This is a genomic window from Pseudomonas sp. NY15354, from assembly GCF_048068075.1.
Classification (GTDB): domain Bacteria; phylum Pseudomonadota; class Gammaproteobacteria; order Pseudomonadales; family Pseudomonadaceae; genus Aquipseudomonas; species Aquipseudomonas guariconensis_C.
In genome coordinates this window covers 1-57,671 of record NZ_JBLUPV010000011.1, presented here as the reverse complement: position 1 = coordinate 57,671, position 57,671 = coordinate 1, and the positions used below count along the sequence as shown (strand labels likewise).

The 57,671-nt window shown below is 60.8% G+C and carries 50 protein-coding genes (1 of these 50 running past the window's edge); 32 read left to right on the top strand and 18 right to left on the bottom strand.

Features of this window, described 5'->3' with window-relative positions:
- Window positions 1-388, bottom strand: partial view of a carboxy terminal-processing peptidase gene (locus ACNFCH_RS13140; protein ID WP_337157471.1) — the beginning only. It extends 1,694 nt beyond the left edge of the window; 388 of the gene's 2,082 nt are visible here — the first part of the coding sequence; the start codon lies at window positions 386-388; its stop codon lies off the left edge, out of view.
- Window positions 389-530: 142 nt separating this feature from the next.
- Here ACNFCH_RS13140 and ACNFCH_RS13135 point away from each other — a divergent pair, with 142 nt between their 5' ends.
- Complete coding sequence (locus ACNFCH_RS13135; protein ID WP_337157472.1) at window positions 531-1,493, top strand: NAD(P)H-quinone oxidoreductase; 963 nt, start codon at window positions 531-533, stop codon at window positions 1,491-1,493.
- 86 nt (window positions 1,494-1,579) lie between these two features.
- On the opposite strand, the gene ACNFCH_RS13130 is transcribed toward ACNFCH_RS13135, so the two are convergent.
- The 6 genes from ACNFCH_RS13130 to ACNFCH_RS13105 all read right to left on the bottom strand — a co-directional run bounded on the left by ACNFCH_RS13130 (window position 1,580) and on the right by ACNFCH_RS13105 (window position 6,871).
- Window positions 1,580-2,233 carry an HAD family hydrolase gene (locus tag ACNFCH_RS13130; protein WP_337157473.1) on the bottom strand — a complete coding sequence of 218 codons (654 nt, stop codon included), beginning with the start codon at window positions 2,231-2,233 and terminating at the stop codon, window positions 1,580-1,582.
- Window positions 2,234-2,246: 13 nt separating this feature from the next.
- Window positions 2,247-3,236 (bottom strand): ABC transporter ATP-binding protein, encoded by a 990-nt coding sequence (locus tag ACNFCH_RS13125; protein WP_337157474.1) that lies wholly within the window; start codon window positions 3,234-3,236, stop codon window positions 2,247-2,249.
- A gap of 1 nt (window position 3,237) precedes the next feature.
- Entirely contained in the window at window positions 3,238-4,029 is a 792-nt protein-coding gene (locus ACNFCH_RS13120; RefSeq protein ID WP_043206658.1) for an ABC transporter permease, read from the bottom strand.
- A complete protein-coding gene (locus ACNFCH_RS13115; protein ID WP_337157475.1) occupies window positions 4,019-4,858 on the bottom strand; it encodes an ABC transporter permease subunit in 840 nt (279 codons plus the stop codon). The genes ACNFCH_RS13120 and ACNFCH_RS13115 overlap by 11 nt, the downstream gene beginning before the upstream one ends.
- Window positions 4,855-5,661 (bottom strand): alkaline phosphatase family protein, encoded by an 807-nt coding sequence (locus ACNFCH_RS13110; protein WP_337157476.1) that lies wholly within the window; start codon window positions 5,659-5,661, stop codon window positions 4,855-4,857. The genes ACNFCH_RS13115 and ACNFCH_RS13110 overlap by 4 nt, the downstream gene beginning before the upstream one ends.
- A 145-nt stretch (window positions 5,662-5,806) precedes the next feature.
- Window positions 5,807-6,871 carry an ABC transporter substrate-binding protein gene (locus ACNFCH_RS13105; RefSeq protein WP_337157477.1) on the bottom strand — a complete coding sequence of 355 codons (1,065 nt, stop codon included), beginning with the start codon at window positions 6,869-6,871 and terminating at the stop codon, window positions 5,807-5,809.
- Between the two features lie 324 nt (window positions 6,872-7,195).
- Between ACNFCH_RS13105 and ACNFCH_RS13100 the strand changes: the two genes are divergently transcribed.
- Window positions 7,196-7,909: a UTRA domain-containing protein gene (locus tag ACNFCH_RS13100; protein WP_337157478.1), complete on the top strand. Its 714-nt coding sequence runs from the start codon at window positions 7,196-7,198 to the stop codon at window positions 7,907-7,909.
- 66 nt (window positions 7,910-7,975) lie between these two features.
- Here ACNFCH_RS13100 and ACNFCH_RS13095 read toward each other — a convergent pair whose 3' ends face one another.
- From ACNFCH_RS13095 to minC, 8 genes are all read right to left on the bottom strand, one after another.
- Complete coding sequence (locus tag ACNFCH_RS13095; RefSeq protein ID WP_416742945.1) at window positions 7,976-10,927, bottom strand: RHS repeat domain-containing protein; 2,952 nt, start codon at window positions 10,925-10,927, stop codon at window positions 7,976-7,978.
- 157 nt (window positions 10,928-11,084) lie between these two features.
- Window positions 11,085-13,223, bottom strand: coding sequence for a mechanosensitive ion channel family protein (locus ACNFCH_RS13090; RefSeq protein ID WP_337157480.1), 2,139 nt, complete (start codon window positions 13,221-13,223; stop codon window positions 11,085-11,087).
- Window positions 13,224-13,267: 44 nt separating this feature from the next.
- The gene (locus ACNFCH_RS13085) at window positions 13,268-13,432 is read right to left on the bottom strand and encodes a hypothetical protein (RefSeq protein WP_167358066.1); all 165 of its coding nucleotides are present in this window, start codon (window positions 13,430-13,432) and stop codon (window positions 13,268-13,270) included.
- 146 nt (window positions 13,433-13,578) lie between these two features.
- The gene (locus ACNFCH_RS13080) at window positions 13,579-14,868 is read right to left on the bottom strand and encodes a M18 family aminopeptidase (protein ID WP_337157481.1); all 1,290 of its coding nucleotides are present in this window, start codon (window positions 14,866-14,868) and stop codon (window positions 13,579-13,581) included.
- Between the two features lie 159 nt (window positions 14,869-15,027).
- Window positions 15,028-15,708: an RluA family pseudouridine synthase gene (locus ACNFCH_RS13075; RefSeq protein WP_337157482.1), complete on the bottom strand. Its 681-nt coding sequence runs from the start codon at window positions 15,706-15,708 to the stop codon at window positions 15,028-15,030.
- Between the two features lie 72 nt (window positions 15,709-15,780).
- Window positions 15,781-16,035 (bottom strand): cell division topological specificity factor MinE, encoded by a 255-nt coding sequence (gene minE, locus ACNFCH_RS13070; RefSeq protein ID WP_043206650.1) that lies wholly within the window; start codon window positions 16,033-16,035, stop codon window positions 15,781-15,783.
- Window positions 16,036-16,038: 3 nt separating this feature from the next.
- Window positions 16,039-16,851, bottom strand: a complete 813-nt coding sequence (gene minD, locus ACNFCH_RS13065) for a septum site-determining protein MinD (protein WP_070091680.1) — start codon at window positions 16,849-16,851, stop codon at window positions 16,039-16,041.
- Window positions 16,852-16,947: 96 nt separating this feature from the next.
- Entirely contained in the window at window positions 16,948-17,709 is a 762-nt protein-coding gene (gene minC, locus ACNFCH_RS13060) for a septum site-determining protein MinC (RefSeq protein WP_337157483.1), read from the bottom strand.
- 110 nt (window positions 17,710-17,819) lie between these two features.
- On the opposite strand from minC, the gene ACNFCH_RS13055 reads away from it, so the two are divergent.
- Both ACNFCH_RS13055 and ACNFCH_RS13050 read left to right on the top strand, forming a co-directional pair.
- Complete coding sequence (locus ACNFCH_RS13055; protein WP_337157484.1) at window positions 17,820-18,755, top strand: lipid A biosynthesis lauroyl acyltransferase; 936 nt, start codon at window positions 17,820-17,822, stop codon at window positions 18,753-18,755.
- 15 nt (window positions 18,756-18,770) lie between these two features.
- Window positions 18,771-19,928: a patatin-like phospholipase family protein gene (locus ACNFCH_RS13050; protein WP_070091677.1), complete on the top strand. Its 1,158-nt coding sequence runs from the start codon at window positions 18,771-18,773 to the stop codon at window positions 19,926-19,928.
- 181 nt (window positions 19,929-20,109) lie between these two features.
- On the opposite strand, the gene ACNFCH_RS13045 is transcribed toward ACNFCH_RS13050, so the two are convergent.
- Together ACNFCH_RS13045 and ACNFCH_RS13040 are read right to left on the bottom strand one after the other, a co-directional pair.
- Window positions 20,110-20,925: a VacJ family lipoprotein gene (locus tag ACNFCH_RS13045; RefSeq protein ID WP_337157485.1), complete on the bottom strand. Its 816-nt coding sequence runs from the start codon at window positions 20,923-20,925 to the stop codon at window positions 20,110-20,112.
- Complete coding sequence (locus tag ACNFCH_RS13040; RefSeq protein WP_337157486.1) at window positions 20,918-22,216, bottom strand: serine/threonine protein kinase; 1,299 nt, start codon at window positions 22,214-22,216, stop codon at window positions 20,918-20,920. The genes ACNFCH_RS13045 and ACNFCH_RS13040 overlap by 8 nt, the downstream gene beginning before the upstream one ends.
- Window positions 22,217-22,443: 227 nt before the next feature.
- On the opposite strand from ACNFCH_RS13040, the gene ACNFCH_RS13035 reads away from it, so the two are divergent.
- On the top strand, window positions 22,444-22,809 hold the full coding sequence (locus ACNFCH_RS13035; protein ID WP_416742944.1) for a hypothetical protein: 366 nt from the start codon (window positions 22,444-22,446) through the stop codon (window positions 22,807-22,809).
- An 86-nt stretch (window positions 22,810-22,895) separates the two neighbouring features.
- On the opposite strand, the gene ACNFCH_RS13030 is transcribed toward ACNFCH_RS13035, so the two are convergent.
- Window positions 22,896-24,440 carry a glycosyl hydrolase family 17 protein gene (locus ACNFCH_RS13030; protein WP_416742943.1) on the bottom strand — a complete coding sequence of 515 codons (1,545 nt, stop codon included), beginning with the start codon at window positions 24,438-24,440 and terminating at the stop codon, window positions 22,896-22,898.
- Between the two features lie 217 nt (window positions 24,441-24,657).
- Here ACNFCH_RS13030 and ACNFCH_RS13025 point away from each other — a divergent pair, with 217 nt between their 5' ends.
- The 27 genes from ACNFCH_RS13025 (at window position 24,658) to ACNFCH_RS12895 (ending at window position 57,485) form a co-directional block, all read left to right on the top strand.
- On the top strand, window positions 24,658-25,518 hold the full coding sequence (locus tag ACNFCH_RS13025; RefSeq protein WP_337157489.1) for a glycine betaine ABC transporter substrate-binding protein: 861 nt from the start codon (window positions 24,658-24,660) through the stop codon (window positions 25,516-25,518).
- A 222-nt stretch (window positions 25,519-25,740) separates the two neighbouring features.
- Window positions 25,741-26,052 (top strand): DUF485 domain-containing protein, encoded by a 312-nt coding sequence (locus ACNFCH_RS13020; RefSeq protein ID WP_070091671.1) that lies wholly within the window; start codon window positions 25,741-25,743, stop codon window positions 26,050-26,052.
- Window positions 26,049-27,713, top strand: coding sequence for a cation acetate symporter (locus tag ACNFCH_RS13015; protein ID WP_070091670.1), 1,665 nt, complete (start codon window positions 26,049-26,051; stop codon window positions 27,711-27,713). Before ACNFCH_RS13020 ends, ACNFCH_RS13015 begins: the two co-directional genes overlap by 4 nt.
- Before the next feature lie 393 nt (window positions 27,714-28,106).
- Entirely contained in the window at window positions 28,107-28,730 is a 624-nt protein-coding gene (locus tag ACNFCH_RS13010; RefSeq protein WP_337157490.1) for a response regulator transcription factor, read from the top strand.
- 11 nt (window positions 28,731-28,741) lie between these two features.
- A complete protein-coding gene (locus ACNFCH_RS13005; protein WP_337157491.1) occupies window positions 28,742-31,930 on the top strand; it encodes a transporter substrate-binding domain-containing protein in 3,189 nt (1,062 codons plus the stop codon).
- Between the two features lie 133 nt (window positions 31,931-32,063).
- Window positions 32,064-32,546, top strand: a complete 483-nt coding sequence (locus tag ACNFCH_RS13000) for a CS1 type fimbrial major subunit (RefSeq protein WP_337157492.1) — start codon at window positions 32,064-32,066, stop codon at window positions 32,544-32,546.
- Between the two features lie 99 nt (window positions 32,547-32,645).
- Complete coding sequence (locus ACNFCH_RS12995; protein WP_416742942.1) at window positions 32,646-35,147, top strand: TcfC E-set like domain-containing protein; 2,502 nt, start codon at window positions 32,646-32,648, stop codon at window positions 35,145-35,147.
- Between the two features lie 62 nt (window positions 35,148-35,209).
- Window positions 35,210-35,944: a molecular chaperone gene (locus ACNFCH_RS12990; protein ID WP_337157494.1), complete on the top strand. Its 735-nt coding sequence runs from the start codon at window positions 35,210-35,212 to the stop codon at window positions 35,942-35,944.
- Between the two features lie 439 nt (window positions 35,945-36,383).
- Window positions 36,384-36,869: a type VI secretion system contractile sheath small subunit gene (gene tssB, locus ACNFCH_RS12985; RefSeq protein ID WP_337157495.1), complete on the top strand. Its 486-nt coding sequence runs from the start codon at window positions 36,384-36,386 to the stop codon at window positions 36,867-36,869.
- A complete protein-coding gene (gene tssC, locus ACNFCH_RS12980; RefSeq protein ID WP_416742941.1) occupies window positions 36,866-38,341 on the top strand; it encodes a type VI secretion system contractile sheath large subunit in 1,476 nt (491 codons plus the stop codon). Before tssB ends, tssC begins: the two co-directional genes overlap by 4 nt.
- Before the next feature lie 24 nt (window positions 38,342-38,365).
- Window positions 38,366-38,845, top strand: a complete 480-nt coding sequence (locus ACNFCH_RS12975) for a hypothetical protein (protein WP_337157497.1) — start codon at window positions 38,366-38,368, stop codon at window positions 38,843-38,845.
- A 27-nt stretch (window positions 38,846-38,872) separates the two neighbouring features.
- Window positions 38,873-39,262, top strand: a complete 390-nt coding sequence (locus ACNFCH_RS12970; RefSeq protein ID WP_337157498.1) for a hypothetical protein — start codon at window positions 38,873-38,875, stop codon at window positions 39,260-39,262.
- Complete coding sequence (gene tssF, locus ACNFCH_RS12965; protein WP_416742940.1) at window positions 39,189-41,072, top strand: type VI secretion system baseplate subunit TssF; 1,884 nt, start codon at window positions 39,189-39,191, stop codon at window positions 41,070-41,072. Before ACNFCH_RS12970 ends, tssF begins: the two co-directional genes overlap by 74 nt.
- The gene (gene tssG, locus ACNFCH_RS12960) at window positions 41,063-42,004 is read left to right on the top strand and encodes a type VI secretion system baseplate subunit TssG (RefSeq protein WP_416742939.1); all 942 of its coding nucleotides are present in this window, start codon (window positions 41,063-41,065) and stop codon (window positions 42,002-42,004) included. Before tssF ends, tssG begins: the two co-directional genes overlap by 10 nt.
- A complete protein-coding gene (locus ACNFCH_RS12955; protein WP_416742938.1) occupies window positions 42,001-43,782 on the top strand; it encodes a type VI secretion system Vgr family protein in 1,782 nt (593 codons plus the stop codon). The genes tssG and ACNFCH_RS12955 overlap by 4 nt, the downstream gene beginning before the upstream one ends.
- Before the next feature lie 12 nt (window positions 43,783-43,794).
- Window positions 43,795-44,082 (top strand): PAAR domain-containing protein, encoded by a 288-nt coding sequence (locus ACNFCH_RS12950; protein WP_337157502.1) that lies wholly within the window; start codon window positions 43,795-43,797, stop codon window positions 44,080-44,082.
- A gap of 8 nt (window positions 44,083-44,090) precedes the next feature.
- Window positions 44,091-45,122, top strand: coding sequence for a type VI secretion system protein TssA (tssA, locus tag ACNFCH_RS12945; RefSeq protein WP_416742937.1), 1,032 nt, complete (start codon window positions 44,091-44,093; stop codon window positions 45,120-45,122).
- On the top strand, window positions 45,119-45,709 hold the full coding sequence (locus tag ACNFCH_RS12940) for a type VI secretion lipoprotein TssJ (RefSeq protein WP_416742936.1): 591 nt from the start codon (window positions 45,119-45,121) through the stop codon (window positions 45,707-45,709). The genes tssA and ACNFCH_RS12940 overlap by 4 nt, the downstream gene beginning before the upstream one ends.
- Window positions 45,706-47,112 carry a type VI secretion system baseplate subunit TssK gene (tssK, locus tag ACNFCH_RS12935; protein WP_416742935.1) on the top strand — a complete coding sequence of 469 codons (1,407 nt, stop codon included), beginning with the start codon at window positions 45,706-45,708 and terminating at the stop codon, window positions 47,110-47,112. Before ACNFCH_RS12940 ends, tssK begins: the two co-directional genes overlap by 4 nt.
- Window positions 47,099-47,704, top strand: a complete 606-nt coding sequence (locus tag ACNFCH_RS12930; protein WP_416742934.1) for a DotU family type IV/VI secretion system protein — start codon at window positions 47,099-47,101, stop codon at window positions 47,702-47,704. Before tssK ends, ACNFCH_RS12930 begins: the two co-directional genes overlap by 14 nt.
- A 309-nt stretch (window positions 47,705-48,013) precedes the next feature.
- On the top strand, window positions 48,014-51,130 hold the full coding sequence (locus ACNFCH_RS12925) for a type VI secretion protein IcmF/TssM N-terminal domain-containing protein (protein WP_416742933.1): 3,117 nt from the start codon (window positions 48,014-48,016) through the stop codon (window positions 51,128-51,130).
- A gap of 12 nt (window positions 51,131-51,142) precedes the next feature.
- Entirely contained in the window at window positions 51,143-53,647 is a 2,505-nt protein-coding gene (tssH, locus tag ACNFCH_RS12920; protein ID WP_416742932.1) for a type VI secretion system ATPase TssH, read from the top strand.
- A 15-nt stretch (window positions 53,648-53,662) separates the two neighbouring features.
- On the top strand, window positions 53,663-54,397 hold the full coding sequence (locus tag ACNFCH_RS12915) for a hypothetical protein (RefSeq protein ID WP_416742931.1): 735 nt from the start codon (window positions 53,663-53,665) through the stop codon (window positions 54,395-54,397).
- A gap of 108 nt (window positions 54,398-54,505) precedes the next feature.
- Entirely contained in the window at window positions 54,506-55,204 is a 699-nt protein-coding gene (locus ACNFCH_RS12910) for a hypothetical protein (protein WP_416742930.1), read from the top strand.
- A gap of 225 nt (window positions 55,205-55,429) precedes the next feature.
- Window positions 55,430-55,951: a hypothetical protein gene (locus ACNFCH_RS12905; protein ID WP_416742929.1), complete on the top strand. Its 522-nt coding sequence runs from the start codon at window positions 55,430-55,432 to the stop codon at window positions 55,949-55,951.
- 53 nt (window positions 55,952-56,004) lie between these two features.
- Window positions 56,005-56,754, top strand: coding sequence for a hypothetical protein (locus ACNFCH_RS12900; protein WP_416742928.1), 750 nt, complete (start codon window positions 56,005-56,007; stop codon window positions 56,752-56,754).
- Window positions 56,755-56,858: 104 nt separating this feature from the next.
- Complete coding sequence (locus ACNFCH_RS12895) at window positions 56,859-57,485, top strand: hypothetical protein (protein WP_416742927.1); 627 nt, start codon at window positions 56,859-56,861, stop codon at window positions 57,483-57,485.
- Window positions 57,486-57,671: the final 186 nt, after the last annotated feature.

Here is a 57,671-nt window from a genome sequence, read left to right as displayed (position 1 = left end):
GCGCAAAGTCCAGGCGCGATTTCACGCGGTCCAGGTAGCGCTTGTAGATGGTGAAGCCGGGCTCGAGGTTGCCGCTTTTGAGGAAGTCATCGAACTGGGTCTTCCACTTGTCGAACTGGGCGATGTCGGCAGCGGTGAAGTAACTGCGCGACGGGTCGAGCAGCTTGATGTAGCTGTCGTAGATGATGATCGAACGGGCGTCGTCCAGCGGCGGCTTGCTGTAGTGGTGGCGCTTGAGCAATTCCACCACGTTGAGACTGGCGACGATCTCATCGCGGTCCGGCTGCAGGCTGTCCCACTTGTTGGCGGCCGATGCATTAGCGCCGAGCGTGAGACTGCCGAGGCCGATCATGAGGGCAAGGGCGGTGCTGGGCAGGAAATGCTTCATGCTGATTCGACGTAAAGGCAATTGATCACGCATAGTAGGCCGTCTTTTCCGTTCGCCGGCTCCAGAAGAGCCGGACGCATACTGCAAAAAGCCCGGGACATGGCGATCCCGGGCTCAGTCATGACTCAACTATGGAGGCACTGTGAAGGCATTGCAAGGCGTTGACGGACATGTGGCCTGGGTAGAAGCCGAGCGCCCGGCCTGTGATGCGGGTCAGGTCCGAATCCGTGTGGCTGCAGCGGGACTCAACCGTGCCGACCTGCTCCAGCGCGCGGGCTTGTACCCGCCGCCCCCAGGTGCCAGCCCGTACCTGGGCCTGGAGTGCGCCGGGGTGATCGAGGAAGTCGGCCCAGGCGCTGATTGGCGCGTTGGCGACCGAGTCTGCGCATTGCTGGCCGGTGGCGGCATGGCCGAGGAAGTGGTGGTGGATGCCCGTCATGTCCTGCCGGTTCCCGAAGGCCTGAGCCTGCACGAGGCGGCGGCGATCCCGGAGGTATATGCCACGGCCTGGCTGAACCTCTTCCAACTGGCTGGCCTGCAGGCGGGTGAAAAGGTACTGGTGCATGCCGGGGCCAGTGGCGTGGGCTCTGCGGCGATCCAGTTGTGCAAGGCGTTCGGCAACCCGGTGTGGGTCAGCGTCGGCTCGCAGGATCGTCTGGCGTATTGCCAGGCGCTGGGCGCGGCCGGTGGAGTGGTGCGCAACGAGAACCTGGATGCACTGGAAGGCTTCGGCCCGTTCGATGTGATCCTCGATCCGGTAGGGGCCAGCTATGGGCCGCTCAACCTCAAGCTGCTGGCGCGCGACGGTCGTTGGGTGATCATCGGCCTGATGGGCGGGCGCAAGGCTGAGCTGGACCTGGCGCAACTGCTGGCCAAGCGGGTGCAGGTCACGGGCTCGACGCTGCGCAGCCGTGACGATGCCTTCAAGGGCGAGCTGTTGCGTGACCTGGGCCAACAGGTGTGGCCGCTGTTCAGCGAAGGACGGCTTTCGCCGCAACTGGTGGACACGTATCCGGTGGCCTTTGCCGAGGCAGCGTTTGCGGAGCTTGCGAGCAACCAAGTGTCGGGCAAGCTGGTGCTGGTGATCGACCCTGGCTTGGTGTAAGCCGGGTTGGCCTGTTCGCGGGTAACCCCCCACTGGTCTTGTGGGATGGTTTTACCCGCGAAAGGCCGGAACAAACGCTGCGAACATCAGCTCCAGCTCAGGATCGGCCATCCATTGGTCTGCGCATGTTCGCGCAGCACCGGATCCGGGTTGACCACATGGGGGTAGTCGACCCTCAGCAACAAGGGCAGGTCATTGCGCGAGTCTGAATAAAAGCTCGCTCCCTCCAGATTCTCCTGTTCCTGATCCAGCCACTCCAGCAGGCGGGTGATCTTGCCTTCGCGGTAGGTCAGCACGCCATGGGTCTTGCCGGTGTACACGCCATTCACCGCTTCCAGCTCGATGGCCAGGTATTCATCCACCCCCAGGCGCGCCGCGATCGGCCCGACCAGGTGGGTGCCCGAGGCAGAGATGATCAGGATGCGGTCGCCACGCTTGCGGTGCTCGGCGATGCAACGACAGGCGTCGCCATAGATGATCGGTTCGATCACATCCTCGACCCAGGGTTCGACCAGGTGCTCGACTTCCTCAAGGGTACGCCCTGCGATCGGCTCCAGGCTGAAGGCCATGTATTCCTCCATCTGCAGATGGCCCTTGCCATAGGCTTCCATCAATTCTTGGTCACGGCGCAGGAATTCCTTGCCGTCGACCCAGCCCAGTTGGGCCATCTGCTTGCTCCACAGTGAGGCGCAGTCACCGTGGATGAGGGTTTCGTCCAGATCGAAAATTGCCAATGCCATTGCGTGTTTCTCCTTAGGCCACTTCTCGTAGCGCCGTGGGGTCGATCGACAAGGATACCCGCTGGCCATCGGCATGCAGGTCGGCCGACGAGCGATTGAGCACGTCCACCACCAGTTCCACGCCCCGAACCTGCACTCGGTAACGAATGACGTTGCCCAGCAGGCTGTGGCTGTTTACCTGGCCGTCGAGCTCGCCGTCCAGGTGCAGACTGATGGCTTCCGGGCGGATCGCCAGGCGGGCGGCCACCGGGCGTTGCAGCAGGCGGCTGGCGGCGTCTGGATCGAGCAGGTTGTAGTTGCCGATGAAACCTGCGGCGAACAGGTCCACAGGCGCTGTGTAGAGGGTTTCGGCATCGCCGCTCTGGACGATGCGTCCTTGGTTCATCAGGAAGATGCGGTCGGACATCGTCAGCGCTTCTTCCTGATCGTGGGTGACGAAAATGGTGGTCAGCCCCAGTTCGCGCTGGATGGCGCGAATCTGTTCGCGCAGGTGCTTGCGGATACGCGCATCCAGAGCCGAGAGCGGCTCGTCGAGCAGCAGCAGGCGGGGGCGGGTCACCAGCGAACGGGCCAGGGCCACGCGCTGGCACTGGCCGCCAGAAAGCTGGTGCGGGTAGCGCCCGGCAAAACTGCCAAGCTCCACCAGCTCCAGGGCCTCACGGACCCGGGCCTGCCTCTCGTCGGCCTTGGTCTTCTGCATGCGCAGGCCAAAGGCGACGTTCTGTTCCACGGTCATGTTGGGAAACAGCGCATAGCTCTGGAACACCATGCCGATGCCGCGCTTCTGCGGGCTGACGGGCACCAGGTCCTGGCCGTCGAGCAGGATCCGGCCGCTGTCCACCGGGGTGAGGCCGGCGATGCAACGCAGCAGGGTCGACTTGCCGCAGCCGGAAGGGCCCAGCAGGGTGACGAACTCGCCGCGTTCGATCTGGCAGTCGATGTCGTGGAACACCGGGCTGCCGGCATAGCTTTTGTGCAGTTTCTGTACGCTGACGAAGCTCATGTCAGGATTTGTCCTTGTTCAGGCGATTGGCGACCCAGGTCAGCACCAGCACGAAGGCGAAGTAGGAGATCACCAGTGCACTGTTGAAATGGCCGCTGCTGTTGCGCATGTTGTTCAGATAGACCTGCAAGGTCTCGTAGCGTGTACCCACCAGCAGGTTGGCGAAGACGAATTCCCCGAACAGGAAGGAAAACGACAGCAGCAATGCCACCATCAGGCCCTTGCGCAGGTTCGGCAGCACCACCAGGAATGCAGCCTGCCAGGTACTGGCGCCGAGCAGTTGGGCGGCGTCCATCAGGTCGCGCAGGTTGATCGCCTGCAGGTTGTTGGTGATGGCCCGGTACATGAAGGGCAGGGCGATGGTGAAGTAGCAGCCGATCAGGATCCACGGCGTACCGACCATGGCCATCGGACCGCTGCCATACAGCTGCAGCAGGCCCACCGAGGACACCACCGGTGGTACGGCGAACGGCAACAGGATGAGGATGTTCATCAGCGCGTCCAGCCGCGGGAAGTGGTAATGCACCACGAACAGCAACGGCAGGATCAGCACCACCGACAGCACCAGCGCGCCCACACACACCAGCAGCGACTGGCCGAAGGCCGCGAGAAAGCGCGGCTCGCTCCACAGCGCCAGGTACCACTTGAAGGTCAGGCCACTGGGCAGCAGGCTCGCCGACCAACTGGTGGCCAGGGAATAGAGCAGGGTGCCGGCCAAGGGCAGCAGCAGGATGATGAACAGCAGGTACACCACGACCCGATGGTAGAGGCTGGTGCGAGGTTCAGCGCGCATGGTAGCTCCTCTTGAGCAGCCATTGATGGACCACGGTGACCAGGGTCATCAGCCCTACCAGCACCATGGCCAGGGCACTGGCCAGGTTCGGGTCCAGGGTGATGTCGCCGGCCACCAGGGCGGCGATACGGATCGGCAGTACGTTGAAGTTGCCGGTGGTCAGGGCGTAGACCGTGGCGTAGGCGCCCAGGGCGTTGGCCAGCAGGATCACGAACGTTCCCAGCAGCGCTGGCGCCAGCACCGGCAGGCCGATGTGCCGCCAGAACTGCCAATGGTTGGCGCCCAGCAGCGCCGCAGACTCACGCCAATCTTCACGCAGGGCATCGAAGGCCGGGTAGAGCAGCAGCACGCCGAGGGGAATCTGGAAGTAGGTGTACACCAGGATCAGGCCACTCTTGGAGTAGATGCTGAAATCCTCCAACAGGCCCACCTGCTTGAGCAGCAGGGTCAAGGCTCCGTTGAAACCCAGCAGAATGATGAAGGCGAACGCCAGTGGCACGCCGGCGAAGTTGCTGGTCATGTTGGCGAAGGCGCTGACGAAATCGCGCAGGCGTGAGTCCACCTGGCGCAGGGAATAGGCGCCCAGGGTAGCGATGATGATGCCGAAAAGGCTCGACCAGAAGCTGATCTCCAGGCTGCGCTGCAGCGCCTGCAGGTAGAACTTGGAAGCAAAGACCTTGCTGAAGTTGTCCAGGCCCCAACCACTCTCACTCTGCAGGCTGTTGATGGCCACCCAGGCCAATGGCGCGATCTGGAAAACGACGAAGAATACGGCGAACGGAAGCAGGCAGAGCAGGGCCAGGTAGCGACCACGTTGGCTGGCATTCACTTGAGCAGCTCCCTGCACACGGGTTTGTCATGGGCTGCTCCGAGCAGCTCGCAGATCGTGCCGCACAATTCGGTCTGCAAGGGCGTGGCCGCAGGGTCCAGGCTGAATGCCTCGCCAAACACGAACAAAGGCACCTCGCGTTCCTCGGCCAGCAGGCCATTGTGCGAGCGGTCGTTGTTCATGCCATGGTCGGCGGTCACCAGCACCTGATAGCCCTCTTGCAACCACAGCGGCAGGTAGTCGGCCAGCAAGATATCGACGCTGCGGGCGGCATTGCGGTACTGGCTGCTGTCCAGGCCATGGCGGTGCCCGGCGTCGTCGATGTTCATCGGGTGCACCAGCAGGAAGTTCGGTGCATGGCGCCGGCGCAGGTATTCGGCATCGGCCAGCAGGTGCGAGTCTGGATAGTGGTCGGCGTAATAAAACAGGCCGTGCTGGATAGGCAGCTTTGGCGCGTGGGTGTGACGGTCGCGCAGTGGGTCGAAGGGCGAGCGGTTGTACAGCTCGCTGAACCAGTGATAAGCGGCCGCCGCGGTCCCCAGGCCCGCTTCGCGGGCGTAATGGAAGACACTGCGTTGGTTGGACAAGCGCGTGATGTTGTTGTGCACGATGCCGCTGTCGATCGGCGCAACGCCCGTGAGAATGCACTCGTACAGCGGACGTGACAGCGATGGCAGCTCGCATTCCACGCGGTAAAGCGCGGCGCGGTCAGCCTCGACGTAGGCATGCAGATGACCCATGGCGTGATGGGCCACCTGATGGTTGAGGCCGTCGAGCAGGACCAGGATGACGTTGTGTTGCATGGTGGCTCCAATCTTGACTGCATCGCCCTCTTCGCAGGTAAACCCGTTCCCACAGGAGCAGCACAGGACGCTGTGGAGGCGGGGTTACCCACGAAAGGGCCGGTTCGGGCACTAGGCACATACAGACCCTAGCGATCCAGCCGCCTTACTCCATTTCGATGATCACTTGCTCCTGCCACATCTGCGGCAGCTTCTTGGAGGTGGCCTCCCAGGCCTCGGCGTTCTTGATCGGTTGGGCGGCGCCGTACTGCTCGTTCGGCAGCAACTTGGCCTGCACCTCGGCCGGCAGCTTCAGGTGCTCGGCGCGAATCGGACGGGCGTGGCCGATGGCGAGGTTGGTCTGGCCGGCATCACTGAAGATGTACTCACGCGTCAACTTGGCGGCGTTGGGGTGCTTGGCGTACTTGTTGATGATAGTGGTGTAACCGGAGATCACCGAGCCGTCGGACGGGATCAGAACCTCGAAGCGCTTGGGATCGATCTGTTCGCGGTAGCTCAGGCCGTTGAAGTCCCACACCACGCCGACTTCCACTTCCCCCTTCTCCAGGGTCTGGATGGTCGGGTTGGCCAGCGACAGGCGCTTTTGCTGGGCCAGCTTGGTGAACAACTGCAGGCCCGGCTGGAGGTTGCTCTCGTCGCCTTTATAGGCGATGGCCGCGGCGAGTACGCCGTTGGCGGCCTGGGCGGCGGTGCCTACGTCGCCGATGGCGACCTTGTACTTGCCTTTTTCCAGGTCATGCCAGGTTTTCGGACGTTCGCCTTCCTTGACCAGGTCCTTGTTGATGATGAACGCAATGGTACCGGTATAGGCCAGGGCCCAATGGCCGTCCTTGTCCTTGGCCCACTCTGGGACCTGGTCCCAGGTGCTGGGTTTGTACGGCTGGGTCACGCCCTTGGTGGCGGCGATGGGGCCGAAGGCGGCGCCCACGTCACCGATGTCGGCACTGGCGTTGTCCTTTTCGGCGTCGAACTTGGCGATCTCCTGCGCCGAGCTCATGTCGGTGTCGCTGTGCTTGAGTCCATATTTACTGGCAAGGTCCGCCCAGGTGCCTTTCCAGTTGGCCCAGGCATCGGGCATGCCCACGCTGTTGATGGTGCCTTCCTTGCGGGCGGCATCTTCCAGGGCCTTGAGGTCGGTATCGGCGGCCATGGCCGAGGTGCACAGGGCGATGGCCGAGCCCAGCAGTGACGCCATGAAGAACTTTTTCATCCGAAGCTCCTTTGGTGGGGCCTTGCAGTGTTGTTTTAGGAAAACCTTTCGCTCGCGAACCTTTGGTCTAGGTCAGCAAACCTCGAGCCAAGGTAGGCCGGTTGCGTGACAGTTTGATGTACGGGCAGGGCCGCAAGCCTGTGATGCAGGCCTTGGCACTACAGCGTAGACCAGATCGTAGGCCTTTATTCGCAAGGCCTTGCTCGTTTCCCGCGCCAGCACTGGTAGTCTTTGTCACGGGATGTTCATCAGCCGTCCCTAGGCTTGCACTATTCTCCAATTGCCCAACATTGGGGCTGGACTAGTCCATATAGGTAACCCTTGATGCACTCGACGCCACCGCGCGCGGTAACAGCCATCTGTCATGCCTTGCAGGAACAGATCGAACACGGCCTGCTGGCACCGGGCGGCAAGCTGCCGGCCGAGCGCAAGCTCAGTGAGGTGTTCGACACCACGCGTATCACCCTGCGCGAGGCGCTGGTGCAGCTGGAAGCCCAGGGGCTGATCTATCGCGAGGAGCGGCGGGGCTGGTTCGTGGCGCCTGAGCGGTTGACCTATGACCTGATCGAGCGCAGTCACTTCCATGCCATGGTTCGGGCGCAGGGGCGGGTGCCCAGTACTGAATTGCTGTCGGCGCGTTTGCAACCGGCCTCGGCGGCGATCTGTGCGCGGTTGCGCTTGCCGGCGTTGTCCAGCGTGGTGCAGATCTGCCGTTTGCGGCGCATCGACGGGCGTGCGGTGCTGTATGCCGAGCATTACCTGAACCCTAAGTACTTTCCCGGCATCCTGGAGTTGGATCTCGGCCAGTCGCTGACCGAGATCTATGCGCGGGTGTACGGGATCGCCTATGGGCGGGTGTGTTTCGAAATCCTGCCGACCGCTTTGCCAGCGCCGGCTGCCGCAGCCCTCAAGGTCTCAGCGGGTAGCCCGGGGTTGCATGTCACCCGGGTCAACAGCGATCAGCATGGGAATCTGATCGACTGTGACCTGGAGTATTGGCGGCATGATGCGATTCGGATTCGGGCTGAGGCGGGGTGAGTTCAGGCGTTGGGGTACCGCCGACCTTGCATGCCGCAGGCCGGCGGGGCGGGTTGTTGCAACCGTTTAATTTAATTTAGGACGAAGCCTTTTCTCGTACTTAACGTACAGTTCGTTAAGTTTATCCAGTTCGGCCAAGGCTGCCTGGTAAGGCTTATCGAGCTCCGATCTTCCCACCCATGCATCAGGGTTGAACGGGTCATTGTTCAATGTAATGGAAAGCTCTCGTGGGCCATCGGATTTGAAAGGCCATATCCTGCTTCTACGGATGCGCATGCTGCTGAGCTTTCCGAATTGCGCGTCTATTCTTGAGTAAATGGCATCAAGGGCGCCTCTTGCGTTTTCTACTTGAGCGGGTATGTCGCGGGCTATTGCATATTTCGTGGCAACGGTTATCGAATTGTGCACTTCCTTGGCAACTTTTATCGCTTTTGAAACAGGAAGGGTAGTAGGAAGTTCTGGCAGACCCACATGCTCCGCTCCAGTATTTACACCCTCGGTTACAGTGTTGTCGGTCACTTTTTCATTGAATTTTTCTGCGTTTAATTCTTTTTTCCGGAGATTTTTAAATTTATGCCAGAGGCCACCTGAGGCCGTTTCCTTTATATTTTTTGCCATGTTGAGGTTTGGCGTCAACTCAGCCTGCGGAAGTATCTTCTCTGCCGCTTTCTTTATAATCGTTTTCCCGACGAACGCTCCTGCGCTAGCCCCCATGGTTGCGCCTGCAGCGGCGCCTGGAACGTTGGCGATAACCCCTCCTACAGCGCCTCCTATAGCACCTCCGGCTACACCGCCCAGGAGGCCGCCGGCCGTGCCAATGACCGTAGCGAGTGCTTCCAAAAGAATCGACATCAACACGTAAATAATCCGGCTTTCGGTTTGGCTTCGCATATAGTCTTGAATTTGAAGCCTCGTATTACGAATCATACTGGGTGCGCTCTTCAGCGCTTGGAACTCATGGTAATACCCTTCGGCATTCAGCCCGTTGTTGTCTTTTAAGGACGTCGGGTTGTTTCGTACCATTCGGTATAGATTAAGCCCATCGACCGTGCCGGCGGGGTCTGTACTGAGCCAGCGCCCTAGCCAGGGTTGGTAATAGCGATAGCCGTAATAATAGAGTCCCGTGGCATCGCGCTCTTTCCCGGAGTAACGCACGGTCTTGTAATCGGCTTCTGTCTGGTTGCGGGCAGTCCATACCGCAGAACCGCCGTAGGGGTAGTGCTCTTCATAGCTGATGATTTGACCGTCGCTATCGAGTTCGAGCCCGACGCTGTCTATGAGATTGGAATAGCCGTAGCGCAGCGAGTCATTGCTGACACCTGGCGGTGTGCCGATTTCCCAGTGCAGTAATCGGGCCTGAGCATTACCGGCTTCGCCGACGGTAATTATGTGAAGCCGTTCTTTTATCGCATCGTCCCTGAAGCGGGCGCGCACTTCCAACCCAGGCAAATAAAGTACATATCCCGTTTGGGCGCCTGCCTGTTGGGCGTTGTATTTGGCGATCCGTTGGCCGTCTGCACCGTAGCGGTAGCTTTCCTGGTCGACGGCGCTTTCATCACCGGCCTGTGGCACGACCTTGTCGAGCTGCCCGCGGGGCGTCCAATGAAGGGATTGGCCAGGTTGCAGTTGCAACTGATTGCCCGCTGCATCGAACAAGGCATCGACCTTTGCAGGGTCTTCGGTCAGCGACTGCAATACCGCCCGGTTGCTGCGGTTGGACACTGTCATGTCCAGGGTGTAGCTGTTGTTGGAGGCAGGGGCGCTGTGGGAGATACGCGTCAGGTTGCCCGCGCGATCGTATTGGTAACGACGTGTGTAGTTGGTATAGGCCCCATCGTTTGTCGGGAGGGGAATGGTGGGGGAGGTGGGCCTAGGGCCTTGGCGGGGCATATCGGCCATTTCACGGCCGCTGGCGGCGATCAATTGATAGAGGCTGTCATACTCATAGCGATTGATCGGAACGACCTTCTGATTACGCCAGAACCGCGTCGCCTCCGCATCATTGTGCACACTCAGGATATTACCGACGGGGTCATACTCGTAGCGTATGTCTTGCAGGACTTTCGCCTCGCTGCGCCCGGCTCGTCGTTCGATCTTGCTGCCTAGAAGGCGCTGCGTCCGTTGTTCGTAGGTGTAGGTGGTAATGACGCCATTGCCCTGTTCTTCCCGCAGTTTTTGCCCAGAGGCTGAATATGTCACGGACTTCAAGATGACGTGTGTCGTTCCGCCCTTCATGGTCAGCCGACTGCTGCTCAGCATGCCGGCTATGTCGTACGACTGGCGTTGAACATGCCCGAGCGCATCACGTTGTTCGATAGAGGCGCCCGTAGCATCGATACGATATGACGTAGTGAAAGTGTCCGGTGCCAGGAGTCTGCCCCAGGCTGATTCGTCCTGCCCCTGCCAATCGGCTTCGGCACCTTCTACCAGCAACTTTTGGGTCGAGGAGAGTACTGTAGCGGTTAAGCCGACACTGTCGGTCTGCCGACAACCTGCTGCGTCATAGTGGCGTACGCATTGGCCTGCAAGGTTTTGATTCTTGGCCTCTTGGGTGTTGCCGCCCCAGACCAAGCGTTCTGTGATGCGCGGAGGCGCTTCGGCGATTTGCTCAGTGACGTGTAGCAATCGCCCCGCAAGCGATGCGTCTTCATAGTGCCAGCGATGGAGAGCGTCTGTGGCACCGATGCTCAGGCATGGGCGGCCCTGAACATCGTTGAGCGAGAGGGTGTTGCCCGCATCGACGCTCTCGATATGCAGGATCTCGCCGACCAGCGAAGTCTGAAACCGGTTGTTGGGTTGGGTTGTTGCATCAACGAGCTGGCGCTCATGGAGGCGAGGATCGATGCTGTGTTCAAGCTGCCCAATAGCGTTGAATCGATGGCGGGTAATGCGCTCATCCAATTGTGTGGGCGTATCGGGATGGCGATGATAAGCGATTTCGCGGATACCTAATCCGCGATTGTCTCGCACGATGACCGTAGGCGTTCCGTTATGAAGTGAATGGTCAATGTGTCTCAACTTGCAGTTACCTTGATCATGTTGATTTTTCCCATCCCTAGAGGGAAATGAAGAATCAGCTTGATTCGGCTGTATCGCGTACTGCTAGTCGGACAATACTGTTTGACCTGGTGGAAAAGCCGCTAATGGCGGCATCCATTTCATACTCGGATGGGCATCAATCGGCGGTCCCACCCCCACCCGCCGTCACGACCTGCACCGACAGCCGTGGCGTCGCCAGATCCAGCCCTGCTTCATCGAGCTGGCGCTTCAAGGCCAGGTTGAATGCCCGTGATACTTCCCATTGCTTGATGGGTGCCGTCTTGAATCGCGCCCGCAGGATCGCCGATCCCGACTCGAAGCTTTCCACGCCTTGCAGTTCCAGAGGCGACCAGATGTTGCGACGCATCAACGGGTCGTTGCGCAGTTTTTGCCCTACTTCACGAATCAGGGTGATCGCTTGGTCGATCGCCATGCTATGGGGAATGGCCACCCGGAAAATCGCATAGCCGAACTCCCGCGAGTAGTTCTTGATGCTCTTGATCTCGCTGAAGGGGATGGTGTGCACGATGCCGTCGATGTCCCGCAGCCGCACGGTGCGGATGGTCAGGCCCTCGACCGTGCCCAGGTGACCGCCGACATCCACGTAGTCATCGATGGCCAGAGAGTCTTCAATGATGATGAACAGGCCCGTGATCAGGTCGGCCACCAGTGATTGGGCGCCGAAACCGATCGCCAGGCCGATGACGCCAGCACCGGCGAGCAGCGGGGTGACGTTCATGCCCATGTTGGCCAGGGCGACGATTACCGCGATGATGAAGATCGCTACGAACATCACGTTGCGGATCAGCGGCATCATGGTCTGTGCCCGGGCATTGGCCAGGCCCCGGCGTGAACGCACCAGTGCATGGTGCACGGCGGTATCGGCCAGGATCCACACCAGCCAGGCCGCGATCATGGTCCCGGCCAGCCCCACCAGGCGCATGCTCACTTCATGCCCGTCGCCCTCGGCGAAATTGATCATCGACAGGCCCCAGACCCGCAGGCCCAGTTCGATGAACACCAACCAGATGCACAGGTGCACCAGGGCGTAGGCGAAGTTGCGCAGGCGCTCGGCGTACACCTCCTGGCGGCGGTTGGCGCGCTTGGGGTTGGCCGCGTGCCGGCGCACCAGGCCATTGAGCACCATGCACACCACCACCAGCACCGTGCACATCAGCGACTGGCGCAAAGCCGTGCTGGTGTCACCGGCCGAGACGAACGTGGCGAACAGCGAGACAGCCACCAGGATCAGCGCCGGCACGAACCAGAAGCTGCCGAGGATCTCGATGGTGTCGCTCAGGGTTCGGCGGGTCAGGCGGCGCGATAGCGGCTGGTTGCGAATCAAATGGGCGATGGGGCGACGAAAACGCAGGATGAACAGGCCGGTGCATACGGCGGCCACCACGTTGGCCAGGGTCGCCAGGGCATGGGCCAGATGACTGCCCAGGGCGGTGGTCATGCGCGGGTCGCTCATCGCTTCGCCAAAGGCTGCGAAGCTGCCGATCAGCCACAGCGGGCGGAATGCCTGGTGGCGCAGAATGTACAGGGCACGGTGGCGATGCGGGCCGTCGAGCAGCGAGAAGGCGATCACGCAGATCGCCGAGAACAGGGTGCCGACCACCAAGGCATAGGCCAGGACCATGGCCAATGACTTGCCCAAAGAAGAGGGCAGGGCGAAGCTCAGGTAGACCGTGAACACCAGGGCCACCATCCAGGGGCCCAGCTTGCGCAAGGCAAAGCGGACCAGGTCCCAGGTGCGCGGGTGTTGCGGCAGTTCTTCGGTCAGGCCGAAGCGCAGGCGTACGCGGTGGCCGATCCAGTTGAAGGCGTAGGCGAGCAGACTCCAGACAGCGATGATCGCGGCGAAGCCGAACAGGATGGCGGGCCATTGATGCACGGGCACCACCAGCGCTACCAGTTCCTCTTGAGCCTGGTCGATTTCCAGCGACCAGCGTCGGAACGGGCTGGCGTCGCCGCTGAATTGCTTTTCCAGGTCGTGCAGCGCGCCGCCGATCAACCCGAGCACGCCCTGTTCGACGGTCGGTTGCGACTGTTTGGTGGCATCACGCAGCTTTTTCAGGTCGGCCAGCAGCTTGGCGCGTTGCTGGTCGTTTTCCAGGTTCTTGATCACCTCATCGAGGGATTTACCCAAGGGTTCGGTCGCTTCCGGCTGCGCAGACGCGCTGGAACCGAGCAGGCTTGGCAGGCCCGCCGCCTGGACCGGGGTGATGAACACGAGCAACAGCAGGAACAGGCAACGCAGGAGTGCAGGCACCGGGAAATCTACCTCAGGTCAAACGATTGACCGAGTGTAGAGGTTTATGAGGGCAGTTGCTCCAGGATCTTCCAGCAAGTGAGACCGAAGATACCCAGGGTTCCGATCCACATCATCAGTACGCCGATATTGCGTTCGCGCAGGCTGAAACCGATGGTCAGCAGCAGCAGGAACAGGAAGACCGGCAAGAACAGCGACAGGAACGTCATGGACAGGAATCCTTCTGAAAGTCAGGGCCATGCTCTAAGCATAGCGGCTCGGGGCGCAGGCGGGATTGATCGGGGACAGGTATCGAGAGTGCCGACAGGCTATCGATAGGCGTTGGCGAAGGGCCGCTAAGCGGCCCCTGGCCCTCTCACGGCAATTCGCGGCTACGGTAGAACGCAGTGAGCACCTTCACCAGATGCGCCAGGTCATGGCTGCCGCACAGCTCGCGGATCGAGTGCATGGCGAAGGTCGGCAGGCCGATGTCGACCGTGCGCACGCCCAGGTGGCTGGCGGCGATCGGGCCGATGGTCGAGCCGCAACCCATGTCGCTGCGTACCACGAAGCTCTGTACCGGCACTTCCTCGGCCATGCACAGGTGACGGAAGAAGCCTGCGGTTTCGCTGTTGGTGGCGTAGCGCTGGTTGTTGTTGACCTTGATCACCGGCCCGGCGTTGAGCTTGGGCCCGTGGTTGCCGTCGTGCTTGTCGGCGTAGTTGGGGTGCACGCCGTGGGCGTTGTCAGCCGAGACCATCAGCGAGCGCTGGATGGTGCGAACGTAGTCATCGCCATCGGGCAGCAGGCGCTGCAGGGTCTGCTCGAGCATCGGGCCGTCGGCGCCGCAGGCCGAACAGGAGCCGACTTCCTCGTGGTCATTGCACACCAGCACGCAGGTCTCTTCACTGTCTGCCGTCAGCAGGGCCTGCAGGCCTGCGTAGCAGGAGAGCAGGTTGTCCAGACGGGCAGCGGCGATGAAGTCGCCATTCAGTCCGATCAGCGCGGCGTCCTGGGTGTTGTAGAAGCTCAGTTCGTAATCCAGCACCACGTCGGCATTGAGGTCGTGTTCGCGGGCCAATTGTTCGGTGAGCAGTGCGCGGAAGTCCACCCGCTCGTCACCGGCCACCTGGGCCAGGATGGGGGGCAGTTCCAGCTGAGGGTTGATCGCCCAGCCTTCGTTGGCAGTGCGGTTGAGGTGGATGGCGAGATTCGGGATCACCGCGATCGGCAGCTTGAAGTCCACCAACTGGCTCTCGACCTTGCCATCGCGACGGAAGGTGACCCGGCCTGCCAACGACAGGTCGCGGTCGAACCAGGGAGCGAGCAGAGCACCACCGTAGACTTCGACGCCCAGTTGCAGGAAACCGTGGCGTTGCAGTTCAGGTTGCGGCTTGACCCGCAGGCATGGGCTGTCGGTGTGGGCGCCGACCATGCGGATACCGCCGAGCAAGGGCGATTGCTTGCCCAGCTTGATGGCGATGATCGAGGAGTCGTTGCGGGTCACGTAATAGCGGCCGCCCGGCACCGTGGCCCAGCTGTCGCGCTCGTCCAGGCGCTGGTAGCCGGCGGCCTCCAGACGTTGGGCGAGGCTCGCGGTGGCATGGAAAGGCGTCGGGGAGGCCTTGAGGAAATCGATCAGGCCGGCATTCAGGGAATCGCGCATAACTCACTCCAGACAGCAGTGGCGCGAGTTTAGCGCAGTTGCCCAGGAATTTGTGGGGCGCTCTTCGCAGGTAAACCCGCACAGGTTCTGCGGTGCTCTGCGTAACACCGTTGTATCGGTGGGTGTGGGTTTACCCGCGAAGAATCCAGCGCAGGAGGCTCAGAACGGCGCGGGGCACTCGAACTTCAACCGCTCGCCCGTCACCGGGTGGGTGAAGCTCAGCATGCTCGCATGCAGGCACAGGCGATCATGAGCCGCCAGGGCCTCGGGGTTGGCATACAGGCGATCGCCCAGCAGCGGGTGGCCGATCGACAACATGTGCACACGCAACTGGTGCGAGCGCCCGGTGATCGGGGTCAGCTCCACCCGGCAGTATTCGCCACAGCGCTCTACGACGCGCCAGAAGGTCAGGGCATGCTTGCCCTGCTCGTGGTCCACCACATGACGTGGCTTGGTCGGCGGGTCGTAGCGCAGGGGAAGGTCGATGCTGCCGCTGTCCAGCGCCGGCTGACCCCAGCACAGCGCGGTGTAGGCCTTTTCGGTTTCGCGGTCATGGAACTGGCGCGAAAGCTCGCGGTGGCTGTCGGCATCGCGGGCCAGCAGGATGATGCCGGAGGTTTCCCAGTCCAGCCGATGAACGATCAGCGCATCGGGGTAGCCGTTCTGCTGCAGGCGGGTGATCAGGCAGTCCTTGTTGTCCTCGGCGCGACCAGGCACCGACAGCAGCAGGGTCGGCTTGTTGACCACCAGGATGGCGGCGTCTTCATGGAGGATCTGGACGTTCGACAGCGGCATTGCAAAGTCTCTTTTGAAAGCACTGTGGGAGCGGACTTGTCCCACGATTACGTCAGCCTGGGCTGGCACAATCGCGGGACAAGCCCGCTCCCACAGGGGCGACCCGAAATCGCTGAATCAGCGATCGGGCAGGGTGATGTTCAGCTCCAGGATCGAGCAGCTACCCTGGTTCTCAAGCTCGATATGCACGTCGTCGCTGCCGATGTTCACGTACTTGCGGATCACTTCCAGCAGCTCTTTCTGCAGGGCTGGGAGGTAATCCGGCTCGCTACGCTGGCCGCGTTCGTGCGCCACGATGATCTGTAGACGCTCTTTCGCTACCGACGCGCTGCTTTGTTTCTGTCTGCCACGAAAGAAGTCAAAAAGGTTCATGGTTTATTTGCCTCCAAACAGGCGCGCGAAGAATCCTTGCTTCTGCACATCGATGAACCGCAGTGGCTTCTCTTTGCCCAGCAGGCGGTCGACAGTGTCGCTGTATGCCTGACCGGCATCGCTCTGGTCGTCCAGGATCACTGGAATACCTTGGTTGGAGGCCTTGAGCACGGCCTGGGACTCGGGGATCACACCCTTGAGCTTGATCGCCAGGATCTCTTCGACGTCGGCGATGCTGAGCATTTCGCCCTTTTCGACGCGCTCAGGGTGATAGCGGGTGATCAGCAGGTGTTCCTTGATCGGGTCTTCGCCGTTCTCGGAGCGGCGCGACTTGCTCGACAGGATGCCCAGCATGCGGTCGGAGTCACGAACCGAGGAGACTTCAGGGTTGGTCACCACGATGGCCTCGTCGGCGAAGTACATCGCCAGATGAGCGCCTTTCTCGATACCGGCCGGGGAGTCGCAGATGACGAAGTCGAAGGACTCCTTGAGCTCCATCAGGACCTTCTCGACGCCTTCCTGGGTCAGGGCGTCCTTGTCGCGGGTCTGGCTGGCTGCCAGCACGAACAGGTTTTCCAGGCGCTTGTCCTTGATCAGGGCCTGCTGCAGGTTGGCTTCGCCGTTGACCACGTTGACGAAGTCATACACCACGCGGCGCTCGCAGCCCATGATCAGGTCGAGGTTACGCAGACCCACGTCGAAGTCGACGATGACAGTCTTATAGCCACGCAGTGCGAGGCCGGTACCGATAGCGGCGCTGGTGGTGGTCTTGCCCACCCCCCCCTTGCCGGAAGTAACCACGAGAATCTTGGCCAAGGTGTTTCACCCCTAAATAAACGGGACGCGTGTCCCTGCAAATACAAAAAACGGCAACAGGAAAAAAGTTGCGCTAAAAATGCCGGCAAGTATCCGTTAAAGACGGGTGATGTTCAACACATCGCCGGACAGGCTGATCTGCACGCCAGCCCCCCACAGCGGGTCGCGGCGCAGGTCTTCGCAGACCTTGTACTGGCCGGCGATGGAGACCATCTCCGCGGTCATCTGCTGGCAGAAGATCCGGGCCCGGGTGTTGCCCTTGATGCCGGCCAGCGCACGACCGCGCATGGCGCCGTACACATGGATATTGCCATCGGCGAGAAGTTCCGCACCGGGGCTGACCGAGGCAGTCACGATCAGGTCGCCGCCCTGGGCGTAGATCTGTTGGCCGCCGCGTACTGGCGTGGTGATGATGCGGGTGGGGCGAACTTCAGGCTCAGCCGGTGGCGGCGGTGGGGCCGGCGCAGGTTCGGGCTTCTTCACCTCAGGCTCCGGTTCCAGTGGCCGTTCGCGCGCACCGGAGGGCGGCAACACCGGCAGGTCGATGGCGATCGCCGCGGCGATGTCCTCGATCCGGCTGGCCCGCACGGCCAGCGTGCGCAGGCCGTGGTGGCGGCACACGCGCATCAGGCCGGGCAGGTCGATCGCCCCGCTGTCGGTCGGCAGCTTGTCCAGGGCCAGCACCAAGGGGGTGTTGCTGAAGAAGTTGGGGGCCTGGGCCACTTTCGCCGCCAGTTGCCGGTCGAGGGCTTCGAGGTCGTTGCGCGCCAGTTCCAGCACAGTGATGGCAAGCATGCTGCCCTTGAGCTGGAAGACGGGTGCGGTATCGGAGGTCTGGTTGAGGCTCATGGTCTGCATAGACGGCTTGTTGCGAAAAAAGTGCCCTGACTTATAACGATAAGACCCGTTGGCCGCAACCGCAGGCGAACCGATGTAGAATGGCCACCTTTGTCTTGCCGGAAGCTTCAATGGAACGCCCGCGTTTTCGTCCGTATTTTCTTCACCCACGATTCTGGGGCCTTTGGTTGGGCCTCGGCCTGCTGTGGCTGGTGGCCCAGTTGCCCTACCGGGCCCTGCTCGCCTTGGGCCGGGCCCTGGGCGCGCTGATGTATCGGGTCGCCGGTGAGCGCCGGCGTATCGCCGCGCGCAATCTGGAGCTGTGTTTCCCCGAGCTGTCGCGCGACGAACGGCAACATCTGCTCAAGGAAAACTTCGCCTCCACCGGCATCGCCTTTTTCGAGATGGCCATGAGCTGGTGGTGGCCCAAGCCGCGCCTGGCCCGCCTGGCCCATATCGAAGGTCTGGAGCACCTGCAGGCCGCCCAGCGCGACGGTCAGGGAGCGATCCTGATGGCCGTGCACTTCACCACCCTGGAAATCGGCGCCGCCTTGTTGGGGCAGGCCCATACCATCGACGGCATGTACCGCGAACACGGCAACCCGCTGTTCGACTACGTCCAGCGCCGCGGTCGCGAGCGTCACAACCTCGATTCGCTGGCGGTGGAGCGCGACGATGTGCGTGGCATGCTCAAGCTGCTGCGTGGCGGCCGAGCCATCTGGTACGCCCCGGACCAGGACTACGGCGCCAAACAGAGTATCTTCGTGCCGTTGTTCGGCATTCAGGCCGCGACCGTCACGGCGACCACCAAATTCGCTCGCCTGGGCAAGGCCCGGGTGATCCCCTTCACCCAGAAGCGCCTGGAGGATGGCAGTGGCTATCGCCTGGTGGTCCATCCGCCGCTCGAGGACTTCCCTGGCGAGACCGAAGAGGCCGATTGCCTGCGCATCAACCAGTGGGTCGAAGGTGTGCTGCGTGAATGTCCGGAGCAATACCTGTGGGCGCACCGGCGCTTCAAGTCGCGTCCGCCAGGAGAGCCGCGGCTTTATGACAAGAAAAAACGCTGATCACGGATGACAACGATGGCTCCGCTTCCCACCACCGGGCTGATTCTTTCTGGCGGCGGCGCCCGTGCCGCCTACCAGGTGGGGGTGCTGGCCGGCATCGCCGAGCTGTTGCCGCCCGGCGCAGCCAACCCGTTCCCGGTGATCGTCGGGACCTCGGCGGGCGCCATCAATGCCGTCACCCTGGCCAGCGGGGCCACGCGCTTCACAGAGGCGGTGCAGCGCCTGACGAGCTTCTGGCAGAACTTTCGCAGCCATCTTGTGCTGCGCAGCGACTGGCCCGGTGTCATCCGCCAGGCCAGCCGCTTCGTCAGCCACAGTTTGTTGGGTGTCGGCGGCCAGGTCCCGGTGGCGCTGCTCGATAGCAGCCCGTTGCGGGGCCTGCTGCAATCCCATCTGGACCTCGATGGGATCGGCCATTCCCTGGCTGCCGAGCAATTGAGAGCCGTGGCGATCACCGCCTTCGGCTATGAGTCGGGCCAGGCGGTGACGTTCTATCAGGGGCGTGGCACCATCGAGCCTTGGTTGCGACACCGGCGAATCGGCGTTCCGACTTCCCTGACCATCGAGCACCTGCTGGCGAGCTCGGCGATCCCCTTGCTGTTCGCCCCGGTCAAGCTCGACGAGGAATACTTCGGCGACGGCGCGGTGCGCCAGTCAGCACCGATCAGCCCTGCGCTGCACCTGGGGGCCAGCCGGGTGCTGGTGGTCGGGGTCAGCGGCAACCCGCAGCGGCCTTCGGCACCGATGCCGAACCAGCGGGTGTTCAGTGGGCAGCAACCAAGCCTTGCGCAGATCGGCGCGCACATGCTCAACAGCACCTTCATCGACAGCCTCGAGGATGACATCGAGTTGCTCCAGCGCCTGAACCACCTCAGCCACTTGCTGCCTGCCCACCTGAATGCGCGGCGCCTGGGTCTGGCGCCCATCGAGGTGTTGGTGGTGGCGCCCAGTCAGCCGCTGGACGAGATCGCCGCCCGACATCGTCGTGAATTACCGGCGGCGTTGCGCCTGTTCCTGCGCGGGCCGGGAGCGACCCGTACCAGCGGCGCGGGGGTATTGAGCTATTTGCTGTTCGAGGCCAGCTACTGCAGCGAGCTGATCGAGCTGGGGCGTAAGGATGCCTTGGCCAAGCGGCGGGAGTTGTGTCAATTCCTGGGGTTGAGTCCCCCTTGACGCTGGCGAGGGCTGCGCCCTCGATTCGCGGGTAAACCCGCTCCCACAAGGTTCAGCGGTGCTCCCAATGGCATTGCTGTGCCCTCGATTTGAGGGTAAAGCTGCTCCATAGGTTTTGCGGTGCTCCCAATATCACCGCCGTAGTGGGAGCGGGTTTACCCGCGAAAAGCTCTGGGGCGCCTTACTCGGCGATCTGCAGCTTGCGCGCTTGGGTATACACGTAGCGCACCTTCTCGTACTCGAACGGCGAATTCAGCTGCCCATAGCGGAAGTTGGTGGTATAGCGCTTGTCCACCGCGCGCAGCACGGTTATCTCCGGGTGGTCGCTGCTGGCTTCAGCGACGTTAAGGTAGTTCACCTCACGTTCGCCTACGTAATCCACCGCAAGGCCGGTGGTGTCGCGCAGGTTCGACGGCCCCAGGATCGGCAGCATGATGTACGGCCCGTCAGGCACCCCATAGAAGCCCAGGGTCTGGCCGAAGTCCTCGCTCTGGCGTGGCAGGCCCATCTTGGTCGCCGGATCCCACAAGCCACCCACGCCAATGATGGTGTTGAACATCAGACGTGCGGTGATCTCGGCCGAACGCTTGACCTTGAGTTGCAACACGCTGTTGAACAGGTTGGGCACATCGCCCAGGTTGTTGAAGAAATTGCTCACCCCAGTGCGCACGAAGCGTGGGGTGACGTAGCGGTAGCCATCGACGACCGGCAACATCACCCACTGGTCGAAGCGGTAGTTGAAGTGATAGATGCGCCGGTTCATCGATTCCAGCGGGTCATAGACGTTCAGCGCGGTCAGGGTGGAGCGCTCGAACTCGCGCTGGTCGAGCCCAGGGTTGAATTTGAGCTCGCGCAGCGGGTCGAGGAAGCCGTCGGGTTCCACCGTTGGAGAGTCGATCTTGTCGGCTTCGACCACACTGGCACGGGGCGCAGTCTCGGCTGCCAGGGCGTTGCCGGTGGCGAGCAGGGCGGTGACGAGCAGCAATTTGTTAACCACGGAAGAACTCCAGCATCGCATCGCTGTTGACGCGGTAGTTGAGGTTGCCGCAATGGCCGCCATGAGGGTAGAGCGTCAGACGATCACCGAACACCTTGCGCAGGAAACCGATATCGCCGGGGCCGAGGATGACGTCGTCGGCGTTGTGCATCACGGCGATCTTTGGGCTGTCGCGCAGGTAGTCGGCCAGTGCATAGAGGCTCACCTGGTCGATCAGTTGCAGCACGCTGCCGCCATCGGTGCGGGCACGCCACATGGGGATCACCTGCTCGGTGATGTAGCACTCGAAATCGCATTGCAGTGCACGCTTGAAGAACGGCGTGAGGCTGCTGCCTTCGGTGATCGGGAACTTGGGTGGAATGATCAAGCCGCGGCGGTTGACCAGGTCGGAGGTGAAGGCGATGTCGGCCGCCGAGAAGCGGAACGAGGTGCCGATCAGCATGGCCATCTGTTCGTTGGACAAGTGCTGGCGCGACTTCTGGAAGTCGTAGAGCAGCGCCTCGTTGAGGTCGATGTAGCCCTTTTGCTGGAAATACAGGGTGAGCTTTTCCAGCATCAGTTCATAGAACGTGGTGCTGTGATCGATGCCCTTGACCCGGGTCTGCACCAGCTTGTCCAGGTTGCTGACCGAGGTATACAGGTTGACCGGTGGGTTGAGCAGCAGCACACGCTTGAAGTTGAAGCTGCGTCGGGTTTCGTCCAGGTGGCTGACGAAGGCTGCGTCGAGGGCGCCGAGGCTGTAGCCGGTGAGGTAGAACTCGCTTACCGGCAGGTGGGGGTGCTGGGCGCGTACGGCCTGCATGACACGATACAGATCCTCGGCATCGTCCTTGCTCACGCCTGGGGTGGCAAAGCGCGAGGCGGCGCTCATGAAGTCCCAGCTGGTGGGCGAGGACAATTGCACGACATGAAAGCCCGCCTGGTAGAAAAGCTTCTTGAGGTATTCGTTGATGCTGCTGGTATAGGGCGCGCCGGTGCCGGCAATGAGGAAGATCAGCGGCGCCTCGTGATCCTGGCGGGCCAGGCGGTACTTGAGCTTGCGTACCGGCCAGAAGTTGTCCGGCAGGGTGAAGGCGCGATCCGGACGCAGGTTGAGGCTGTAGTCGGATTGGCTGATGTCCTCGTCGTTGGGCAGCGTCGGGCGCTGCTCCGGCGGCGTGGTGGCGATGGTGGCCTCGAACGGATTGGTCAGCGGATAGCCATAGCTCGCGGCGTCGATATCCCGCGCCGAGGCGGCTGTGGCCAGGAGCAGGCCGCAGAGCAAGGCAACGAGGCGCAAGGGTCGAAGCATGGAAATCCCCCAGGAAAAGTACGTAAAGGCAAAGCGCTAGCTAAGACCATGAATAACACGGCAAAGTTGCCTGCCGCCCCTTTGTTTGTCGTGCCAGATATTGCGCCGACGGTCTACGGCGCGGCAAAGAGACATGCTTCGAACATAGCCGCCAATGACGGTTTTTGCCTTGCAGGATAAGCGAGGGCGATTATGCTGGCGTTCGTTTTCAACCGTTTGGAGTCCCCATGGCCCGCTCGCTGCCCATTGCCTTGTTGCTGCTGTTGCTGTCGGTGTGGCTGGCCGCCAGCTATGGCGTGCGCTATGGGCTGATGGAGGATGCCCGATGGGTCGGGCTGTGCAGCGCGTCGCAGGGGTACTGGCAATGCCAGGTGCGCTCGTTGCTGGGCTTGGGCATCCATCATCAGGTGCTGGCCTGGGGCGCGTTGGGCGTTTCGCTGCTGGCGCTGTGGGTGCCGGGGCGGAGCGGGCGGGTGCTGGCTGTGTTGGGGTTGCTGTTCGGGATTCCGGCCTTGGTGCTGTACACCGCGAGCATTGCGGTGTTCGCCGTGGTGCTTGCGGGGTTGCGGCTGGTTCGGCAGCCCGCGATCTAGCTCATCGCCGGGAGACCTCGTTCGCGGATAAACCCGCTTCCACACGAATCACCGCCTGCCTTGTGGGTTTACCCGCGAACGCGATTTCAGCCTTTGCGCAGACTGCGCCACAACGCTGCGACCATCGCCGTGCTGACGACCGCCCACCCCCAGGCCTGCACGTTGCTCAACCCTTCGATGAACAGCTGCGGCGCTATCCCGGCTCCGACAATGAACGCCAGCAACGCGATCTCGGCCTTGGGCGCCGCCACGGGGCGTGCGAGGTAGACCACTGCCGGCAACACCAGCGCCGCCGTGGGGAAACTGCGATAACGCGGGTCGAACACCATCGCCAGCATGCTGACCGCCGCAGCGAAGCCCGCCGCCAGCAGCCACCATCGGGCATGACGCTCCAGCCAGGCGAACAGACGCTGGCGCCAGCCTTCGCGTGCGGCCAGCGCCAGCGCGGCATGCGCCAGCACCACCAGGTTGAGGCCCACCAGCAGCGCTGCCCATGCCCACTCACCGCCAAAGCGCGCATTCGTGCGCACCAGCTCGCCCCATAAGCCCAGGCTCGCGGCACCCAGCGCGGCCAGCAGCGGCAGCAGTACGGCGGCGCGTCGATTCCCAGGTCGTCCCGCCAGCAGCAAGGTCACGGCAAACAGCAGGACGCCCGCCAGCCACCACTGCGGCCAGTACGGCAGATTGCTCACAGGGCCTTCGAGCACGCCTTTATCCTGCCGATCGGCGTCGTACAGCCCCCAATAACCGCCGACCGCCCCCTCGCTGGCGCGTTTCCAGGGCTGGTCGAAGGCTTCGATCAGGTTGTAGCGCCAGCCGTTGGCTTCGGCCAGGGCAACGAAAGCACGGATGAAGCGTGCTTCGTTGGTTCGGCTCGGCGTGGCGGTTTCACGTTGGCGCCCTTCACTGGGCCAGCCGGTCTCGCCGATGAGAATGTCCTTGGGGGCAAAGCGTTCGCCAAACTGTCGGCGCACATCGGCCACATGGGCCAAGGCGTCATCGATACCGCGTGGGTCATCTTCCCAGTAGGGCAGCAGGTGAATGGTGAGGAAGTCCACTGCCGGTGCTATCTGTGGATGCTGCAACCAGAACTCCCAGACATCGGCATAGGTCACCGGTACCTTCACCTGGCTTTTGACCCGGGCGATCAAGCTGGCCAGGCGTTCGCCCGTCACTTCTTTGCGCAGCAACGCCTCGTTGCCCACGATCACTGCGCTGACCACGTCCGGGTTGGCATTGGCCGAGGCGATCAGTGCATCGACTTCTTTGTCGGTGTCCACCGGGTTGGCATTGACCCAGGCGCCGAGCATCACTTTCAGCCCATGTTTGCGCGCCAGCGCCGGAATCGCCTCAAGACCGGTCATCGAATAGGTGCGGATGCACTGGAATCGCTCGGCCAGCAGCGCAAGGTCGGCGTCCATGCGTGCCGGGCGCAAGCGGAAAGGCTGGTCGAATGGCGACTGGTCCTTGTCGAACGGCGTGTAGGACGCGCACTGCAATTTGTGCGTCGGGCTGGCCGCATCGGGCAGGTGCACAGGCTTGCCAAGCCCGTACCAGAGCGCGCCGAGCCCGACCAGGGCGAACAGGCAGGCGAACAGGTAGAGGGGCAGAAGGCGTGTGCTGCTGGGCATCGGGCGGTCCGTCGTCAGGCGCAAAGGGCTAGATGATAGCCGCAAACGCTCTAGATCAAGCATCGGCCATGCAAGGATCACGCAGAACGCGTGATGGGGCTGGCATTGATGGCGAATTGCTGTCGTTTATCGTGTGGTAAAGGTCGTGCTCAGAGCAGGTCAGCTATGGTGTGAGGATGATGATGCAACTTCCGAGACCTGACGAGGGGATGCTTTGATGGCTACGTTTACAAGAATGCGACGTTTCCTGGGTGTGGGGACAGCCCTGGTTTTGACCATGAGCGCTGCACAGGCAATGGCCAAAGAAGTAAGCATAGGTTACGTGGATGGTTGGTCCGACAGTGTGGCAACCACCTATGTGGCCGCCGAAGTGATCAAGCAGAAACTCGGTTATGACGTGGACCTCAAGCCCGTCGCCACCGGCATCATGTGGCAGGGTGTGGCCACCGGCAAGCTCGATGCGATGCTGTCGGCCTGGCTGCCGGTCACTCACGGGGAATATTGGGGCAAGAACAAGGACAAGGTGGTCGACTACGGCCCCAACTTCAGGGATGCAAAGATCGGCCTGATCGTGCCGGAGTACGTCAAGGCCACCAGCATTGCCGACCTCAAGACCGATGAAAGCTTCAAGCACAAGATCGTCGGCATCGATGCCGGCTCTGGCGTGATGCTCAAGACCGACCAGGCCATCAAGGACTACGCCCTGGACGGCTACAAACTGCAAGCCAGTTCCGGCGCGGCGATGACCGCCGAACTGGGCCGTGCCTACGCCAAGCAGCAGTCCATTGCCGTGACCGGCTGGGTGCCGCACTGGATGTTCGCCAAATGGAAACTCAAGTTCCTTGAAGATCCAAAAGGCGTGTATGGCGCTGCCGAAACCGTCAACAGCATCGGCAGCAAAGAGCTGGCGACCAAGGCGCCGGAAGTGGCCGAGTTCCTGAAGAACTTCCACTGGCAGTCCAAGGATGAGATCGGCGAAGTCATGCTGGCCATCCAGGAAGGTGCCAAGCCTGATGCTGCGGCCAAGGACTGGGTTGCCAAACACCCTGAGCGCGTGAAGGAGTGGACCGGCAAGTAAATACCCTCTCGGGGCTGTCCTGCTGTTTCACCGGTAAACCCGCTCCCGTAGGTTTGCATAGGCGTCGAATCCTGTGCTGAATCTGGGGGAGCGGGTTTACTTTGTTACGCAATCTGCAAAACACCGTTGCATCTAAGACTAAGGTCGTCTGGTTGGCGTCCAGCGGCGGCATAAAGTAAGGGCGGGTTCTCCCTTATTTGCGTTGCTGCTAGGACAAAAACAATGAACGACAGCATCTACCAATCGATACAGAACAGTCCGCGCTTCAAGGAGCTGGTCACCAAGCGAGAGCGTTTCGCCTGGATCCTCTCGGCGATCATGCTCGGTCTCTATTGCAGCTTCATCCTCCTCATCGCCTATGGCCCGCAGATACTGGGTACCAAGCTCAGTCCCGATTCGTCGATCACCTGGGGCATTCCCCTGGGCGTCGGTCTGATCGTTGCGGCGTTTGTCCTGACCGCTATCTATGTGCGTCGCGCCAATGGCGAATTCGATGAGCTGAACAAAGAGATCCTGAAGGAGGCGCAACAATGATCCGCCAAGCCAAAGCCCTGGCCGTCCTGGCCTGCGGTGCTTTCGCACCCGCCGTGTGGGCCGCCGATGCCCTGACCGGCGAGGTGCACAAGCAGCCGCTCAACGTCTCGGCGATCGCCATGTTCGTGGCCTTCGTCGCCTTTACCCTGTGCATTACCTACTGGGCCTCCAAACGCAACAAGTCGGCCTCGGACTACTATGCCGCGGGCGGTCGCATCACAGGCTTCCAGAACGGCCTGGCGATCGCCGGTGACTACATGTCGGCCGCCTCCTTCCTGGGAATTTCCGCTCTGGTGTTCACCTCCGGCTATGACGGCCTGATCTATTCGATCGGTTTCCTGGTCGGCTGGCCGATCATCCTGTTCCTGATCGCCGAACGCCTGCGCAATCTGGGCAAGTACACCTTCGCCGACGTGGCCTCCTATCGCCTTGGGCAGAAGGAAATCCGCACGCTGTCGGCTTCCGGGTCGCTGGTGGTCGTGGCGTTCTACCTGATCGCCCAGATGGTCGGTGCCGGCAAGCTGATCCAACTGCTGTTCGGCCTGGACTACCACGTCGCGGTGATCCTGGTGGGTATCCTGATGTGCCTGTACGTGCTGTTCGGCGGCATGCTGGCCACCACCTGGGTCCAGATCATCAAGGCGGTGCTGCTGCTCTCCGGTGCCAGCTTCATGGCGCTGATGGTAATGAAGCACGTGGGCTTTGACTTCAACACCCTGTTCTCCGAGGCGATCAAGGTCCACGCCAAGGGCGAGGCGATCATGAGCCCCGGCGGCCTGGTCAAGGACCCGATCTCGGCGTTCTCCCTGGGCCTGGCGCTGATGTTCGGTACCGCCGGCCTGCCGCACATCCTGATGCGCTTCTTCACCGTCAGCGACGCCAAGGAAGCGCGCAAGAGCGTGCTCTACGCCACCGGTTTCATCGGCTACTTCTACATCCTGACCTTCATCATCGGCTTCGGCGCGATCCTGCTGGTCAGCACCAACCCGGACTTCAAGGACGCCGCTGGCGCCCTGATCGGCGGCAACAACATGGCGGCGGTGCACCTGGCCAATGCCGTGGGCGGTAGCGTGTTCCTGGGCTTCATCTCGGCGGTCGCCTTCGCCACCATCCTGGCCGTGGTCGCGGGCCTGACCCTGGCCGGTGCCTCGGCGGTCTCCCATGACCTGTACGCCAGCGTATGGCGCAAGGGCAAGGCCAACGACAAGGATGAGATCCGCGTGTCGAAGATCACCACCATCGCCCTGGGCGTGCTGGCGATCGGCCTGGGCATCCTGTTCGAAAACCAGAACATCGCCTTCATGGTGGGCCTGGCCTTCTCCATCGCCGCCAGCTGCAACTTCCCGGTGCTGCTGCTCTCGATGTACTGGAAGAAACTCACCACCCGTGGCGCCATGATCGGTGGCTGGATGGGCCTGGTCAGTGCGGTCGGCCTGATGATCCTCGGCCCGACCATCTGGGTGCAGATCCTCGGCCACGAAAAAGCCATCTACCCGTACGAGTACCCGGCGCTGTTCTCCATGCTCATCGCCTTTGCCGGTATCTGGTTCTTCTCGGTGACCGACAAGTCCAAGGCCGCTGAAGACGAGCGCGCGCTGTTCTTCCCGCAGTTCGTCCGCTCGCAGACGGGTCTGGGGGCCAGTGGCGCGGTTTCCCACTGAGGCCTTTTCTCTGCTGCCATGACGCCCCGCTAGTCGGGGCGTTTTCATTGGCTATGAGAAATTTCGCAATGGCATAGGACGTTTCGCAGTTTCGTTGGGACCAGTCTCGTTAAAAACGTAGGCCGGATTGCCCACACTTCTCGCTTCTACCCGTATTCCGGCAAAGCCGATTGACGACTTCATGGGCGCTTTTTTCACGCTGAAGCCCATCGGTTGATTGATGGCTGGATGTAGGAGTCGACTTACATATCCAGGGGATATTTCCTATTGGGTTTGGGAGGCGTCCGACTATTCATATGCGTCAATCAGCGAACAATAGGTCCAGTGATAGTCAATTGGCCACTATCGGACTTCTGCAAAGGCCAACTGCTGATTTGTAAAGGATGACACTCCATGAAAGTTGTGATCGTGGACGACCACCCCTTCATCCGTTCCAGCGTGAGCATGCAGCTTCGCCAGGACAGGCTCGAGGTGGTCGGCCAGGCGGACAACGGCGTCGATGCCGTGCGCCTGGTGCGCGAGCATGTGCCGGATCTGGTGGTGCTGGATCTTGTGCTGCCCGACATGGACGGCCTGCAGGTTCTGCTCCGGATTCGGGAAATGCCACAGCCACCGAAGGTCCTGGTGCTCACCTCGCACCTGGCCGATTATTTTTCGTTGCGGTGCATGCGGGCAGGGGCTTCGGGGTTTCTGTCCAAGAGCGACAATCTCGATGAGCTGAGCAAGGCTGTGCTGGCCCTGCGTTCCGGTTACAGCTATTTCCCGGATGTGTCGTACAGCTCCGTCAACCACAAGGACATGATCACCACCGAAGCCCAACGCATCGCCGCGCTCAGCGATCGTGAAGTGATCATTTTCCAGTACCTGGCGCGTGGCATGAGCAACAAGGCCATTGGCGAATTGATGCTGATCAGCAACAAAACGGTCAGTACCTACAAGACACGCCTGCTGGAAAAACTCAGGGTGAGCTCGCTGATCGAGCTAGCCGACCTCGCTCGCCGCAACCAGCTCATCTAGAACATTCCTCCGTGCCCTTACGTCTTTTACTGGCGGCGTTGCTGTATTGCATCGCCGTCACCGTCGCCCATGGTGCTCCACAGCTCAACACGCATCCCTTTGCCGAAGGTGCGCGGCCGGACCTGGACAATCGACAGCTTCGTTGGTTGTGGGAACGTCGTACCCTGCGCCTGGGTGTGATCGATCGAGAGAACCCTCCGTTCGAAATCCTCGGCACAGGCTTGTCTTTCGAAGGTATCACCGCCGATTACGCCAGCCTGCTGGCCGCCCAGTTGCGGCTACAGGTGAAGGTCGAGGTGTTCTCCTCGCTCGACAGTGCGGTCAAGGGCTTGCGCGAGGGGGATATCGACCTGCTCGGTTCGATGACGATGGAGCAGGCCAGGGCGTGGGGGCTGCGGTTGTCTCGGCCCTATGTCAATGATGCCCCCACCTTGCTGGCGCCGACCCTGCGTGCGCCCCTGGACGCCAGGCAGCCTGTGCGGTTGGCGATGGTCGATGGCTATCGGGAACCGGATCAGGTGGAGCAGGCCATGCCCCAGACCCAATTGCACACCTATCCATCGCCAGCGAGCGCCTTGGCCGCGCTGGCGCTCGATCAGGCCGACTTGTATCTGGGCAGTGCGCTGGGTGTGCGTTATGTGTTGGGCCGCAACCCGTCGGGTGGTTTCGAGGAGATTGGGCGTGCCAACCTGCCTGAGCAGATGCTCGGCTTTGCCATGGCCGAGGACGGCAGCCCCTTGGCGGACCTGGTCGATACCGCCTTGGACAGCCTCTCGGTGTCCCAGCGCCTGGAAGTGAGCAAGCGCTGGCGGCCCACGCTGATCGACAGCCATCATCCCGAACCCCTGCAGTTGAGCGTTGCCGAGCAGCTCTGGCTGCGTGACAACCCACGCGTGACGGTTCTGGCCGACGAGCATCTGGTGCCGTTGAGCTATCACGACGCCAATGGCAACTGGCGTGGCATGAGCCTGGACATCCTACGGTTGATCGAGCGTCGCACCGGCTTGCAGTTCGATGTTCGCCCCGGCGGCACCATCGAGCGCATGATCGATCAACTGCGCCAAGGGCAGGCGCAGATGATCGCTGGCTTGCCCGATAGCCCTGGGCGCCGTCGGCATTTGAGCTTCAGTCGCGCCTACCTGAGTGCGCCGCGGGTATTGGTGACGCGCGACGAGCCTCAGGCGCCGACAGCGCTTGCCCAGCTGCAGGGGCAGCGATTGGCGTTGATCCAGGGCAGCGCGGTACAGGATGAGCTGCGCCAACACTATCCAAGGCTGCGTCCGCTGAGCGTCGCCACCCCTTTGGAGGCCCTGCATGCGGTGGCCAAAGGCAAGGCCGCCGCTGCGGTGCTTACCCTCGACGATGCCCGGCCCCTGATCATTCGCTGGTACCCGGGGCGCTTGAAGATCGGCGCCAGCCTGGCACTGCCGCCAGTGCATTTCGCCTTGGCGAGCCTTCGCGGGGCGACAGAGCTGCAAGGCATCATCAACAAGGCCATGTTCAGCCTGGCCCCGCAGGAAATCGACGCGCTGGTGCGTCGCTGGCGCAACCCGATGATCGTGGCCGACGGCAACTGGCCCCGTTACCGGGCCAAGGTGGTGGCAGGCTTTGCCGTGATCGTCGTACTGCTGGCCATGGCGTTGCTGTGGGTCCGGTACCTGCGGCGCCTGCACTTGCAACTGCGGGGTGCCAAGCAGGACGCCGAGCAGGCCAATCAGGCCAAGACCCACTTTCTGGCCACCATGAGCCATGAAATCCGCACGCCGTTGCATGCGGTGCAGGGCATGCTCGAACTGGCCCAGCGCAAGGCCGCCCAAGGGGTGCTCGATCGGCTGGCCATCGAGGTTGCCAGCGATGCGGCACGCGGTCTGCTGGAGCTGATAGGCGACATACTCGATATCACGCGCATCGAGTCCGGGCACCTGCAACTGGTGGTCGAGCGGGTTCGTCTGGATGAACAGGTCGCCCGGGTCGTGCAGCTCTTTCAGCAGCAGGCCAAAGGCAAGGATCTGGAGTTGCTGCTGGACATGCATGGTCCGGTCGATGCGCAAGTGATGCTCGACCCACTGCGGTTCAAGCAAGTGCTGGCGAACCTGTTGAGCAATGCGGTCAAGTTCACCCCGCAAGGCCATGTACGGGTGCGGGTGTGGGCACGACAGCAAGCGATGAGGCTGCTGGTCGAGCTGCATGTGGAGGACACCGGCATCGGCATCGATGCTGCCGAACTGGACGCGCTCGGCCAGCCCTTCCGCCAGGCCAGCAATCAGCGGCAATCGGCCCGCTGCAGCGCAGGCCTCGGCCTGGGCATCAGCCGCAGCCTCTGCCAGATGATGGGGGGCGATCTCACATTGCACAGCGTTCTGGGGCAGGGGACACGTGTGGAGCTGAACCTTGACCTGGCGCTGGCACCTGAGCGCGAGCAGGCCCTGCCCGCAAGTGCGCCGCCGGCCCAGGCGGGTGAACAGCGTTTGCGGGTGCTGGTGGTCGATGACTATCCGGCCAATCGCCTGTTGCTAGCCCAGCAACTGGACTTTCTCGGTCACCATGCCCGGGTCGCAGAGGATGGCTCGCAGGCGCTGCGCCTGTGGCTCAAGGAACACTTCGACGTGGTGATCAGCGACTGCAACATGCCGCAGCTCAATGGCTACGCCTTGGCGCGGGCCATACGCGAACACGAGCGTCGCAGCGGCCGGTCGCGCTGTCGCTTGATCGGCCTGACGGCCAGCGCCATGGCGCGGGAGCGACGACGGTGCCGGGCGGTGGGCATGGATGATTGCCTGTTCAAGCCGCTCGGCCTGGATAGCCTGCAACGGGCGTTGGCCGATGGCATGCGCCAGCAGGGCGCCGAGCAACCCATGCTCGACCTCGAACACCTGCAGCGCCTGGTCAACCGGGACCAGGCCGCGCTCAAGGCTTTGCTGGGCGATCTGCGCAGCAGCAATCGCGAGGATCTGCAGCGCCTGGAAGCTGTGGGCAACGATGCATCCGCGTTGTCGGAGCTGGCTCATCGCGTCAAGGGTGGCGCCAGGATCGCCCGGGCTGATCGACTGTATGAGCGGTGCGAACAGCTCGAGCGCAGTTGTGCCACGCAACCGGTGGATGTCGCGCGCCTGCAGCGCGATGTCCAGGCGCTGCGCCGGGTTATGGTGCAGCTGGAGCAGCAATTGGCGAGGCTCCCAGCCCGCGGTTTTCAAGGCTGAGCGCCACGTATGAAATTTCTACAATACGCTCGGAGCGGTCCTGCATATACACGTACAGCGCTTGTTGATAATTCACTCCGTCAGCGGCGAACTGCCGAGATGACATTTCAGATTTTTCAAGGAGATGAATGGAATGAAAGCGCGTTTTCTGGCTATCCCTTTTCTGGCACTGGCCGCAGGTTCGGTAACGGCCGCTGAGACGATCGAGAAGCAGATCCAGGTCGTGGCCCAGGTGCCGACCGAGAAGTTCTTTGTCGAGCCAGTCGGCAACTGGATGGATGATCCGCAAGCGCTCACCTGGAACCCACAGCGTGAAGACTTCAGCGATATTCGTCGTCAGTTCCAGGCCAAGAGCACCATCGGTCCGGTGACGGCCTTCCTGCTCAACCAGCCAGAGGTCGTCAGCGGCATCGACAAGTTCGATCTCAGTGTCACCCTGGCTGGCAAGGCGCTGGGCCTTACGCCTGTTCCGCTGCTGACCAAAGAGCAGGCCGCTGCCGGCACCACCATGGATTTCGTCGTCAGCGCGGTGAAGCCAACCGGTGGTTACAAGCCAGGCTCCTACCAGGGCATGGTCAACATGATGTTCGAAAGCGAAGCCCCAGGCGGCGCCTGATCCCTCTCTGCGGCACACCGCACTCCCTCTTCATTGCCTCCCTCCGCTGCTCGATATCCTTCGGGCGGCAGGGGGTAGGCTTTGCCTGCGGAAAGAGTCATGTTCCACTTCATTGCACTTCACCGTTATCTACGCGGTTGGCTGGTCTGCAGCACATGCCTGATGCCTTTGCAGGCGTGGGCCGAACCTCAGGTGCCACCTAAGGTGGTGCGCCAGTTCGACGGGTTGCCGCGTGAGTTCGAGGCGCATTTTTTCGACGTGCCGCTGGCGGTTCGCGTCGAACTGGATGGGCGATACCTGGGCGACGCCATGGTCATCCTGACTCGCGACGAGCGCGTGCAACTGCTCGAATTCACCGACACTCAGGAAAGCCGCGAATCGCCTGTGGTGCGGCGTCAATGGCAGGAGCGGCTGCAGGCCGGGCGCCTGCTCGGCGACTGCACCCGCAACTGCCCTGATGGGTTGCAGGCGATCCATTACAGCTTGGCCAACTCCCAGCTTTCCTTGGTCACGGCCAATGTCGAAAGCAACGCGCATCAACTGCGTTATCACTCGATGCCTGAAGGCGGCAGCATGGGCTTGCTCGTGCGCAACCAACTCAACCTTGTCCATGATGGTGAGGACACCACGGGCCGCGTGGCCTTCCAGGGCCAGGGCAGCCTGGGCAACTGGACCACGGTCGCCGACGCCCAGGCCGACCGCGTCAGCCAGAGCCAGGAGGGCACCCGCTATCGCATGGACCAGCTGTATGCCGAGCGCCTGCTCGAACAGAATTTTTTCCGCCTGGGTTACTTCACGCCAGGCGCCCAGGGCTTGACCCGCCAACCCACATTGCTGGGCGACACCCCTGATACCACGCTCGGGTTGATGTTCGGCAGCAGCGACAGCCTGCTGATCGACAACGGCCAGCCCAGTTCCACACCGATCTATGTCACGCCCAACCGCCAGGGGATCGTCGAGATCTACCGCAATGGCGTGCTGATCAACAGCCAGCCGGTACAACCGGGCCTGCAGACCCTCGACACCCGCGTATTGCCCGGTGGCATCTATGAGGTCGAAGTGCGCCTGCTGGAGGACGGCCAGGAGACCTCGCGTACCGAAGCTTTCATCTACAAGCCTTCCAACTGGCGCAACCCGGAAAGCCGCTGGCGCTACAACGCCTACCTGGGGCAACAGACCAGCCTGTTGAACAATTGGGGCCATGAGCGCCAAGACAGCTTCGGGGCCGGTGTGATGAGCAACTACCTGTTGCATCCGCGCGCGGTATTGGGTTTGTCCGCACAGCGTGTGGACGAGGCGCTGCAGTACGGTACCTCGCTGGACTGGGATGTCCTGGAGCGGCTGAAACTCTATGGGAACGTCAATTACACCGAAGATCGTGGCACCGGCTATGACATGCAGCTCATCCAGTCCTACCCCCAGGGATCGATGGTGCTCAGCCACAGTCAATCTTGGGTCGAGACCGCTCGCATCTACCGGGGTGAGGCGTCGCGGCAGGAGCAACGCAGCCAGTCGAGTCTGTCACTCAGCCATCGGGTCACCCAGCGCAGCAGTGCGACCTTGCGCCTGTCTCACAGCTCTGGGTCGGCCAGTGGCACGGGCATCGACCTGGGCTGGGCGTTCTACGGCAAGATGTTGGGCTCTGACGCCAACTGGCGTCTTTCGGTGTTCGACCGGCCCGGTACCGCCAGCAGCGGCGATGCACGCAGTCGTGGCGTCAACCTGACCCTGAGCATGAACCTGGGTGGCCCTGGCAAGCGCATCGCCGCCAGCCTGGGCAGCCGCACCTCGCGTGATGGGCGCAGCGATCAGCACGCGTCGGTGTCCTATCAGCAGGATGTGGACGCCGGTCCGCTGCAGAGCCTGGGCGTCAGTACCACGGTCGATCGCTATGGCAGCGGTTTTGGCGGCAATGCCCAGCTGCAGAGTGACAGCCTGTACGGGGATGCATACGCGCAGACCTCGACGATCAACAACAAGCTCAGCGCCGGCCTGAACCTGCAGAGCGTTGCCGCCTTTGGGGGCGGCAAGATGGCCATGAGCGGCCAGTACCTGACACACGAAGCGGGCTTGATCGTGGATGTGGATTCCGATCTCGATGGTCTGAAATTGCGCGCCGATGACCAGCAGGGCAGCAGCGCCACCTTGCGCCCAGGTCGCAACATCATTCCGGTCACGGCGTTCAAGTCAGGTCACGTGCAGTTCGACTTCGACGGCGACGATGCCCCGGCTGCAGTCATTCAACCGTCGAGCCTCGACTATCACCTCAATCGCGGGGGCGTGGCGTACCGCCAGTTGCATGTGATGCGCACCGTCACCGTGCTTGGCAGGTTGCTCGACGAGAAAGGCCAGCCCATGCGTGGCGCGCATGTCATCAACCATGCCAGCCGCGGTGTCAGCGAAGCCGATGGGTTTTTCTCCGTGGAGATGAGCCATTCCACGCCGACCTTGGAGATTCGTCAGGCCGGTGCGGTGAGTTGCCTGCTCAGCCTGCCGGTGAGCAGCCTGAAGCGTGAAGGGGATGTGCTGCTGGCAGGTGACCAGGTGTGTCGCACCAGCAGCCTGGCCGATCGCGGCAACACGGCTATGGGTGATTCATGAGAAGCGGCCTGCGGCCTCGGGGCCGCAGGCCAAGGATGTGGTTACGAAAGCGGAGGTTGAAAATGCGTGGGTTCAAATCGCTGTGCCTGGCGCTGCTGTTGGCACCCCTGGTGGCCAAGGCAGGCCCAGAGCTTAACGTCGGTGGGCTCTATGACTACCTGGACGACGACAAGAGCACCTTGCTCAAACGTATCTACAACGGGGGGGATGCCACGGCCTTCGTCAAGGTCAGCGTCGCCGAACTGGTCTATGGGGGAGACGGTGTTCCGAAGGAAGTGGACCTCGAGCAACTGCCGCTTGAGCAGCGCGGCGTGATCGCCAGCCCCGCGCGGCTGATCGTGCCTGCGCGCGGCATGCAGGCGGTGCGTCTGTTGTATCGCGGCGAGCGTGACAAGGAACGCTACTTCCGCTTGCGCTTCGTGCCTGTGTTGCCGGAGAAGAACGATGGGTTCGCCATCAGCGAGGCCGAGGCTAAACAGTACAGCGACACCCTCAAAGCTGGCGTTCAACTGCTGGCAGGCTATGGCACCTTGCTGTTCGTTCGCCCGCAAGGCGCGCACTTTCGCACGCCGATGCGCCGGGAAGGCGCGGACTTCGTGGTGGCCAACCAGGGCAACAGCACGGTGGTGCTGGACAACTTCCGGCATTGCGTTCGCAACGGCACAGAGTGCGTCGCAGGCACCAAACATCACCTGCTGCCCGGCGTGACGCGCAAGTTTCCCGAGCAGCCAGGGCGTGAATATCGCTTCGAATTGCTCGAAGGAGGGCAACGTCAGGAACTGGCGTCCAAAGACTGAACAGCCCGTTGCCAAAGCACGATCACCAGAAGGGCGTGTTGATGTGGTGTTCGCCCAAGGGGGGGCGATTGGCTGTGATGCTGCTCGCTCTTCTAGCACCTATAACGGTGCGGTGACGCTGATCTTCGATACGCAGGTGCTATAGCGGCCTGACGCCGTTTCGCCCTGTCGATTTGATGCAGAGTGGGCGCGACCACGCAGTGCGATGGCTGCACCGCGCAGTGATCGCGCTTCCTCTTGTATCGGTGTTTCCTTACAGGTTTTGTTGATTAACCGTCTACTTCGAGCCCGACAATCTAACGATGATCACCGGCGGTGAATGCATTGGAGTGATCACACCCAAGCGCATTCGAAGCGCCTGCCTGTTTAATGGCCGCACAGTGAACGGCGACATAGCGGGCAGACCAGTATCGTTCATGGTTGAGAATCAAGCGTAGTTATGTCCGGAACACAATCGAAGATCGGCAAGGTGCGCGTGCCACGCGTGCAAATTACCTACGACGTGGAAACAGGGGGCGCTGAACAAAGCAAAGAGTTGCCGCTGGTGATTGGTGCGGTAGGTGAATTTGCAGAAGAAGACCGCGATCTTCGCGAGCGCAGCTTCCTTCATATCGATAAAGACAACTTCAATGAAGTGATGGCCAGCCTGCGACCGTCCGCGCAAGTGACAGTGGACAGCGTATTGCCCGGTAGGGAGGGGGTCATGGCGCTGGCGTTGACGTTCTCGGCCATGGAGGACTTCACGCCCGACCAGGTCGTGCAGAACGTTCCGGAGCTCAAGGCGCTGTTGCAAATGCGCAATGAGCTGAGCGAGCTGCGCAATCGCGCCGCCAGTAACATCCAGCTGAAAGAGCGTCTTGGCGCCGCCTTGGAGCAAGGGGTGCGTTCCGAGGTGCAGCCAAGCGACGATGGGGAAACGGCATGACGCAGGTTGCCCATCAAGAACAGCTCGCTCAACCTGTCGCCACGCAATTGCTCGACGAGATCATCGATTCCACCAATGCCATTCGCCGCGAGTCCGATCGTGGCAAGTTGCGTACGCAATTGACGCATTTCTTCCAGGAGCTCGAGGCGGGCTCGGTCATGCTTTCCAGTGATCTGGTGGCAAGCCTTGAGGCGCGTATCGCCCAGATCGATCAGCTGCTTTCCGAACAGGTCAGCCTGATCATGCAGGCACCGGAGTTCAGGCAGCGAGAGTCCACCTGGTCGGGGCTGCACAAGCTGGTTCATACCGGCGTGACGGAAAACGTGCGGGTGCGCATGTTGAACTGCACCAAGCGCGAACTGCTGAAGGATTTCAAGTCGGCGTCGGATTTCGATCAATCCGTCTTGTTCAAGGCTGTCTACGAAAGCGAATACGGCACCTACGGCGGAACGCCATTCTCCGCTTTCGTCGGGGACTTTGCCTTCGACAACACCGCAGAAGACATCCAGTTGCTCGAGCAGATCTCGCATGTCGCGGCTGCCGCCCATGCGCCGTTCTTCAGCGCCGCGGCGCCAGGCATGTTCGCGATGAACAGCTACCGGGATATCGCTCAACCCCGCGACTTGGGCAAGCTGTTCGACACCACCGACTACGCGCGCTGGAACAGCTTCCGCCAGACGGACGATGCGCGCTATGTCGGCCTGACCTTGCCGCGTGTCATCGGTCGTTTGCCCTATGGCAGCAAAACGGTGACGGCCGAAACTTTCCAGTTCGAAGAGCGCCATCTGCAGGACAGTCCGGATGAAAGCTACCTGTGGGTCAACGCAGCCTACGAGTTGGCCGGTCGGCTGGTCGAGGCGTTCGAGGAATACGGCTGGTGCGCCAACATTCGCGGCGTCGAAGGCGGTGGTCTGGTGCGCTCCCTGCCGGCCCATACCTACACCGCACAAAGCGGCGAACGCTTGCTTCAATGCCCAACGGAAGTGGCCATTTCCGATCGCCGGGAGAAGGAGCTCGCCGACCTGGGCTTCATTCCCCTGATCTACTGCAAGAACACCGACTTCGCCGCGTTCTTCGCAGTTTCCTCGGTCAACAAGCCGCGCAAGTACCTGTCGGACCATGCCAATGCCAATGCACGCCTGTCCAGCCAGTTGCCCTACATCCTGACGACGTCCCGCTTCGCCCATTACCTGAAGGTCATCGTGCGCGACAAAGTGGGCAGTTTCATGTCTCGCGAACAATGCCAGGACTACCTGCAGGCCTGGATCGACCAGTACGTGCTGGCGTCCGATTCGGCATCGGCAGAATTCAAGGCGCGCCGGCCATTGCGTGAAGCACGGGTAGAGGTGTCGGAAGTCGCAGGCGCTCCCGGTGTGTACCGCGCGGTGGCCTACCTGAAGCCGCATTACCAATTGGAAGGGCTCACGCTCTCGCTTCGCCTGGTGGCAGAGCTTCCTGCCTCGGCATCTTAATCAACCAACCACTGGAGCAGTACGATGAGTAAAACAGTCGCCGTGTACCTTGACGGGATTGGCGGTATGAACAAAGGCGATTTCAGTACGTGGGCAACGGCTCGAAATTTCCCTTCGCTGCATATGGTTCGTCGCATGCAGCGTACCGCCGATGGCAAGGCGCTGACCGTGAATGAAGCGCCGGAGTATTTCGATATTCCAATCCAACTGTCACTGTCCGACAACATGGCCGGTGATATTCATGATCATTTCATCAACAAGAAAGAAGCCATCAAGGAAGTGGTCATCGCCGCTGTGTCGGACCGCAACGACAAGAGCGCCAAGCCACTTACTCAGATCACCCTTACCAATGTCATCGTGCAGGACCTGAGCTTGGACACCGATGAAGCCTCGGGTGAATACGTCGCCGGCTTCGTGCTCGATTTCCAGGCCATCCAGACGCAATACGCCAATGGCACACAGAAGAAGGACATCACCTGGGAAAAAGGCGTTCGTCAGGGCTGATGCACGACCAAGCTGAGGGAAGCTGATGTGTCCTTGCTGTCTCGTTTGACCGAACACGACGCGTCGTCTGACGAAAAGGCATGGCTACATCAATTGCTCAGTGAGCTGGAAATGGTGCTGCAGTCCAAGGCCGCAGCACCTGTCGGGCAAGGTGGCGAAGGCACCATCCTGCACTATGGCATCCAGTTGGAGCATATCGATGCCTTGCCCATCGCCCAGAAGCAGGAAGAAATCGGGCAGCGTTTGCTGCAGGCGATCATGGCCTTCGAGCCCCGTATGCAGCAGGTGCGACTGATCGACCAACAGCAGTGCCCTGCGGGCATGACCTATTTGTTCGTCGCCGATGTCGGCGATGAAGACATTTCTTTTTCCATCGTCTGGAACGATGCCCTCGACAGTGCGGCTATCCGTCCTTAGACGAAGAGACCCTATGCGTAACTTGATGTCCTATTTCCGCCAGGAGCTTCAGTTGCTCGCGCAACAGGGAAAGTATTTTTCCCGACGGTTTCCGGGTGTCGCCCAGGCATTGGGTATGTCAAAAGGCAACTTCGACGATCCGCATACCGCGCGGCTGATGGAGTCGTTTGCGCTGTTGACCGCGCAACTGCACCAACGGCTGGACGAGGACGTACCGGAGATCGCCAACGGTGTGATGCAAAACCTTGCGCCACAACTGCTCAGGTCTTTTCCTTCGTGCTGCATCGTGCAGTTCCAACCGGACGCCCAGCAAGGAGGCATGACCCAGGTTCGGCACATCCCGGCAGGGTTCGAACTCCAAAGCAATCCTATCGATGGGCAGACCTGTCGGTTCCTGACCCATTACCCCCTCCGGATCTGGCCGGCCCGGGTCGATGACGCGCGTCTTGCGCAATCGCACCTGGATGATACGTGGCAATTGCGTCTGTCAGTGCAGACCTGGCCAGGAAGTGTCATCTGCGAAAAACACCTGCGCATCTGGCTGCAGGGCAGCGAAGAACTTGTCCATACCCTGCTGGCCCAGTTGTGCACACAGGTTCAGAACATCACGGTGCGCCATGCTGGCCAATGCTTCGATGTGCCGGTGCAGCACCTTCGCCACGTGGGGTTCGAGCAAGACGAGCTGTTGTTGCACCAGCAGGCGCGGACTGCGCCGACCCATAGCTTGATGCTGGACTTCGTGCAGTTCGCGCAACGTTTTCATTTCCTGGATCTGCCGTTGCCGCAGGAGGCAACCCTTGTCGGGCCACAGCCCGTGGAATGGGAAATAACGTTCCGACGCAATTGGATGGCGCCTGCCTTGGCGGCTGTTGCGCCTTTGGTGGGCGCGGCCAATTTCCAGATCAACTGCGCGCCGGCGCTCAATTTGTTCTCGTGCCGCGCAGAGCCGATCACCTTGCAGTCGCAGGTCGACGAACATCCGGTGATCCCGGATATGAAAAACCAGAAGAGCGTGGTGTTCTGGGCCATGGAGTCGGTCAGGCTGCGCCAGGTCAAAGGCGATGAAGCGTTCACGACAACCCTTTCGCCACTGTTGGGCCTGGAGGGCTATCACGCCGATGCCGGGCAGGGACTGCACTGGCAGCTCGTGCAGCGCGAACAATTGCGAAAGGACGGCGCTGGCATTGGCACGTTCATCGCCTTTTCCGACCGCCGCCCTTCGCCGTCCCCCGAGCCTTCGGGCGTTGCGATGCTGGAAATCCTCTGCACCAATGGTGCATTGCCCACGGAGATGGCCAATGGGCACCCTGAGGGAGACTTCGTGACACCGGCCGAGCTGCCGGGAATGACTATCAATGCCCTGACGCGCCCCTCGGCACCTGTGTATCCGCCACAGGGAACGGCCTCGGTCTGGCGGCTGATTTCGCAGCTGACCCTCAATCATCTGCTGCTCAGCGATAAAGAGGGCTGCCAGTACCTCAAGCACAGCTTGTCGCTGTACAACCTGAGCCATTGTCCGCGGTTTCGCCTGGCGATCGAGCTTGTGCGCGACCTCAAGATGACCTCGATACACGAGCGCCTGATCGCCAGCGACCCCCATTCCACGGCGCGCGGGCTGTGTATAACGGTCAGCTTCGCCACCCAGGCCCGGACCTTTGGCTATTACACGTTGTTCTGCTGCTTTCTCGACCGTCTGCTGGGGCTGTATGCCCCGGTCAATGGCTTTTCGCGCCTGACCACCTGTATCGAAGGGGTCGATCAATCCCGCCAACAGTGGCCGATTCGTGCGGGGAGGCTTTCGTGGCTGTAAGGCTATCGGCTGCCAATCGGCATTTTTATCAATATGTCCGCCAACTGCTGCACCGCATCGCCGCCGAGCGTCCAGGCGACAAGAGCGAGCTGCTGCAAGACTCGCTGGAGATGGTTTCTCCGCTCTCGCTGGAAGCCTCGCCCACGCAAGTGAGTGATGCGCAGCACGTGGAGGGCCGCTGGCGCATCACCGTGTGGCAGCGTGGCCTGGTGGGAGCGCTGGGGGCACTGCCGACGGCATACACCCAATGGCTGATCGATCGCTACTACACCCGTGGCGAGCGTGCGGCCAAGGCATTCCTGGATTTGTTCACGCATCGCTTGCAGGTGCTGCGTTTTCTTGTCTGGGAGAAAAGCCGGTGCTATGCGCGTGCAGAGCTGCGTGACGAAGTACCACTGAGTACTGCCAGCCGAGCGTTGAGCGGTGTATTGAACAACCCTCGTGACGAGACATTGCTGTCGTACCGCTACGCGTCACTGCTGGCGCAGCCGGTTCGCTCGCTCACGGTGCTCGAGTGCTGGATACAACAGGTTTTCGACGTGCCGGTGGTGATTCGCCCGTTTACCGGCAGTTGGCAGCCAGCCAGCGAGTACACGTTGTCCCCGCTGGGGCAAATGACATTGCCCCTGGGCCATGCGCCGATGCTGGGGCGAGTGCGTTGGGAGCCGCAAAGCCGCTTCACCCTCTCGATCGGTCCGGTGGGTTCCCTCCAGGCACAGTCGTTCATGCCAGGGCGCGCTTCGTTGGCGCAGCTGCATCGGTGCCTGCAGTACTTCGTCGGCGCCGATCTTGGCTTCGATATCGAAATCATCATCCATGAACCGATGCCGTTGCCTGCCGTGCTGGGCAAGCGCCGGTTGGGCCTATGCGCTTGTCTCGGTGAAGGGCAGGTCGAGCGGCGCATCAAACTACCCTGGGAGCTAGTGACATGATCCTCACCAAACTGAGCCTCAGTTCACCCGCGCACGCACGTTGGGAAATCCATCAGGTCGAGGGGCGCGAAGCACTGTCCTCGTTGTTCGAGTACACGATGACAATACGCGCACATCCCGATGAGCCGGTCATCGAAGCGCTGGGGACCCTGCTGAGTTGTCGGATCGCATCAGCAGGAGTCGACCGCTTCATTCACGGCTATATCAGCAGCGTCAGTCAGTGCGAGGAGTACCGGTGGCAGCTCAGCGTGGTTCCGCACTTGGCGGTGACCCGAGAACGTCGCAATCTGCGTGTTTTCCAGAACATCAACGTGGTCGATCTGGTGGGGGCGATTCTGGCCGAGTATGGGTTGTCCGCTCAGACGACGCAGTTGATCGGCGAGTATCCCGAGCAACCGTTCTGGTTGCAGTACCAGGAAACCGACTTCGATTTCATATCGCGTCTGCTCGAGCGTGCGGGCATTCACTATTTCTTCCGGCATACCCAGGATGCCCACCACCTGGTTTTGATTGACCATACCGGAGGGTGTGAACGCGCCAAGGGCCCCGCGTTGGTCTGGCAAGAGACGTGGAGCGATGTGGAGGTCAACAGTCTTCGCGCGGTGGTTGCCAGCCAATGGTCGCCAGCACCGCCAGGGGTGGTCGAGCCGGTGCATGGCTGGATAGACAGCGCGGCACTGCCAGTGCTGGACCCCAACGGTGAGCAATGGAAGCGTCGGGCGGACAGCGAAACCAAAGTGCGCACCGAAGAGGCCGAGTCGAGGGACATTCTGCATGCCGACGCCCTGGCATTCTGGATGAGTGTGGGAGAGCGGGTCAGCCTGAGCAGAAATCCTGCGCACGACGGCGAGTACTGCGTGGTTTCGATGGACATGTTCATCGACAACTGGTCTGCGAACGGCAAGGCCCAGCCGGCAAGGCTTGGCCTGCAGGCGAAAGGCCTCAAGCTACGCCCTCACTGGAAAACCCCGGTTCCGGTCATTCCTGGCGTGATGATGGCAACGGTGGTGGGGCCTGCGTCCGAGGCGGTCAATGTCGATGAACATGGCCGCGTCAAAGTGCGTTTTCACTGGGATGAAGCGCAGCGTCAAAGTGACTCGGCGTCCTGCTGGATCCGTGTGGCCCAGGGCTGGTCAGGGCCAGGATTTGGCGCGTTCTGCCTGCCCCGGGTGGGCACCGAAGTGTTGGTGAGCTTCATCCAGGGCAACCCCAACAGCCCAGTGGTGACGGGCTCGCTGTACAACGAACGCGACAGCTGGCCAGTGCCGCTGCCTGCGCAGAAGCTCAGCAGCGGTATCACCACGCGCAGCGAACCTGGCGGGGATACCCGTCACGGCCATCGCCTGGTTTTCGATGATCGAAAAGATGCGGAACTGATCGAGCTGCACTCGGAAAAGGACCTCTCGCTCAAAACCCGTCATGACCTGCTGGCCGAGTTCGGCAATGCCGCACAGATCACAGTCGGCACAGGACGAAGCACACAGATCAAGGAAGGTGATGACCAGCTGGACCTGGGGCAGGGGAGCTATCGCTTCACGGCAAAAGGCGACTGCATCCAGGAGTTCGATGGCCAGCACCGGATCAAAAGCCGCACGGCAGGCAGCACCATCAGTGCGGCCAAGGCCTGCTTGATCGAGTCCAACGAAAAGGTGGTCATCAAGGTCGGCGGCAGCGAGATCAGCATCAGCCCTACCGGAATTTCCCTCAAAGCCCCGCAGATCACTCTCAAGGGTGACGCGCTGACGGTCATCGATGGTGGCCTGATCAAAATTGGATAACGAGAGCACACCATGAGCCAGCCTGCAGCGCGTCTGGGCGATATGCACGTTTGTCCGGCCGCCGACCCTATTCCCCATGTCGGCGGGCCCATTACCGGCCCCGGCAATCCGAACGTATTGATCGGTGGTATGCCAGCGGCGGTCGTCGGCGACCTGCTGACCTGCACCGGCCCTGCGGACACCATCGTCAAGGGCAGCGCCAAAGTGTTGATCGGCGGCAAGCCTGCTGCGCGGATGGGCGATGTGTGCGCACATGGGGGGAGCATCGCCGTGGGATACCCGAAAGTTCTGATTGGATAACGACCTAGATGAGTGAAGAACGTAGCGCGCGGATTCAGGCGCTGATGGCGCCGATCGGCACCCAGGCCCCGGCGGGGCACGACATCGAGTACGACACCCTCTATGAGCAGATTCGCCAGGCGCGCGAACACGAGGACGTGGTGGCCGAGGACGAGTGGGCCTGTGAGGTCAAGGTCGCCGACTGGCAGCAAGTCATTGCCCTCGGGGAAGCCGTGCTCAGGGAGCACTCCAAGCATTTTCAGATCGCTTGCTGGGTGTCCCAGGCCTGGATGCAAAAGCAAGGGCTGACCGGCCTGGCCCAGGGCCTGGAGCTGCTCGAAGGCATGGTGCGCCAGTGGTGGGCGAGCGGCTTTCCGGCCTTGGAGGCCGATGGCGAACCTTACCGCCTGGCGATGTTCGGCCGACTGGATCGAGACATCGGTCAATGGCTGCTTACCCACTCGATGACCGGCTCGCCGCAATGCTCGCTGGCTTGGTGGCAGCAGGTGCTTCGTCATGAGCACGCCAAGCGCAGCGACGAGGGGAGTCCGCCGGACGACTACAGCCTGGAGCAGTTCCGTCTCTGGGTAGCGCAGGCCGTGCATTCTGCGCAACTGCGCGCGTTCCTTGATCAGGTCAGGGACTGCCGCAGCCTGCTGCAGCCATTCGCGCATGCGTTGTCGGCGGTCACGGGCAGCCGCGGTACGGGCGTGATGGCCAAAACACTGGAAGGGCTCGATGACTGGGAGGCTTTTTTGTCGCGGATGCTGGAGTGGTTGTCACCCCCAGGGACCAGCGATGAAGACGCGTTGCTGCCGTCGCCCGAGCGCATGGAGGAACGTCCGGCGCAGGGCGCGCAGTCACGTGAAACCGCGATCCGCCAGATGCAGGACATCGCCCGGTATTTTCGTCAGCACGAGCCCTCCAGCCCTGTGCCTATGCTGATGGACCGGGCGGTGCGTTGGGCAAGCATGCCGCTGCAGCAATGGTTGGCGGAGATGGTGCGCGATGAGAACTGCCTGAGGGAAATCAATCTTGTCCTGGAGGGCCCGCACGCATGATGCGTCCAATCCGATGGCTTTTGCTGCTGGGCGCCGCCTGCCTGTCGAGCGCGTGTTCGTTGAACGAGGCACAGCGCCAGAAGCTTTTACAGGAGTCGCCGCCTTGGTATGCGGAGGCCGGCATCGTGGTCAATGTGAAGACCGAACCGACACTCAATGCCTGGAAAGGACTGGCCAATTCGGTATCGCTGTTGATCCTGCAAGCGCGCGACAAACACACGTTGAACACGCTCGTCGCAGCAGAGCAGCCTACTCGCGCGTTGTTCAGCGGTGCGGCGCTGCCGCCGGAGATTCTTGCGATCGACCGCTTCACGGCATTGCCTGGCCAGCAGGCCACGCTGCACGTGAACCGCGTGGAGAATGCGCGGTACGTCGCGGTGATCGCTGGCTACTATCCCGCGCCCGGCACCCAGCAGGCGGCCGTCGTTGCCGTGCCGGTCGAAATCAAGCGCAGTTGGTTCGGCTGGAAGGTCGCGATCGAGACGTTGCGTTTCTCGACGCTGTGGGGAGAGCGCGCGCTGGTGAAGCTCGAGGGCGCGCAGAACCTGCTGCCGGCATCCTCGGACCGACAGGAGGATGACCAATGATCCAGGCGCAGCTACCCGTCTACTGGTACTCGGGGCTCTACCTGCAACCGCAGCATTTCCAGTCGATGGATCTTCATCAAAGCTGGCAGCATGCGCAGCACTGGCGCCATGGCAAGCCGTGGCAGTCAGGGATCGTAAAGGCCCAGGTCAACCCGCATAGCCTGCTCGACTTCACGCTGGAGTTCCACGCATTGGAGGTGGTGACAGCCGCCGGTGAGTACCTTGCCTTCCCGGGCAATTGTCACCTGCAAAAACGCTGTTTCCGGGAGGCCTGGAAGCAGCGTGACCGGCCTTTCACCATTTGGGGTGCCCTGCGGCGGTTGGACCCGCAGCAACAGAATGTCACCGTGCTGGAGCAAGACCGTGAACAGCCATTGACGCGCTGGGTCACGGCAACGCCCGAGCACACCATGCGTGATCTTTATCACCAGGGCCCGGAAGTCGAAGTGCCGCGTGTCCTTCACAGCCTGCGCCTGCTCTGGGATGACGAGCGCGAGGAGGCGTTGAGCGACCAGTGCTTCCCGTTGCTGCGTGTGCGCATGCGCGATCATGAAGTGATGGTCGACGAAACCTACGCGCCACCGGGCATAGTCTTGAACAGCTCCGAGGCCTTGCGCTCGAAACTCGAACAGATCTTTTTCGAACTGACCCAGCGTACGCAGGGCTTGGCGGAGCTCAAACATTCGCTAGGCCGGCTCACCAGCGACGTCAGCAATGAGTCCTTCGTGCTGACCTTGGTCATGCGTTCGCTCAATCGCGCGCTGCCAATATTGCAAGCCTACCTGGACGCGCCGGGTGTCCATCCCTGGCAGGCGCACCTGCTGTTGGTCCAGTTGGTTGGCGAACTCTCCACGTTCAACGATGACTGCAACCATTTGGGCCAGTGGCAGCAGGAGGCCTCGGCTGCGCTGCAGTACGACCACGACCGGCTGTTTGAAAGTTTCGACCAGATCCAGCGGGTCCTGCACAGGCTGCTCAACAGTATTGCGCTGGAAAAAAACACCTATCGCACGTTCGAGCAAGACGAGCGCGGTATCTATCAAAGCCGCCTCGACCGGCAAATGATCAGTCAAGCCAAGTGCTTGTACATGAAATTGCAAAGTCGCGCGTTCATTGATAACGACGCCGTGGTTCAAGGGTTGGATACCGCCAAACTTGCTGACCCTCAACGAATGGAATCGTTGATTCAACATGCGTTGTCAGGTGTTTCGCTACATAGATGTCAGAAAACCCCTATGGAGCTGCCTAGGCGTGAAGATACATGCTATCTGGAAATTGATACCCATGATCCTAATTGGGTAGCGGCAGAACATGTTCAGGAACTTAGTTTCTTCTGGGCGCAGGCACCAGATGATTTGAAAGTTCAGCTGGTCTATGCAGGGCGAATTGATGCAGGTCGTTGAATGTTACCTTCCCTTGATCCGGTTTATTGCCAGTGCACACCCTGATGAAACAGGGGGCTTCACGGTCTTTCGAGAGCAGGTGGAGCGCTATTTGGCCGAGGCCACTCAGGCCAGCGCCAAGGTTGTCGACAAGGAGGATCTGCACGCCTCGCGCTTTGCCATCATGTCGTGGATCGATGAATGGGTGCTGCGTTCGGCATTGGCATTGCGTCATGAATGGCGCGACCGTTTGCTGCAGTCCGAACACTATCAAACGGTCGTGGGCGGGGAAGCCTTCTTTGCCAGGCTGGACGCCCTGGAGGCACGCAATCATCAGGTGCGCATGGTTTACCTGACCTGCCTGTTGCTCGGGTTTCAAGGCCAGTATCGCCATCTTGAACCTGAACAACTGCAAGCCCGAATCACATCGACCCGTCAAGCGCTGCCGCGCGCCTGGCAGCCCGAGCGCAGTTGCGCAGAAATAACACCCGACGACAGAGCAGGTAAAGACCGCCGGCGCCGGCAACGTTGCATATGGCGTTATCGTTTTCCTCTGGCCCTCACAGCCTTGTGGGCGATGGTTTCTGTTGGATTGTTTTTTACTTTCTTATAGTCAAACATGAAAAAGATACTTGCTTCATCAGGCTGGCTCTTACTGGCGGGTCTGCTCTTTTTGCTGTGCGCGTTAGTTGCGCTGGCGCGAGAAGGCTCGCTGTTTACCGCCTTGTTTCTGTGGGCCGGCGTCCTGTTGGTTATTCTGCTGTTTCGCCTGTTGATGGTCGCGCTGGGGGAACTCCGCGGGCATCCGCGTACGCATCAGTTCCTGGCACGCTTTCAGGTTTCACGAAAGATTTACGTGTTACGCGAGCATTGGCGAAGTGGCGCGCGCACATTGAAGCGTTTGAACCGCTTTGGTGCCGAAATGCCCTGGTTTGTATTCGTGGGTGGGCGTGATGGAAAGACGACACTGCTCGACAGCGCGCAACTGCCTGTCTTGTCCCAGCTGGATGCGCGCGAACGGATCCTCCCGACCCGGACACTGAAATGGTGGTTCTTCAAACAATTGTGTGTGCTGGATGTTGGTAGTCATTTCTCCACGGGTAATGCCACAGCACTGCGCAGTTGGAAGCGCCTGGTCCAATGGAGCAAGCAGGTTCGCTCCCCCGAAGGTGTGCTCGTTTCGATCAGTTGTGCGGCGCTGCAGGCACACTCCCCAGCGCAACTGCATGAACACGGGCGTCGCCTGCGTGAGCAACTTGAACAGCTGATAAAAGCCTGTGGCCAGGGGTTGCCGATTCATATCGTCGTCACTGGGATCGATGCATTGCCAGGCTTCAAAGCCTGGCAACAGACCCTGACAGACGCGCAGCGCGAACACGCCTTGGGCTACCAATGGGTACGTCCACCGGTCGTCGATCGAAACACACCCTTTCTCGAGCCACTGTTCGACACGCTGTGCGAGGGGTTGTTGTCGCAGTGCCTGAGCACACTGGATGCCACGCCGCCTGACAAGGCCACCGCGCAGCGCCTGGGTTTTCCCGAGCGGGTGCAGGCGCTCAAGCCCGGCCTGCTGCGTTTTGTGGTCGCGCTGTGCGAACCTGACCCTTACCACGCCACGGGCGCACTCAAAGGCGTGTGGTTGACGGCCGCACCCGCAATGGCCCAGGCAGGGGAAAAGCGCCAGGGGCATTTTGTTGCAGAGTTGTTGAGCCAACGCCTGCTGCAGACTGCGCAATCGTCAGCAGAGGAGCGCTACATGCGCTACCCAGGCATGCGCAGGGTATCGCTGGCCACGGTAGTGTTCGCCTTGGCGGTCGGGGCGCTGCTGTGGAGCGGCTGGAAGACCTATCGCCTGTATGACGAACCTCCCGCTTCGGGAATGGCAGTCAATGTCGCCCGGTTGGCGCAATTGGACGCAGGTTTCGCCCAGCCGATAATGCATGTGCCTTATTTGCCGTTGATGAGCTATTGGCAGGCACGGCTCGAACGTCAGTTGCTCGAGGCGGGAGGGTGGCGCGAAAGCGAGCACCCGGCGCACTCGGCTCAATGGCAACAGCAGTTCGCAGAGGCCGATGCTGCGCAGAAACGCCAGATGATCTTGCAACTGAGCGCGGCGGTGCTGTTACAGGAGGCGATGCTCGATCAACTGCCATTGTCAGAGCTCACCCCCCTGCATTGGGAGGGGAACGCGTTCTACCCGCTGGCGTTCGATAAAGCACTCAGCCCAAGGGAAGTGCTGTTGATCACCCGGGCTTGGGTGCGGCGCCACCCTGATCGCCTGCCGTTGGCCGAGCAGCGCGCGCTGCTGTCGTCTTGGGTTGCGCAGGACTCCGCTTGGGCGTGGCTTTTGCAGGGGCGCGACAAGTTGCCGGCATTACGGTCAGCCCCTTTTTGGCCCCGTTGGCCCGTGCAGACTGAGTTGTCAGGCCTGTGGTTGCAGGCAGGCGAGCAAACAGTGCAAGAAGAAGTCGCGTTGGTCTCCCGTGCGTTGGGCAGCGCCGATCAGCAGCCCTTCCAGGGTTTCTGGAATACCTGGCACCAGCGTCGGCAAGAGGCTTGGCTGGCCTTTATCGGCGATACGATCGCACAGGCCTATGAGCACGCAGAACACCCCCTTGCCAGTGACGAGAGCGTTGCCTTGCTCAACGGCCAGGATCCGGCGAGCCGCTTCATCGCGCGCATCGTTTCGGAACTGGCGACCATTCCGAGCGCTGAAAGCCAGGCTTGGCTGGATGAAATGCGTCGGGTGTCGCACCTGCAAGCCCAACCGGCCACCCTGCAGGACCAGTTGTTCGTCTGGGAGAAGGGCGCGCGCGGCTGGCTCTATCGACAGTTTGGCAGCGCCCGTAGCCAGGCCTATGCCAGCCAGCAGGACCGCCAGGTATGGCAAGCCTGGAGGGACAGCCTTGCCGCGGCGGTGAACATGACATTGCGGCCTGCGGACTTGGCCAAGACGGCGCATGGGTTGTTCGTCCATTCGACAAGCGAGGGGCAATCGGGCTCCAACCTATTGGAAACGTTGCAGGCAGCATTCACCCAGCTCGAGAAGCACATGGCGTTGCCAGCCCAGGGGCAGGGCAGTGGCACCGTCTGGGAGCTGTTGCGCACACAGGTTGACGTGCTGACCGCCAATGCCGTTTCGGTCGTTGCCTGCGAACTGGACGCGCAATGGCAGAACCAAGTTCTGCAGCCCTTGAATGACCCGCGACTCAAGCAAAACCCTCGTCGCCAGGAAGACATGGCCTGGCAGCTGTTCCAGCACTTCTTGAATGACAAGGCGCAACGTTACCTGACGCCCGGTCAATCAGGGCTTTCCCCGAAATACTGGCAAGGCAGCGCGATCCCGTTCACCGCTGAGTTTCTCCAGGTACTCAACAGTGCGACGTCGCCGCAGGACCTGGAGCGTCTGCCGCTGCGTGAGCAAACGCGCAGGCAGGATGAGCTGACGGCGCTGCAAGCGGAGCTGGCAAGCCTGAAGGACGTTAAAGCGGCGATGAGCGAGCAATGGATCGAAACTCGCGTCATCACCCAACCGGCCACGGTCCCCGGTGGGGCGGCGCTGATGCCGACGGGGACGAAGCTCAGTCTGTCCTGCGGCACCCTGACCACAGGGCTCACGAGTGCAAACCTGCTTGAAGAGCGCGTGTTTCGCTGGGCCCCCGGCCAATGCCAGGGGGTGAGCCTGTCGGTGATATTTCCGCAAGGCGAGTTGAAGCGCCAGTGGCTTGGGGATGATGCCTGGCCGCGTTTTCTGCAGGCGTTTGCAAGCGGCGAGCAGCGCTATGCGCTGGAGGCGTTCGAGTCCGCCGACCCGTCGGTGTTCTCGCTGCAGGGCGTCAACGAGGTTCTCGTGCGTTTTTCCTTGAAAGAGCATGAAAGCACCCAGGAGCGCTGGCGGGCCTGGCAGCGGGTGGCGCAGGCCATGGCACCGGTACGGGGGCAGATTTCGGCTTTGCAGGAAGCGGCACAACAGCACGGCAATTATTTCACTGGCAACTTGACGGCGCTTCCCGTCAGCGCGGTCCAGTGTCCACGTTAAGGGCTACGGTTTATGCAGAACACATTGAAATCACGGGTGGCTTCGCTATCGATCGAAGCGCGCAAGGCCTTGGACGAGGCGGCCTTGCGTGCTAGCGAGGCCGGGCATTTCGAGGTCACCTGTGATCATTTCCTGTTCGCGCTGATTCGCCAGCAGCCTGACTTGGCTGAAGGACTTTCGCGTCATTGCGGTTTGGATATTCAGGCATTGCAAGCCGAACTGAAACGGCGATTGAAGAGCCAACCCAGCGGTAATGCCCACAGCGTGGTGTTTTCCGAGTCGGTGGTCGGTGTATTGGAGGACGCCTGGGAGCGGGCCTTCATGCAATGGGGGCATTCGTCGATTGGCGTGGCGTGTTGCTGGGCTTCATGGTTGGAACAGGGCAGGGCGCGTCATCTGGAAATCGCCTCCCTGCAGGCCTGGCTTACCTGCGATGCGTCCTTGGCAGTGGCATGGCTGCAGGCCCAAAGCCAGGCGCAGCAGGCACCTGAGCGGGCGGGCGGCGCCTTGGAAGCGTACGGCCACAACCTGACCCAGCAAGCCCGCGAGCAGCGCCTTGATCCTGTCATCGGGCGTGAAAAGGAAATTCGCCAAGTCATCGATGTCTTGCTGCGTCGTCGCCAGAACAACCCGTTGCTGGTCGGTGAACCCGGCGTGGGAAAGACTGCCCTGGTCGAAGGGGTCGCACAGCGTATTGCGGCCGGCGACGTGCCCCAAATGCTGAAAAACTGCGAAGTCTACAGCGTAGACCTGGGGCTGCTGCTGGCTGGGGCGAGTGTCAAAGGCGAGTTTGAGAAGCGCCTGCAAAGCCTGGTGGAGGAAGCGGCGGCCTCGCCTGTGCCGGTGGTGTTGTTCATTGACGAAGCGCATCGACTGCAAGGTGCAGGTGGTATGGCCGGGCAGAACGATGCGGCAAACATGCTCAAGCCGGCACTCTCCCGAGGCCAGTTTCAGGTCATCGCCGCAACCACTTGGGCCGAGTACAAGAGCATCTTCGAGAAAGATGCAGCGCTGGCGCGCCGTTTCCAGTCGATCAAGGTCGAGCCGCCCTGCGAAGCGGTGGCCATTGCGATGCTGCGTCATGTCGCGCCCCTGCTGGAACAGCACCATGGGGTGACCATTCGCCATGAAGCGATCGAAGCGGCCGTGCGGTTGTCGACGCGTTACATCATCGACCGTCAGTTGCCCGACAAGTCCCTGGCATTGCTGGATACCGCGTGTGCCCGGGTCGCACTCTCCCAGACCCATGTGCCGGAGGCGCTGGAAGACCTGGACGCCCAGTTGGCCCGCCTGGACAGCCATCGGGCGTGGTTGGCGCGCGAGGCGCACGATGCGCGCCTGCTGGAGGAGGTGGTCCACACGCAAGGGCAGCTCCAGAGAGCGCGACAGGATGTATGTACCCGGTGGCAGCAGCAGAGCACCTGGGTCCAGGAAGTACTTGCAGGGCCGCCCGCCAGCGATGTCGCCAGCCGATCCCTGGCCGAGGCGCATGAGCAGCAGGTGATGGTCCATGCCTGTGTCGATGCGATGTGCGTGGCGCATGTGCTGTCGGGCTGGACCGGGATCCCACTCGGCAAGCTCAGGGAGCGTACGCAGGTCAGTGAAGAGACACTGCTGGCCCAATTGCAAAGCCAGGTGGTGGGCCAGGAAGCGGCGCTGAAGGCACTGGCGCGCAAACTCTTCATCGCGCGAGCAGGGTTGCAGGCACCGGACAAGCCGGCTGGGGTGTTCATGCTGGCCGGTCCCTCGGGAGTGGGCAAGACCGAAACGGCATTGGCCTTGGCGCAGGTCTATGGCTCAGGGCCACAAAGCCTGATCACGTTGAACATGTCCGAGTACCAGGAGGCGCACACCGTCTCCGCGCTCAAAGGTGCACCGGCAGGCTACGTGGGCTACGGCAAAGGCGGAAAGCTGACCGAAGCGGTCAGAAAGCAACCGCACTGCGTCCTGTTGCTGGACGAATTCGAGAAAGCCCATCCCGACGTACGCGAGATGTTCTACCAGGTCCTGGATAAGGGCTGGATGGAAGACGCCGAAGGGCAGCGCGTAAGTTTTCATGATGCCTGGGTAGTGATCACCACCAATGTGGGGGGCGACCTGCCGAGCGCGGGTGGTCTGGACGATGACGCGATCTCGCATGTTCGCAAGGCCTGTGTCCAGCGGTTCAAACCTGCGTTCATGGGGCGGGTGAACTTGCAGGTCTATCAGGCGCTCTGCGTCGAACAGTTGATGGCGATCACTCAGCTCAAGCTGAACAAAATCGTACATCGCGTGGCAGAGGCCACACGCGGCGACATGCAGCTCGTCATAAAGCCGGCCATCGTCAAGGCGATTGCCGGGGCATGCCGTGTGAGCGAAAGCGGAGCGCGAGAAATCGACGAATTGATTGACGAACATGTGCTTCCCGAGTTGGCGCGGGTGGTGGCGTCCGAACATGGAAAAGCAGGTGTATTGACCTTGTCCTTTTCAAAGGGCCGCTACCAGTGTCATTGGAAAGCAGCGGCAGTGGTTAACTGATCCGAGGGCGCGAAGATGAGTATTTTCAATCGCAGGTCGACGTCCAAGCGTGAAACGTCGTTGGATTTCAATTTTCAAATGCATGGCGTCCTGCCAGGGCCTCGGTATTCGACAGATCCGCAGATAGAGAAGAAGTTGTCCGAGTGGACGAAGTTGTCCTCCCAGGGCCTTCGACTGGTGCATGCAATCAGCACTGACCAGTATCGTTCGAGTGTGCTCACGAGGATGCCCGCTGACGAGGTCTTCAAGACGTGGGACGTGTTCTCGACCTCCTTGGTTGTCCACCCGACGACTGAAGCGGGCTGGCACCGCAAACCACTCGAAATGTTCGCCTCCATTGCGTTGGTGTTGAAGGTACCCCCTGAAAATATCTTGGGCACCTTCAATGGCGATGTCTTTTTCCCCACCCATGAAACAGCGGAAAACAATAGGTTTGCGCGATCGGTATTGTCCGGGCGCTCAGTTTATAAAAACGGCGTCTTTGGTCGGCGCCATTATATTAAGGGTGGTTACAACCGTATTGAGACACCTGAGTGGGTGGCTTCAAGGACGTATACGTACAACGAAGTTTTAGTGGTGGGAAAGCCAGGGTTTAAGTTGCACTATTCGGTAACCAAACCCATAAAAGTCACCGGTATTCTGTGCTGTCACAACTGCAGAATGTCGGAGAGGGATCTGCCTTGGGAAAGAGCAGCTTTGTTGCGAGCGCTGCGCGAAGTGAACCCTCACTTACCGGTGAACTTTGTCTGAATCTTCTGTCGGGGTCATTCGGCTGCCGCGCCATGAATAAATGAGCAATGAGTGCGCATAAGTTGAGTGGTCCTTTCTCTTCTATCCGACTGTGAGTCATGAGCTGCTATGAGCGACTTTAAAGAAAAGGTCTTGAGGGCCACTACGTCTCTATTACGGCGCCCTCCTAAATTCCAAATGCATGGCAAGGCGTACACCCCGAAATACTCGCTTGATCCAAAAGTCGAAAAACAATTGGCGACTTGGGAAGATCTCGACGATCGAGACCTTTTTCTGACACATGTCGTGACGCGGGAGCGTTTTTTTAAGAGTGATCTATGTTGCCGAAGAGCGGAATACGTTATCGAGGAGTGGGATGTATTTTCCACTACAGTGGCCTCATATAAGGATCCAACCTCGGTCCGGTGGACCGAGGGCGTCGGTCTGATTCTGGAAGTTCCCCCGCAAAATATTATCGGGGCGTTCTCGCGGCATGTCGGGGTACCGCTTCATGAGCGTGCCCATCGGTATCAGTTAGCCCATAGCGTAAAATCTGGTATTAGCGAGAGCGGTATTCCCGTCAAAGGCGGCTACCGTAAAATTGCGACGCCGGATAAGTTGCTCAAGCGGAAAGTTACTGACAATGAAGTATTGGTGGTTGGTCGACCCCACGCACATGTGCATTTTGCCGAGACGCGCACGATCAAGGTAAGAGGCATGGTGCTTGCCAACCAACAATACCTGACAAAACAGGATGCGATCGACAATCTGGAGTTGCTGAGACTGCTCCAAGTGCGAAATCCACACCTTGCTGCGGAATTTATTTAAGTGTGTGGCGCGCCGAAGCGCTGCGATGTTCAAATCGATAAGTGAAGACGTATGGGTAGATTGAGTGACGCGGGTGGGAGTCACCCTAAATACTCTACGGATAAAGGTGTTGAACAGGCTCTATGTCAGTGGGAACGGCTGTCAGAACAGAATAGATTTCTCGTACATGCCTTCGATATAGAAAAATTCGAAAGGGGTGATCTGTCAAAGCGGCGAGCCGAAGAGGTGTTCAAGACATGGGATGTCTTCTCCACCAGTCTGGTGGACCCCCAGCGCATCTTCCGGCTTCGGCATCGCTACCAAAAGACCGGAGCAGCAGTGTCCACCCAGGTATTCGGCGAGGTGGGGCTCATACTCGACGTGCCAGCGCAAAATATCCTGGGGACGTTTCCGGAAGATGTCATGTTCCCGACACACCTCCCAGCCAAGGATTATAAGTTTGCCGATGCCATACTTAACGGGATCTCCAAGCTGTATTCGCTGAAGCTGGTGGAAAAATATAACAAGGTCGTTTCGCCAGACGCCATCGTTGGGCGAACGATGTTTCACAACGAAGTGTTGGTCGTCGGCAAGCCGAATGTGAAGATACATTTCAAGATGACGCAGCCGGTCAAGGTGCGCGGCATTATCTATGCACCTAAGTGCAAGGGTGCGGATAACGATAGAGGCGCGGCGAGTTTTAAGCGACTGAAGTTGATCGCGCGTCTTCGTCAGTTGAACCCGGGGCTTGGAGTTGTAGAGGTTTAAGGTGAGGGAAATGTGCAGCGAGGTGCCCTATGGGGTGGGTGAATAAGATACGAGTGCGTTCGAAATTCGAAGCGTTGTCGGTAGCAGAATCGAAGACTGCATTTACATTCAAGCCGGCGGCCGTGTGCCCGAAATATTCGTTTGATAAGCATGTCGAGAAAAAATTGAGGAAGTGGGAGCGGATTTCCGAGATGGGGTTCTGCTTGGTACATGCCGTTGGTGAGCACGCGCTTTATGGCAGTGGTTTGTTCCAAGGGCGGGCACAGGAGATCTTAAGCGGATGGGATGTCATTTCCACGTCGTTGATCCGTCGCACACGAACATGGACGCAAGTGAATATCCGTAGTCAGAATCCGAAGATTTCAAGGCTGCCGATGAGGCCTATGCGAATGTATGCAAATGTCGCGCTGATTCTGCAAGTGCCGCCAGAAAATATTCTGGGTACCTTTCCAGAGGACGTCTATTTCCCTACCCATGAGCCTGCCAAAGACTATAAGTTTGCACAGGCGATTCTGGGCGACGGAAGCACAACGACGCATCCGGTGATGGGCGGCGCATTTACTAAAATTGAATCACCGCTCACGATAATGGAGAAAACCAGCCGGGGGAAGCCGAAGGAGAACTATAACGAAATTCTGGTCGTGACCCGTCCGCATGTCAGGGTGCACTTTTCAGAAACGAAGAAGGTCGAGGTGAAGGGCATTATCTATACCGCGGGCAGTACTGGGCTCAGTCGATCAGATGCCGAGGTGCTTCAGCGGTTGCGCGAGTTGAACCCCGATCTTCCCGTCGAGGAAGCGTAACCTCAGTCTTGGTGTTGTCGCCAAGCGCATGTGAGTCGTCAACGATGTGTATTAAAGCGAAAGAGAGAAAAATATACGCAGACCACCCAGCCCTGCAGCGCACGTTGTCCCAGTGGGAAGGTATCGACCGGCACGGCATGGTGCTGGTATGTCCCTTCACACCCATGATGGCGCTGGGTGGCTATGAATTGTCGGTCATTCAACAACGGATTGATCGTCATTGGGTACTGTCCACCTCCTTGATCAATCTCAGCGATATCGAAGCGCAACGGAAGCGCTACCGGCGTTTGAAGCAGGAAGGCCACCTGTTTTCCGGTATGCCCGAGGAGATTGGTATTGTGCTCCACGTGCCGCCACAAAATATCCTGCGTGCCGTGGCAGCGCCGATGGTGAGCCGTAGCCGGATTAATCAACAAAAATTCATTTTTTCAAATAATGAAATTTTCAGTGCCGATCATTCGGCGGCCACCGCTAAGGCGGGGGCGTCATTCAATATTGTTACGCCTCACGCGTTAATGAAGTCGACACGTTGGCAGCATAACGAAGTACTGGTCATGGGCAAGTCCGATCAAAATGTGCATGGTGTCTTCACGGAGAGGATCATCGCCAAAGATATTGTGCTGCTTTCCAAGGAAACGCAGTCAGCGTTCTCCCGGGAAAACCAGCAATTATGGCTGAATGCCCATATCGCAAATTACAACACACTGCATCCCACGCGTGGAAGGCGTTAAATACCTGTAGATGTCGAAGTTGTAGCGGAGTGATGTTCATGAGTTTTCTTTCACGTAAACAGTACGCCAGACGTGTGAATCGCCCCTGGTTTTCTAGACACTCTCCAAGCTCAGGAAATAGCGTTTCTCATACTCTACTGGAGACAGCTGCATAGCACTGCTGTGTCGGCGTTTAGGGTTATAGAA

What these genes read in the sequence shown, in the direction of transcription:
- ACNFCH_RS13050 (WP_070091677.1), top strand. Translation starts at nt 18,771, where the DNA reads ATGGCTCCGCTTCCCACCACCGGGCTGATTCTTTCTGGCGGCGGCGCC.
- tssH (WP_416742932.1), top strand. Translation starts at nt 51,143, where the DNA reads ATGCAGAACACATTGAAATCACGGGTGGCTTCGCTATCGATCGAAGCG.
- ACNFCH_RS13110 (WP_337157476.1), bottom strand. Translation starts at nt 5,661, where the DNA reads ATGCAACACAACGTCATCCTGGTCCTGCTCGACGGCCTCAACCATCAG.
- ACNFCH_RS13035 (WP_416742944.1), top strand. Translation starts at nt 22,444, where the DNA reads ATGGCCCGCTCGCTGCCCATTGCCTTGTTGCTGCTGTTGCTGTCGGTG.
- ACNFCH_RS12975 (WP_337157497.1), top strand. Translation starts at nt 38,366, where the DNA reads ATGAGTAAAACAGTCGCCGTGTACCTTGACGGGATTGGCGGTATGAAC.
- ACNFCH_RS13000 (WP_337157492.1), top strand. Translation starts at nt 32,064, where the DNA reads ATGAAAGCGCGTTTTCTGGCTATCCCTTTTCTGGCACTGGCCGCAGGT.
- ACNFCH_RS12940 (WP_416742936.1), top strand. Translation starts at nt 45,119, where the DNA reads ATGATGCGTCCAATCCGATGGCTTTTGCTGCTGGGCGCCGCCTGCCTG.
- ACNFCH_RS12915 (WP_416742931.1), top strand. Translation starts at nt 53,663, where the DNA reads ATGAGTATTTTCAATCGCAGGTCGACGTCCAAGCGTGAAACGTCGTTG.
- tssB (WP_337157495.1), top strand. Translation starts at nt 36,384, where the DNA reads ATGTCCGGAACACAATCGAAGATCGGCAAGGTGCGCGTGCCACGCGTG.
- ACNFCH_RS12955 (WP_416742938.1), top strand. Translation starts at nt 42,001, where the DNA reads ATGATCCTCACCAAACTGAGCCTCAGTTCACCCGCGCACGCACGTTGG.
- ACNFCH_RS12930 (WP_416742934.1), top strand. Translation starts at nt 47,099, where the DNA reads ATGCAGGTCGTTGAATGTTACCTTCCCTTGATCCGGTTTATTGCCAGT.
- ACNFCH_RS12950 (WP_337157502.1), top strand. Translation starts at nt 43,795, where the DNA reads ATGAGCCAGCCTGCAGCGCGTCTGGGCGATATGCACGTTTGTCCGGCC.
- minC (WP_337157483.1), bottom strand. Translation starts at nt 17,709, where the DNA reads ATGCAGACCATGAGCCTCAACCAGACCTCCGATACCGCACCCGTCTTC.
- ACNFCH_RS13015 (WP_070091670.1), top strand. Translation starts at nt 26,049, where the DNA reads ATGATCCGCCAAGCCAAAGCCCTGGCCGTCCTGGCCTGCGGTGCTTTC.
- ACNFCH_RS13105 (WP_337157477.1), bottom strand. Translation starts at nt 6,871, where the DNA reads ATGAAAAAGTTCTTCATGGCGTCACTGCTGGGCTCGGCCATCGCCCTG.
- ACNFCH_RS12995 (WP_416742942.1), top strand. Translation starts at nt 32,646, where the DNA reads ATGTTCCACTTCATTGCACTTCACCGTTATCTACGCGGTTGGCTGGTC.
- ACNFCH_RS12990 (WP_337157494.1), top strand. Translation starts at nt 35,210, where the DNA reads ATGCGTGGGTTCAAATCGCTGTGCCTGGCGCTGCTGTTGGCACCCCTG.
- ACNFCH_RS13125 (WP_337157474.1), bottom strand. Translation starts at nt 3,236, where the DNA reads ATGAGCTTCGTCAGCGTACAGAAACTGCACAAAAGCTATGCCGGCAGC.
- minE (WP_043206650.1), bottom strand. Translation starts at nt 16,035, where the DNA reads ATGAACCTTTTTGACTTCTTTCGTGGCAGACAGAAACAAAGCAGCGCG.
- ACNFCH_RS12910 (WP_416742930.1), top strand. Translation starts at nt 54,506, where the DNA reads ATGAGCGACTTTAAAGAAAAGGTCTTGAGGGCCACTACGTCTCTATTA.
- ACNFCH_RS13025 (WP_337157489.1), top strand. Translation starts at nt 24,658, where the DNA reads ATGGCTACGTTTACAAGAATGCGACGTTTCCTGGGTGTGGGGACAGCC.
- ACNFCH_RS13080 (WP_337157481.1), bottom strand. Translation starts at nt 14,868, where the DNA reads ATGCGCGATTCCCTGAATGCCGGCCTGATCGATTTCCTCAAGGCCTCC.
- ACNFCH_RS13030 (WP_416742943.1), bottom strand. Translation starts at nt 24,440, where the DNA reads ATGCCCAGCAGCACACGCCTTCTGCCCCTCTACCTGTTCGCCTGCCTG.
- ACNFCH_RS13120 (WP_043206658.1), bottom strand. Translation starts at nt 4,029, where the DNA reads ATGCGCGCTGAACCTCGCACCAGCCTCTACCATCGGGTCGTGGTGTAC.
- ACNFCH_RS13100 (WP_337157478.1), top strand. Translation starts at nt 7,196, where the DNA reads ATGCACTCGACGCCACCGCGCGCGGTAACAGCCATCTGTCATGCCTTG.
- tssK (WP_416742935.1), top strand. Translation starts at nt 45,706, where the DNA reads ATGATCCAGGCGCAGCTACCCGTCTACTGGTACTCGGGGCTCTACCTG.
- ACNFCH_RS13040 (WP_337157486.1), bottom strand. Translation starts at nt 22,216, where the DNA reads ATGCTTCGACCCTTGCGCCTCGTTGCCTTGCTCTGCGGCCTGCTCCTG.
- tssC (WP_416742941.1), top strand. Translation starts at nt 36,866, where the DNA reads ATGACGCAGGTTGCCCATCAAGAACAGCTCGCTCAACCTGTCGCCACG.
- tssA (WP_416742937.1), top strand. Translation starts at nt 44,091, where the DNA reads ATGAGTGAAGAACGTAGCGCGCGGATTCAGGCGCTGATGGCGCCGATC.
- ACNFCH_RS12925 (WP_416742933.1), top strand. Translation starts at nt 48,014, where the DNA reads ATGCCCTGGTTTGTATTCGTGGGTGGGCGTGATGGAAAGACGACACTG.
- ACNFCH_RS13020 (WP_070091671.1), top strand. Translation starts at nt 25,741, where the DNA reads ATGAACGACAGCATCTACCAATCGATACAGAACAGTCCGCGCTTCAAG.
- ACNFCH_RS13130 (WP_337157473.1), bottom strand. Translation starts at nt 2,233, where the DNA reads ATGGCATTGGCAATTTTCGATCTGGACGAAACCCTCATCCACGGTGAC.
- ACNFCH_RS13010 (WP_337157490.1), top strand. Translation starts at nt 28,107, where the DNA reads ATGAAAGTTGTGATCGTGGACGACCACCCCTTCATCCGTTCCAGCGTG.
- ACNFCH_RS13055 (WP_337157484.1), top strand. Translation starts at nt 17,820, where the DNA reads ATGGAACGCCCGCGTTTTCGTCCGTATTTTCTTCACCCACGATTCTGG.
- tssF (WP_416742940.1), top strand. Translation starts at nt 39,189, where the DNA reads ATGTCGGCGATGAAGACATTTCTTTTTCCATCGTCTGGAACGATGCCC.
- ACNFCH_RS13085 (WP_167358066.1), bottom strand. Translation starts at nt 13,432, where the DNA reads ATGACGTTCCTGTCGCTGTTCTTGCCGGTCTTCCTGTTCCTGCTGCTG.